General features: G+C 68.4%; 51 protein-coding genes, 1 pseudogene and 1 riboswitch (2 of these 53 cut by a window edge). Of the genes and pseudogenes, 40 read left to right on the top strand and 12 right to left on the bottom strand.

Going from position 1 to position 57,671, the window contains the following annotated elements; all coding sequences use genetic code 11:
- Window positions 1–797, bottom strand: the 5' end (the start) of a protein-coding gene (locus TPAU_RS12945) for an FAD-dependent oxidoreductase (protein WP_013127209.1). It extends 1,180 nt beyond the left edge of the window; 797 of the gene's 1,977 nt are visible here — the first part of the coding sequence; the start codon lies at window positions 795–797; the stop codon falls past the left edge of the window.
- Window positions 798–898: 101 nt separating this feature from the next.
- Here TPAU_RS12945 and pyrR point away from each other — a divergent pair, with 101 nt between their 5' ends.
- From pyrR to nhaA, 14 genes and pseudogenes are all read left to right on the top strand, one after another.
- Entirely contained in the window at window positions 899–1,477 is a 579-nt protein-coding gene (pyrR, locus tag TPAU_RS12940) for a bifunctional pyr operon transcriptional regulator/uracil phosphoribosyltransferase PyrR (RefSeq protein ID WP_013127208.1), read from the top strand.
- Window positions 1,474–2,430, top strand: a complete 957-nt coding sequence (locus tag TPAU_RS12935; RefSeq protein WP_013127207.1) for an aspartate carbamoyltransferase catalytic subunit — start codon at window positions 1,474–1,476, stop codon at window positions 2,428–2,430. The genes pyrR and TPAU_RS12935 overlap by 4 nt, the downstream gene beginning before the upstream one ends.
- Window positions 2,431–2,485: 55 nt before the next feature.
- Complete coding sequence (locus TPAU_RS12930; RefSeq protein WP_013127206.1) at window positions 2,486–3,799, top strand: dihydroorotase; 1,314 nt, start codon at window positions 2,486–2,488, stop codon at window positions 3,797–3,799.
- The gene (locus tag TPAU_RS12925; protein WP_013127205.1) at window positions 3,796–4,287 is read left to right on the top strand and encodes a PH-like domain-containing protein; all 492 of its coding nucleotides are present in this window, start codon (window positions 3,796–3,798) and stop codon (window positions 4,285–4,287) included. Before TPAU_RS12930 ends, TPAU_RS12925 begins: the two co-directional genes overlap by 4 nt.
- Entirely contained in the window at window positions 4,288–5,424 is a 1,137-nt protein-coding gene (carA, locus tag TPAU_RS12920; protein WP_013127204.1) for a glutamine-hydrolyzing carbamoyl-phosphate synthase small subunit, read from the top strand. It abuts the gene before it with no gap.
- Window positions 5,424–8,753 (top strand): carbamoyl-phosphate synthase large subunit, encoded by a 3,330-nt coding sequence (gene carB / locus TPAU_RS12915; RefSeq protein WP_013127203.1) that lies wholly within the window; start codon window positions 5,424–5,426, stop codon window positions 8,751–8,753. The genes carA and carB overlap by 1 nt, the downstream gene beginning before the upstream one ends.
- The gene (gene pyrF / locus TPAU_RS12910; protein ID WP_013127202.1) at window positions 8,750–9,562 is read left to right on the top strand and encodes an orotidine-5'-phosphate decarboxylase; all 813 of its coding nucleotides are present in this window, start codon (window positions 8,750–8,752) and stop codon (window positions 9,560–9,562) included. Before carB ends, pyrF begins: the two co-directional genes overlap by 4 nt.
- 328 nt (window positions 9,563–9,890) lie before the next feature.
- Complete coding sequence (gene mihF, locus TPAU_RS12905; protein ID WP_013127201.1) at window positions 9,891–10,205, top strand: integration host factor, actinobacterial type; 315 nt, start codon at window positions 9,891–9,893, stop codon at window positions 10,203–10,205.
- A gap of 47 nt (window positions 10,206–10,252) precedes the next feature.
- Window positions 10,253–10,810: a guanylate kinase gene (gene gmk / locus TPAU_RS12900; protein WP_041944424.1), complete on the top strand. Its 558-nt coding sequence runs from the start codon at window positions 10,253–10,255 to the stop codon at window positions 10,808–10,810.
- A gap of 47 nt (window positions 10,811–10,857) precedes the next feature.
- Complete coding sequence (gene rpoZ, locus TPAU_RS12895; protein WP_013127199.1) at window positions 10,858–11,133, top strand: DNA-directed RNA polymerase subunit omega; 276 nt, start codon at window positions 10,858–10,860, stop codon at window positions 11,131–11,133.
- A gap of 11 nt (window positions 11,134–11,144) precedes the next feature.
- Complete coding sequence (gene coaBC / locus TPAU_RS12890; RefSeq protein ID WP_013127198.1) at window positions 11,145–12,383, top strand: bifunctional phosphopantothenoylcysteine decarboxylase/phosphopantothenate--cysteine ligase CoaBC; 1,239 nt, start codon at window positions 11,145–11,147, stop codon at window positions 12,381–12,383.
- Window positions 12,384–12,418: 35 nt separating this feature from the next.
- Window positions 12,419–13,642: a methionine adenosyltransferase gene (gene metK / locus TPAU_RS12885; RefSeq protein WP_013127197.1), complete on the top strand. Its 1,224-nt coding sequence runs from the start codon at window positions 12,419–12,421 to the stop codon at window positions 13,640–13,642.
- Window positions 13,643–13,659: 17 nt separating this feature from the next.
- Window positions 13,660–15,633 (top strand): primosomal protein N', encoded by a 1,974-nt coding sequence (locus TPAU_RS12880; RefSeq protein WP_013127196.1) that lies wholly within the window; start codon window positions 13,660–13,662, stop codon window positions 15,631–15,633.
- A 126-nt stretch (window positions 15,634–15,759) separates the two neighbouring features.
- Window positions 15,760–17,055: pseudogene (gene nhaA / locus TPAU_RS12875) on the top strand (Na+/H+ antiporter NhaA); the annotation flags it as partial.
- Between the two features lie 331 nt (window positions 17,056–17,386).
- Here the strand turns inward: nhaA and TPAU_RS12870 are convergent.
- The gene (locus TPAU_RS12870; RefSeq protein ID WP_115329860.1) at window positions 17,387–18,097 is read right to left on the bottom strand and encodes a TetR family transcriptional regulator; all 711 of its coding nucleotides are present in this window, start codon (window positions 18,095–18,097) and stop codon (window positions 17,387–17,389) included.
- A 56-nt stretch (window positions 18,098–18,153) separates the two neighbouring features.
- Between TPAU_RS12870 and TPAU_RS12865 the strand changes: the two genes are divergently transcribed.
- Entirely contained in the window at window positions 18,154–18,723 is a 570-nt protein-coding gene (locus TPAU_RS12865; protein ID WP_013127193.1) for an ester cyclase, read from the top strand.
- Window positions 18,724–18,754: 31 nt separating this feature from the next.
- A complete protein-coding gene (locus tag TPAU_RS12860; RefSeq protein WP_013127192.1) occupies window positions 18,755–20,587 on the top strand; it encodes a neutral/alkaline non-lysosomal ceramidase N-terminal domain-containing protein in 1,833 nt (610 codons plus the stop codon).
- 34 nt (window positions 20,588–20,621) lie between these two features.
- Here the strand turns inward: TPAU_RS12860 and TPAU_RS12855 are convergent, their stop codons facing one another.
- On the bottom strand, window positions 20,622–21,683 hold the full coding sequence (locus TPAU_RS12855; RefSeq protein WP_147291093.1) for an alpha/beta hydrolase family protein: 1,062 nt from the start codon (window positions 21,681–21,683) through the stop codon (window positions 20,622–20,624).
- A 155-nt stretch (window positions 21,684–21,838) separates the two neighbouring features.
- On the opposite strand from TPAU_RS12855, the gene def reads away from it, so the two are divergent.
- From def to TPAU_RS12840, 3 genes are read left to right on the top strand one after another with little or no spacing between them, the layout of a single operon-like run.
- Window positions 21,839–22,381: a peptide deformylase gene (def, locus tag TPAU_RS12850; protein WP_013127190.1), complete on the top strand. Its 543-nt coding sequence runs from the start codon at window positions 21,839–21,841 to the stop codon at window positions 22,379–22,381.
- Entirely contained in the window at window positions 22,381–23,316 is a 936-nt protein-coding gene (locus tag TPAU_RS12845) for a methionyl-tRNA formyltransferase (protein WP_013127189.1), read from the top strand. Before def ends, TPAU_RS12845 begins: the two co-directional genes overlap by 1 nt.
- The gene (locus tag TPAU_RS12840) at window positions 23,313–24,671 is read left to right on the top strand and encodes an RsmB/NOP family class I SAM-dependent RNA methyltransferase (RefSeq protein ID WP_013127188.1); all 1,359 of its coding nucleotides are present in this window, start codon (window positions 23,313–23,315) and stop codon (window positions 24,669–24,671) included. Before TPAU_RS12845 ends, TPAU_RS12840 begins: the two co-directional genes overlap by 4 nt.
- Window positions 24,672–24,768: 97 nt before the next feature.
- Here TPAU_RS12840 and TPAU_RS21940 read toward each other — a convergent pair whose 3' ends face one another.
- On the bottom strand, window positions 24,769–25,707 hold the full coding sequence (locus TPAU_RS21940; RefSeq protein ID WP_013127187.1) for an LGFP repeat-containing protein: 939 nt from the start codon (window positions 25,705–25,707) through the stop codon (window positions 24,769–24,771).
- A 150-nt stretch (window positions 25,708–25,857) separates the two neighbouring features.
- Between TPAU_RS21940 and rpe the strand changes: the two genes are divergently transcribed.
- From rpe to TPAU_RS12800, 6 genes are all read left to right on the top strand, one after another.
- Window positions 25,858–26,535, top strand: coding sequence for a ribulose-phosphate 3-epimerase (gene rpe / locus TPAU_RS12825; RefSeq protein ID WP_041944422.1), 678 nt, complete (start codon window positions 25,858–25,860; stop codon window positions 26,533–26,535).
- On the top strand, window positions 26,532–27,530 hold the full coding sequence (ribD, locus tag TPAU_RS12820; RefSeq protein ID WP_013127185.1) for a bifunctional diaminohydroxyphosphoribosylaminopyrimidine deaminase/5-amino-6-(5-phosphoribosylamino)uracil reductase RibD: 999 nt from the start codon (window positions 26,532–26,534) through the stop codon (window positions 27,528–27,530). The genes rpe and ribD overlap by 4 nt, the downstream gene beginning before the upstream one ends.
- 75 nt (window positions 27,531–27,605) lie before the next feature.
- Window positions 27,606–27,764, top strand: a riboswitch (FMN riboswitch).
- A 54-nt stretch (window positions 27,765–27,818) separates the two neighbouring features.
- Window positions 27,819–28,442 carry a riboflavin synthase gene (locus tag TPAU_RS12815; protein WP_013127184.1) on the top strand — a complete coding sequence of 208 codons (624 nt, stop codon included), beginning with the start codon at window positions 27,819–27,821 and terminating at the stop codon, window positions 28,440–28,442.
- 2 nt (window positions 28,443–28,444) lie between these two features.
- Window positions 28,445–29,692, top strand: a complete 1,248-nt coding sequence (locus TPAU_RS12810) for a bifunctional 3,4-dihydroxy-2-butanone-4-phosphate synthase/GTP cyclohydrolase II (RefSeq protein ID WP_013127183.1) — start codon at window positions 28,445–28,447, stop codon at window positions 29,690–29,692.
- A complete protein-coding gene (gene ribH, locus TPAU_RS12805; RefSeq protein WP_013127182.1) occupies window positions 29,689–30,165 on the top strand; it encodes a 6,7-dimethyl-8-ribityllumazine synthase in 477 nt (158 codons plus the stop codon). Before TPAU_RS12810 ends, ribH begins: the two co-directional genes overlap by 4 nt.
- 24 nt (window positions 30,166–30,189) lie before the next feature.
- A complete protein-coding gene (locus tag TPAU_RS12800; RefSeq protein ID WP_013127181.1) occupies window positions 30,190–30,645 on the top strand; it encodes a PH domain-containing protein in 456 nt (151 codons plus the stop codon).
- A 1-nt stretch (window position 30,646) separates the two neighbouring features.
- Here TPAU_RS12800 and TPAU_RS12795 read toward each other — a convergent pair whose 3' ends face one another.
- The 4 genes from TPAU_RS12795 to TPAU_RS12780 form a co-directional block, all read right to left on the bottom strand.
- Window positions 30,647–32,137, bottom strand: a complete 1,491-nt coding sequence (locus tag TPAU_RS12795) for an aldehyde dehydrogenase family protein (RefSeq protein ID WP_013127180.1) — start codon at window positions 32,135–32,137, stop codon at window positions 30,647–30,649.
- Window positions 32,134–33,714 carry a GMC family oxidoreductase gene (locus tag TPAU_RS12790; RefSeq protein ID WP_013127179.1) on the bottom strand — a complete coding sequence of 527 codons (1,581 nt, stop codon included), beginning with the start codon at window positions 33,712–33,714 and terminating at the stop codon, window positions 32,134–32,136. Before TPAU_RS12790 ends, TPAU_RS12795 begins: the two co-directional genes overlap by 4 nt.
- A gap of 112 nt (window positions 33,715–33,826) precedes the next feature.
- Window positions 33,827–35,281 (bottom strand): peptide MFS transporter, encoded by a 1,455-nt coding sequence (locus tag TPAU_RS12785; protein WP_013127178.1) that lies wholly within the window; start codon window positions 35,279–35,281, stop codon window positions 33,827–33,829.
- A 37-nt stretch (window positions 35,282–35,318) separates the two neighbouring features.
- Window positions 35,319–36,323 carry a hypothetical protein gene (locus tag TPAU_RS12780; protein ID WP_013127177.1) on the bottom strand — a complete coding sequence of 335 codons (1,005 nt, stop codon included), beginning with the start codon at window positions 36,321–36,323 and terminating at the stop codon, window positions 35,319–35,321.
- A gap of 164 nt (window positions 36,324–36,487) precedes the next feature.
- On the opposite strand from TPAU_RS12780, the gene TPAU_RS12775 reads away from it, so the two are divergent.
- The 6 genes from TPAU_RS12775 to TPAU_RS12750 all read left to right on the top strand — a co-directional run bounded on the left by TPAU_RS12775 (window position 36,488) and on the right by TPAU_RS12750 (window position 44,645).
- The gene (locus tag TPAU_RS12775) at window positions 36,488–38,362 is read left to right on the top strand and encodes a DUF2075 domain-containing protein (protein WP_013127176.1); all 1,875 of its coding nucleotides are present in this window, start codon (window positions 36,488–36,490) and stop codon (window positions 38,360–38,362) included.
- 85 nt (window positions 38,363–38,447) lie between these two features.
- On the top strand, window positions 38,448–39,329 hold the full coding sequence (locus TPAU_RS21935; RefSeq protein ID WP_013127175.1) for an HNH endonuclease signature motif containing protein: 882 nt from the start codon (window positions 38,448–38,450) through the stop codon (window positions 39,327–39,329).
- 112 nt (window positions 39,330–39,441) lie between these two features.
- Window positions 39,442–41,103 carry a fatty acid--CoA ligase gene (locus tag TPAU_RS12765; RefSeq protein ID WP_041945031.1) on the top strand — a complete coding sequence of 554 codons (1,662 nt, stop codon included), beginning with the start codon at window positions 39,442–39,444 and terminating at the stop codon, window positions 41,101–41,103.
- Window positions 41,104–41,167: 64 nt separating this feature from the next.
- On the top strand, window positions 41,168–41,506 hold the full coding sequence (locus tag TPAU_RS12760; RefSeq protein WP_013127173.1) for a hypothetical protein: 339 nt from the start codon (window positions 41,168–41,170) through the stop codon (window positions 41,504–41,506).
- Between the two features lie 47 nt (window positions 41,507–41,553).
- Window positions 41,554–43,581 (top strand): excinuclease ABC subunit UvrC, encoded by a 2,028-nt coding sequence (gene uvrC, locus TPAU_RS12755; protein WP_013127172.1) that lies wholly within the window; start codon window positions 41,554–41,556, stop codon window positions 43,579–43,581.
- A complete protein-coding gene (locus tag TPAU_RS12750; RefSeq protein WP_013127171.1) occupies window positions 43,578–44,645 on the top strand; it encodes an SLC13 family permease in 1,068 nt (355 codons plus the stop codon). Before uvrC ends, TPAU_RS12750 begins: the two co-directional genes overlap by 4 nt.
- Window positions 44,646–44,648: 3 nt before the next feature.
- Here the strand turns inward: TPAU_RS12750 and TPAU_RS12745 are convergent, their stop codons facing one another.
- The 4 genes from TPAU_RS12745 to TPAU_RS12730 form a co-directional block, all read right to left on the bottom strand.
- Window positions 44,649–45,230 (bottom strand): DUF6928 family protein, encoded by a 582-nt coding sequence (locus TPAU_RS12745; RefSeq protein WP_013127170.1) that lies wholly within the window; start codon window positions 45,228–45,230, stop codon window positions 44,649–44,651.
- 50 nt (window positions 45,231–45,280) lie between these two features.
- Window positions 45,281–45,859 (bottom strand): DUF6928 family protein, encoded by a 579-nt coding sequence (locus tag TPAU_RS12740; protein ID WP_115329631.1) that lies wholly within the window; start codon window positions 45,857–45,859, stop codon window positions 45,281–45,283.
- A 39-nt stretch (window positions 45,860–45,898) separates the two neighbouring features.
- Window positions 45,899–47,875 carry a gamma-glutamyltransferase gene (gene ggt / locus TPAU_RS12735; protein WP_013127168.1) on the bottom strand — a complete coding sequence of 659 codons (1,977 nt, stop codon included), beginning with the start codon at window positions 47,873–47,875 and terminating at the stop codon, window positions 45,899–45,901.
- Window positions 47,876–47,945: 70 nt separating this feature from the next.
- The gene (locus tag TPAU_RS12730) at window positions 47,946–48,359 is read right to left on the bottom strand and encodes a M15 family metallopeptidase (protein ID WP_013127167.1); all 414 of its coding nucleotides are present in this window, start codon (window positions 48,357–48,359) and stop codon (window positions 47,946–47,948) included.
- Between the two features lie 243 nt (window positions 48,360–48,602).
- Between TPAU_RS12730 and rapZ the strand changes: the two genes are divergently transcribed.
- The 9 genes from rapZ to ppc form a co-directional block, all read left to right on the top strand.
- The gene (gene rapZ, locus TPAU_RS12725; RefSeq protein WP_041945030.1) at window positions 48,603–49,460 is read left to right on the top strand and encodes an RNase adapter RapZ; all 858 of its coding nucleotides are present in this window, start codon (window positions 48,603–48,605) and stop codon (window positions 49,458–49,460) included.
- Window positions 49,457–50,419, top strand: coding sequence for a gluconeogenesis factor YvcK family protein (locus tag TPAU_RS12720; RefSeq protein WP_013127165.1), 963 nt, complete (start codon window positions 49,457–49,459; stop codon window positions 50,417–50,419). The genes rapZ and TPAU_RS12720 overlap by 4 nt, the downstream gene beginning before the upstream one ends.
- A 58-nt stretch (window positions 50,420–50,477) precedes the next feature.
- Window positions 50,478–51,464, top strand: coding sequence for a DNA-binding protein WhiA (gene whiA / locus TPAU_RS12715; RefSeq protein ID WP_013127164.1), 987 nt, complete (start codon window positions 50,478–50,480; stop codon window positions 51,462–51,464).
- A 34-nt stretch (window positions 51,465–51,498) separates the two neighbouring features.
- Entirely contained in the window at window positions 51,499–52,140 is a 642-nt protein-coding gene (locus TPAU_RS12710; RefSeq protein WP_013127163.1) for a hypothetical protein, read from the top strand.
- A gap of 162 nt (window positions 52,141–52,302) precedes the next feature.
- A complete protein-coding gene (gap, locus tag TPAU_RS12705) occupies window positions 52,303–53,319 on the top strand; it encodes a type I glyceraldehyde-3-phosphate dehydrogenase (RefSeq protein ID WP_013127162.1) in 1,017 nt (338 codons plus the stop codon).
- Window positions 53,320–53,331: 12 nt separating this feature from the next.
- Window positions 53,332–54,570: a phosphoglycerate kinase gene (locus TPAU_RS12700; RefSeq protein ID WP_013127161.1), complete on the top strand. Its 1,239-nt coding sequence runs from the start codon at window positions 53,332–53,334 to the stop codon at window positions 54,568–54,570.
- Complete coding sequence (gene tpiA / locus TPAU_RS12695; RefSeq protein WP_013127160.1) at window positions 54,567–55,349, top strand: triose-phosphate isomerase; 783 nt, start codon at window positions 54,567–54,569, stop codon at window positions 55,347–55,349. The genes TPAU_RS12700 and tpiA overlap by 4 nt, the downstream gene beginning before the upstream one ends.
- Window positions 55,350–55,418: 69 nt before the next feature.
- Complete coding sequence (gene secG, locus TPAU_RS12690) at window positions 55,419–55,655, top strand: preprotein translocase subunit SecG (RefSeq protein ID WP_041945029.1); 237 nt, start codon at window positions 55,419–55,421, stop codon at window positions 55,653–55,655.
- 119 nt (window positions 55,656–55,774) lie between these two features.
- A protein-coding gene (gene ppc, locus TPAU_RS12685) for a phosphoenolpyruvate carboxylase (RefSeq protein WP_013127158.1) crosses the window boundary here: on the top strand, window positions 55,775–57,671 show its 5' portion. Its footprint extends 869 nt past the window's final position; 1,897 of the gene's 2,766 nt are visible here — the first part of the coding sequence; the start codon lies at window positions 55,775–55,777; the stop codon falls past the right edge of the window.

Raw genomic sequence — 57,671 nt, 5'->3', positions numbered from 1 at the left:
GCGGACCAATCGGCCAGCACGGCCTCGGAGGGACGGAAGTAGCCGCCGTGCGAGGCCACGGTGCCGCCGCCGAGGCAGTTCGCGGACAGGAGGAAGGACTGGGCGTTCTCGGTCCAGAAGGGGCTGGGCGCGAACAGGTTCGATAGGCCGTCCAGATCGGTTCCGCCCATATCCGACGGGGCCACGTACTCGCCGCGTTCGAGCACGATGACGTCGAGACCGGCTTCGGCGAGTTGCGCCGCGGCCACCGAACCGCCGGCACCGGAGCCGACCACCACGACATCACAGGCCGTCGTGGCGTCGATCTCGTACCGAGTGGGGGTGAGCGGACGCAACGCCCGCATCGCTCGGCCGCGCGGCTTCTTGTGCGGCGTCTGCGGTGGGTAACCGATCGCCGCCATCAGATCGGCCCCCGGACCGTGGTTGCCGTCGGCGCCCCCCGCGGTGTAGTAGGCCAGTAGCGCGATGTTCCGCAGCCGCTTGAACAGCATCCGCTTCTGGCTGAACCGCGACCGCGACAGGTCGATCAGGATCCGTTCCCGGTCGGCGAAGGACAGGTCGGCGAACCGTTGCCCGCGGGTTCCGAGGACGGTGGCGCAGAACACCCGGTTATCGAACAGCGACAGCGATTGCGACAGGGACATGCCGTCGCTGTCCCGCGGGCTGCGCATCGCATAGGAAACCGCCAGGTCGCCGGCGCGGAGATCGCTGGCCGAGGGGATCGCCACCCCGTCGCCCGGGGCGAACGTGTCCACGATCGCCGAGAGCGTCGCGCGCTGCCTGGTGGACAGATCCATGACTCGAACGTACTGGTATGCTTCTCACTGCATCAAGGCATCCTTTAAGTCCGTCCCGTGAGGCGGAGCGAGCCGTCCAGAGAGGCGGAGAAGGAGGTCACATGGCTCGGGAACTCATGTCCGCGGCTGACGTCACCCGCACGGTGGCTCGGATCGCGCATCAGATCATCGAGAAGACCGCCCTGGACGCCGGTGGCGAAGAAGCGCCCCGCGTCGTCATCTTCGGCATTCCTACGCGCGGTGCGGTTCTCGCCGCCCGCCTAGCCGCCGATATCGAGGAGTTCTCCGGCGTGGCGGTGCCCGTCGGCCACCTCGACATCACCCTCTACCGCGACGACCTGCGGCACAAGCCGCACCGGCCGCTCGAGCGCACCACGGTGCCGCCACAGGGCGTCGACGGTGCGCTCGTCATCCTGGTCGACGATGTGCTGTTCTCCGGCCGGACGGTACGCGCCGCGCTGGATTCGCTGCGTGACCTCGGCCGCCCCGCCGCCGTCCAGCTCGCTGTGCTGGTCGACCGCGGACACCGGCAGCTGCCGATCCGCGCCGACTACGTGGGCAAGAACATCCCTACCTCGCGGCACGAGGACGTCCAGGTCCGGCTGCAGGAGAAGGACGGCGAGGACGCCGTGGTGATCTCCGAACTCGATGATGTCCCGGGCGAGGGGAGCGGCGCGTGATCCGGCATCTGCTCTCCGCCGCCGATCTCACCCGCGATGACGCCGAGGCGATCCTCGACGAGGCCGACCGATTGCAGCAGGCGCTACTCGGCCGCGAGGTCAAGAAGCTGCCCACGCTGCGGGGTCGCACGGTGATGACCGTCTTCTACGAGAACTCGACCCGTACCCGCGTCTCCTTCGAGGTGGCCGGGAAGTGGATGAGCGCGGACGTGATCAACGTCTCCGCCTCGGGCAGCTCAGTGGCCAAGGGGGAGTCGCTGCGCGACACCGCGCTCACCCTGCATGCCGCCGGCGCCGACGCGCTGATCGTCCGTCACCCCGCCTCGGGTGCGGCGCAACAGATCGCGGCGTGGACCAATTCGGCATCCGCCCTCGACGGTATCCCCGGTCCGGTGGTGATCAATGCCGGTGACGGTATGCACGAGCACCCGACGCAGGCCCTGCTCGATGCGCTGACGCTGCGCCAGCGACTCGGCGGCATCGAGGGACGCCGCGTGGTGATCGTCGGTGACGTGCTGCATAGCCGGGTCGCCCGGTCGAATGCCCTCCTGCTGTCCACGCTCGGCGCGGAGGTGGTGCTGGTCGCTCCGCGCACGCTGCTACCGGTGGGCGTGCATACCTGGCCGGTCACGGTGGCGGACTCCCTGGAAGCCGAGCTACCCGGCGCCGATGCGGTGATGATGCTGCGCGTGCAGGCCGAGCGGATGAACGGGGGCTTCTTCCCGAGTGAGCGGGAGTACTCGGTGCGCTACGGGCTCAATGCCGACCGGGCCGCGCTGCTGCCCGAGCACGCCGTCGTCCTGCACCCCGGACCGATGCTGCGCGGCATGGAGATCGGCTTCTCGGTGGCCGACTCCGCGGAGGCCGCGATCCTGCAACAGGTCAACAACGGCGTGCACGTGCGCATGGCGGTGCTCTTTCACCTGCTCGCCAAGGACGGGGGCACGGAGTGACCGCGGCGCGCCACCGTGCCACCACACCATCTCCTCGGAACGACGGGAGCCCCGAATGAGCTTGCTGCTCACAAACGTCCGGCCCTACGGCGAGGGCGAACCGGTGGACGTCGCCATCGACGGCGGCGAGATCACCGCGATCGGCACCGGTCTGGACGCACCTGCCGACGCCGAGGTGATCGACGCGGGTGGCAACGTCCTGCTCCCCGGTTTCGTCGATTTGCACACGCACCTGCGTGAACCCGGCCGGGAGGACACCGAGACCATCGAGTCCGGTTCGGCCGCCGCCGCGCTCGGTGGGTACACCGCGGTCTTCGCGATGGCCAACACCAGCCCGGTCGCCGATTCCGCCGTGATCACCGACCACGTGTATCGCCGCGGCCAGGAGGTCGGCCTGGTCGACGTGCACCCGGTGGGCGCCGTCACCGTGGGCCTGCAGGGTGAGAAGCTCGCCGAGATGGGGATGATGGCCGCCGGACCGGGCCGGGTCCGCGTCTTCTCCGACGACGGTGTGTGCGTCTCCGATCCGCTGCTGATGCGGCGCGCCCTGGAGTACGCCTCGTCGCTCGGTGCCGTCATCGCCCAGCACGCCGAGGAGCCGCGGCTCACCCGGGGCGCCGTCGCCCACGAGGGGCCAGAGGCCGCACGGCTGGGCCTCACCGGCTGGCCGCGTGCCGCCGAGGAGGCGATCGTGGCCCGCGACGCCCTGCTCGCCCGTGACGCCGGCGCGCGCGTGCACATCTGCCATGCCTCCACCGCCGGCACCGTCGAGCTGCTGAAGTGGGCCAAAGGACAGGGCGTAGCGATCACGGCCGAGGTCACTCCGCATCATCTGCTCCTCGACGATTCGCGGCTGGCCACCTACGACGCGGTGAACCGGGTGAACCCGCCGCTGCGCGAGGCCTCCGATGTGGCCGCACTGCGGAAGGCCCTGCGCGACGGCGTGATCGACTGCGTGGCAACCGATCACGCCCCGCACGCCGAGCAGGACAAGTGCTGTGAGTTCGCCGCAGCCCGCCCGGGCATGCTGGGCTTGGAGACGGCGCTCGCGATCGTGGCGCAGGTCGCGGTCGAGCCGGGCGATATCACCTGGCGCGATGTGGCCCGCGTGATGAGCGAGAAGCCGGCGGAGATCGCGCGGCTCGACGACCACGGCCGGCCGATCCGCGTGGGCGAGCCCGCGAACCTCACTCTGGTCGACCCCGACCTGGGGTGGACCGTGCGCGCCGACGACCTGGCGAGCCGGTCCCGCAACACCCCGTTCGCCGAGCTGGAGTTCCGCGCGAAGCCGGTACTCACGGTGCTCCGCGGCCGGATCACCGCGCGCGACGGCGTCGCGGCCGCACCGGGAGCGGGGGAGCGGGCGTGAGCGTCAGCGACTTCGCCACGCTGCTGCTGGTGCTCGTGGTTCTCGCCGGACTCTTCTCCTTGATGGCCCTGGGCTGGCGCCGCCGCGGTCGGCGGCAGGCCGCCGCGGTCGGCGAGATCCCTAGCACCCCTGAGCAGCTCACCGATTTGGTCTTCGGTCCCGTGTCGGGGGTGTACGTGGGCTCCACCATCGCACCGCACTGGCAGGACCGGGTGGCGGTCGGGGACTGGGGCTACCGCGCCACGGTGAACCTGAGCCGCTACGAGGACGGCTACTTGATGGAGCGTGCCCGCGGCAACCCGATGTGGATCGCCGACGACGCGATCGTCGAGGTGCGCCGGGCGGCGAAGCTCGCCGGCAAGGTGATGCCCGGCGACGGCCTGTTGGTGATCCGCTGGGAACTGCCCACGGGCACCGTGATCGACTCCGGCTTCCGGGCCGATGACAAGACGACGTATCGCAAACTGATGGACGTGAGGGAAAGCTAGATGGCTGCACAGGAATTCGGGAACGGGCCCGCACTGTTGGTCCTCGAGGACGGCACGGTGCACCGCGGCGTCGAATTCGGCGCCGTCGGCCAGACCCTGGGCGAGGCCGTCTTCTGCACCGCGATGACCGGCTACCAGGAGACTCTCACCGACCCGTCCTACGACCGGCAGATCGTGGTGGCCACGGCCCCGCAGATCGGTAACACGGGCTGGAACGACGAGGACGACGAGAGCCGCGGCGACAAGATCTGGGTGGCCGGATACGCCGTGCGTAACCCCACCCGCCGGGTGAGCAACTGGCGTGCCAGCGGCACACTGGAGGGCGAACTGGTAGACCAGGGCGTTGTCGGAATCGGCGGCATCGACACCCGTGCGGTGGTCCGCCGCCTTCGTGACCACGGGTCGATGCGCGCCGGCGTCTTCTCCGGCGAGGCGCTCGCCCCCGAGGCAGAGCTGCTCGACCGAGTGCGGGCGCAGCCGTCGATGAAGGGCCAGAACCTGATCGGCGAGGTCTCCACCACGGAGACCTACACCGTGGAGCCGAATGGCGAGGCCCGCTACACCGTGGTCGCCGTCGACCTGGGTATCAAGACCAACACCCCGCGGATGTTCGCGGAGCGCGGTATGCGGGTGCACGTGGTGCCCTCGACGATCACGCTCGACGAGGTGAAGTCACTGAAGCCCGACGGCTTCTTCCTCTCCAATGGACCGGGCGACCCGTCGACCGCCGAGCACGAGGTCGAGCTCACCCGCGGTGTCCTCGACTCGGGCCTGCCACTGTTCGGCATCTGCCTGGGCAACCAGTTGCTGGGCCGAGCGTTCGGCCTGGACACCTACAAGATGAAGTTCGGGCACCGAGGTATCAACATCCCCGTGGTCGAGCACACCACGGGACGGATCTCGATCACCGCGCAGAACCACGGCTTCGCCCTGGAGGGAGAGCGTGGCCAGGAATTCGACACGCCGTTCGGCCGGGCCCGCGTCAGCCACGTGTGCGCCAACGACGAGACCGTGGAGGGAGTCGAGCTGCTCGACGGCCGCGCCTTCTCGGTGCAGTACCACCCGGAGGCCGCGGCCGGCCCGCACGATGCCGCCTACCTCTTCGACCGCTTCGCAACCATCATGGGAGACAAGTAATGCCACGGCGCACCGATATCCAGCACGTCCTGGTGATCGGCTCGGGCCCGATCGTGATCGGCCAGGCCTGCGAGTTCGACTACTCCGGCACCCAGGCCTGCCGTGTGCTGCGCGCCGAGGGACTGCGCGTGTCGCTGGTGAACTCGAACCCGGCAACGATCATGACCGATCCGGAGTTCGCCGACTCGACCTACATCGAGCCGATCAACCCGGAGTACATCGAGAAGGTCATCATCGCCGAGCGCGATAAGGGCTTCCCGATCGATGCGGTGCTCGCCACTCTGGGTGGCCAGACGGCGCTCAACGCGGCCGTCGGCCTGCACGAACAAGGCATCCTGGACAAGTACGGCATCCGCCTGATCGGCGCCGACTTCGACGCCATCCAGCGCGGTGAGGACCGGCAGAAGTTCAAGGACATCGTCGCCAAGATCGGCGGCGAATCCGCCCGCTCCAAGGTGTGTTTCACGCTCGACGAGTGCAAGCAGACCGTCGCCGACCTCGGCTACCCGGTGGTCGTGCGGCCGTCGTTCACCATGGGTGGTCTCGGGTCCGGCATGGCCTACGACGAGGCCGACCTGGAGCGCATCGCCGGCGCCGGTCTCGCCGCCTCGCCGACCGCGAACGTACTCATCGAGGAGTCGATCCTCGGCTGGAAGGAGTACGAGCTCGAGCTCATGCGCGACGGCCGCGACAACGTCGTGGTCGTCTGCTCCATTGAGAACGTCGACCCCGTGGGTGTGCACACCGGCGACTCGGTCACCGTGGCACCGGCCATGACGCTCACTGACCGCGAGTACCAGATCATGCGCGACCAATCGATCGCGATCCTCCGCGAGGTGGGCGTCGACACCGGCGGTTGCAACATCCAGTTCGCGCAGAACCCGCGCGACGGCCGCCTCGTCACCATCGAGATGAACCCCCGCGTCTCGCGCTCCTCGGCGCTGGCGTCGAAGGCCACCGGCTTCCCGATCGCCAAGATCGCCGCGAAGCTCGCCGTGGGCTACACGCTCGACGAGATCCTCAACGACATCACCGGCGAGACGCCGGCGTGCTTCGAGCCGACCCTCGACTACGTGGTGGTCAAGGCCCCGCGCTTCGCCTTCGAGAAGTTCCCCGGCGCCGACGACACCCTCACCACCACCATGAAGTCCGTCGGCGAGGCGATGAGCCTGGGCCGCAGCTTCGCTGAGGCGTTCGGCAAGGTGATGCGCTCGCTCGAAACAAAGCGTCACGGCTTCTGGACCGGGGCTCCGGTCGAGGGCTCGCTCGCCGAGCTGCTGGAGGAGATCAAGGTCCCGCGCGACGGCCGGTACTACCTGATCGGCCGCGCCTTCGAGTTGGGTGCCACGGTCGAGCAGGTCTTCGATTCGACCGCGGTCGACCCGTGGTTCCTGGAGGAGATCAAGGCCACCGTCGACCTGGGTGCGTACGTCCGGGACACCGACCTGACCCCGGATCTGGTCCGATTGGCCAAGACTCACGGGTTCTCCGATCTGCAGATCGCGAACCTTCGAGGCATCGGCGAAGACGAGGTCCGGGCCTTCCGGCACGAGCACGGCATCCGCCCGGTCTACAAGACCGTCGACACCTGCGCCGCCGAGTTCGAAGCCAAGACCCCGTACCACTACAGCAGCTACGAACTCGATCCGGCGGCCACGAGCGAGGTGGTGCCGCAGACCGAGCGCCCCAAGGTGCTCATCCTGGGCTCGGGCCCGAACCGGATCGGCCAGGGCATCGAATTCGACTACTCGTGTGTGCACGCCGCGCTCACCCTGAGCCAGGCCGGGTACGAGACCGTGATGATCAACTGCAACCCGGAGACGGTGTCCACCGACTACGACACCGCCGACCGGCTCTACTTCGAGCCGCTGACCTTCGAGGACGTGCTCGAGGTGTATCACTCGGAGCAGGCCTCCGGAGCGGGTGGTCCCGGCGTCGTCGGCGTGATCGTGCAGCTCGGTGGACAGACCCCGCTCGGCCTTGCGGCCCGCCTCAAGGCCGCCGGCCTGCCCATCGTCGGTACCTCGCCCGAGGCCATCGACCTCGCCGAGGATCGCGGCGAGTTCGGCCGGGTGCTCACCGAGGCCGGGCTCCCGGCGCCCAAGTTCGGTACCGCGACTACTGCCGAGGGCGCCCGCGATGTCGCCGCCGGGATCGGGTATCCGGTCCTGGTGCGCCCGTCGTATGTGCTCGGCGGCCGCGGTATGGAGATCGTCTACGACGAGCAGGCGCTGCTGGACTACATCGGGCGGGCGACCGAACTGACTCCCGACCGCCCGGTGCTGGTGGACCGTTTCCTGGAGGACGCGGTGGAGATCGATGTCGACGCGCTGTGCGACGCCACCGGCGAGGTCTTCATCGGCGGCATCATGGAGCACATCGAGGAGGCCGGAATCCACTCCGGCGACTCGGCCTGCACCCTGCCGCCCACCACTCTGGGCCGCGCCGACATCGATGCGGTGCGCACCGCCACCGAGGCGCTGGCCCGCGGGATCGGCGTGCACGGCCTGATGAATGTTCAGTACGCGCTCAAGGACGACGTGCTCTACGTCCTCGAGGCGAATCCCCGGGCCTCCCGAACGGTGCCGTTCGTGTCGAAGGCGACTGCTGTGCCGCTGGCCAAGGCGTGTGCCCGCGTGATGCTGGGCCAGACCATCGCGGAACTGCGGGACCAGGGCATCCTGCCGCGCGAGGGGGACGGATCGCAGATGCCGATCGAGGCGCCGGTCTCGGTCAAGGAGGCGGTGCTGCCGTTCAACCGGTTCCGTCGCGCGGACGGCAGCGGTGTGGATTCCCTGCTCTCGCCCGAGATGAAGTCCACCGGCGAGGTGATGGGCGTGGACCGCGACTTCGGCACGGCGTTCGCGAAGTCGCAGACGGCCGTGAGCGGTTCGCTACCGGCTACCGGCAACGTGTTCGTCTCGGTGGCGAACAAGGACAAGCGCGCGCTGATCTTCCCGGTCAAGCGACTCGCGGATCTGGGATTCTCCATCCTGGCTACAGCGGGTACTGCAGATGTGCTGCGCCGCAATGGTGTTCATGTTGAGACCGTGCTCAAGCATTCGGACGTCATCCCCGAGGGTGAGCAGTCGATCGTCGAGAAGATCAAGGCGGGCGAGGTCGGACTGATCATCAACACCCCGTACGGCAATGCCGGTCCGCGAGTGGACGGGTACGAGATCCGAACCGCTGCCGTCCAGGCGTCCGTGCCGTGCGTCACCACCGTCCAGGGTGCCTCGGCGGCGGTCCAGGGCATCGAGGCCGCGCTGCGCGGTGGCATCGGGGTCAAGAGCCTGCAGGACATGCACGCGGCGCTGGTGAACACGTGAGCGTGGCGACCACGTTCAGCCGGCGGGTCGCCGACGCGGTCGCCGCGCGCGGGCGGTTGGTGGTGGGCATCGACCCGCACCCGCCGCTGCTCGCGGCGTGGGGCCTGTCCGACGATGCCGCCGGCGTGCGGGCGTTCGGCCTGCGCTGTGCCGAAGCTTTCGCCGGCGAAGTCGGCTTCGTCAAGCCGCAGGTGGCCTTCTTCGAGCAGTTCGGCGCCGCCGGGATGCTCGCACTGGAGGAGGTCACTGCGGCGTGCCGCGAGGCTGGCGCGGTGGTGATCGCCGATGCCAAACGCGGTGACATCGGTACGACGATGGCGGGCTACGCCCGTGCCTGGCTCGGCGACTCGCCGCTCGCGGCGGATGCCGTCACGCTCTCGCCCTATCTCGGTTACGGGGCGTTGAGGCCCGCGATCGACGCCGCTCGTGCCGCAGGTCGGGGAGTGTTCGTACTGGCGCGGACCTCGAACCCGGAGGGGGCGCAGGTGCAGGCCGGCGGCGTCGCCCAGCGGATCGTCGACGATGCGCGAGCCGATAACGCCGATGGTGCCGGGACGGTCGGGCTGGTCGTGGGTGCCACCCGCGAACACGGCCTCGATGTGGCCGGCCTCGGCGGTCCGATCCTGGCGCCCGGACTGGGGGCGCAGGGTGCGACTCCGGCGGACCTGGCCGCGATCTTCGGCTCCGAGACCACTGTGCTGCCCAATTCGTCGCGCAATGTGCTTTCCGCAGGCCCCGACGCCGGTGCAGTGCGCGACGCCGCGCTGAGGGTGCGCGACGAGGTCGAAGCCGTCCTCGGCACCCGCTGAGCACGCCGGAGGCCTCGACACGCCCGCGACACGCGCGAGCCGGTCTACGAGTTTTGGGTATCTCCGCAGGTCACATGTGTTTCTCGTGTCACAGGAGGAACCCATCGACAGCGACCGGCTTATTCGCTTAAAGCCTTGTGCGTCAAGGGTTTTCGATTGCAACCTCGATCTTGTTCGATCGTCATCGTGTGGTCGGCTCACGACGTTGTACAGCACCGTCAAACCGCAGGTGAGAGGGGGGTGGGGTTCCCACTCGCGGTCAAACCTCGGTACCGTCGCAGGAGTCGCACTACGCGGCACGACTAAGTACATCGAAGACGGAGGAATCGTGGCCCTTCCCCAGTTGACCGACGAGCAGCGTGCTGCTGCTCTGGAGAAGGCAGCTGCCGCTCGCCGCGCCCGCGCTGAGCTGAAGAATCGGCTGAAGAGCGGTGGCACCACCCTGCAGCAGGTGCTGAAGGACGCGGAGAGCGACGAGGTGCTCGGCAAGATGAAGGTCTCGGCTCTGCTCGAGGCGCTTCCCAAGGTGGGCAAGGTCAAGGCTCAGGAGCTCATGACCGAGCTGGAGATCGCCCCCACCCGCCGCGTGCGCGGTCTGGGCGAGCGGCAGCGCAAGGCGCTGCTCGAGAAGTTCTCCGCCTGACACATCACGTGTCCGGAGTAGTTCCCGCAGGCCGGAGGGGCCGACTGGTGGTACTGGTCGGCCCCTCCGCCGTTGGTAAGTCATCCGTTGTCGGCCGGCTCCGCAAGGAAGTGCCCGACCTGTTCTTCTCGGTGTCCGCCACCACGCGCGATCCGCGCCCCGGTGAGGTGGACGGCCGCGACTACCACTTCGTGGGCGATCACGGCTTCGACCGGCTGATCGCCGACGGCGACCTCTTGGAGTGGGCCGAGATCCACGGTGGACTGCAGCGCTCGGGCACCCCGTCCAAGCCGGTCTACCAGGCTCTGGAAGCTGGACGCCCGGTGCTGGTCGAGGTCGACCCCGCCGGCGCGGAGAGTGTGAAGGCCGCCCTCCCCGAGGCCGTCACCGTGTTCCTGAGCCCGCCCAGCTGGGCCGAGCTGGAGCGCCGCCTGCGTGGCCGGGGGACCGAGAGCCCCGAGGTGATCGACCGCCGGCTCGAGACTGCGCGGGCCGAAATGGCGACCCGTGACGACTACGACGCGGTCGTCGTGAACGACGACTTGGACCGCGCCGTGGCCGAGTTGGTATCCTTACTGGTCGGCCCTGTCGCGCGCGACGCGTAGACTCGGTTCGACTTGAGAACTTTTTCGCTACCTGACGTAGGAGACGCGTGAGCACCACCAGCACCGAGGCTGTGTACGACCAGCCGCTCGGCATCACCAACCCGCCGATCGACGAGCTGCTCGACCGCACCTCGTCGAAGTACGCGCTCGTGATCTACGCGGCCAAGCGCGCCCGCCAGATCAACGACTACTACAACAGTCTCTCCGATGGCATCCTCGAGTACGTCGGGCCGCTGGTCGAGCCGGGCCTGCACGAGAAGCCCCTGTCGATCGCCATGCGCGAGATCCACGAGGATCTCCTGGAGCACACCGAGGGCGAGTGAGCTAAGCGCCCATGATCATCGTCGGGGTCGGCGGGGGGATCGCCGCGTACAAGGCGTGCGCCCTGATCCGGCACTTCACCGAGGCGGGTCATCAGGTGCGGGTCATCCCCACCGAATCCGCGCTGAAGTTCGTCGGCGCCGCTACGTTCGAGGCACTGTCGGGGCAGCCTGTACAGACGGGCGTCTTCGAGTCGATCCCCGAGGTGCCGCACGTGCGGCTCGGCCAGGAGGCCGATCTCGTCGTGATCGCCCCCGCCACCGCGGACCTGCTGGCCCGCGCCGCCCAGGGGCGTGCCGACGACCTGCTCACTGCCACACTGCTCACCGCGCGGTGCCCCGTCGTCTTCGCTCCCGCGATGCATACCGAGATGTGGGAGCATCCCGCGACCCGCGCGAACGTCGCGACCCTCCGCGCACACGGCGCCACTGTTATCGAACCCGCCTCCGGCCGGCTCACCGGCAAAGACACCGGCGCCGGGCGGCTGCCCGAGCCCGATCAGATCGCCGCCCTGGCCGACGTGCTCCTGGAACATCCCGGCGCCCTCGCCCGGGATCTCGAAGGCCGGCGGGTGGTGATCTCGGCCGGCGGTACCAAAGAGGCCCTTGATCCCGTCCGCTATCTCACCAACCGCAGTTCCGGCAAGCAGGGCTATGCGCTGGCCCGGCTCGCCGCGCAGCGCGGCGCTCACGTCACCCTGGTGGCGGGCAACACCATCGGGCTTCCCGATCCGCCCGCGGTCGACGTGGTCCGGATCGCCTCGGCCCTGGACCTCCAGGCCGCGATGGCAGAGCACGCCGCCGGGGCCGATCTGGTGATCATGGCCGCCGCCGTCGCGGATTACCGGCCTGCGGAGATCGCCCAGACCAAACTGAAGAAGGGTGCCGACGGCCGCAGCGACGCTCTGGAGACGATCACGATGATCGAAAACCCGGATGTGCTCGCAGGCCTGGTCCAGTCCCGCAGGGACGGCGGAGTCCGGGCTGATTCGGTCATCGTCGGCTTCGCCGCCGAGACCGGCGATGCGCAGGGCAGTGTGCTGGACTACGGCCGCGCCAAACTGCGCCGCAAAGGCTGTGACCTGCTCGTACTCAATGCCGTCGGAGACGGCCGGGCCTTCGAGGTCGATGAGAACTCGGGCTGGCTACTGGGCGCCGACGGCAACGAGACCGCACTCCCGCTCGGCTCGAAGATGGCCATGGCGGCTCGGATACTGGACGCGGCCGTAGCCCGCGTCGGTGCCGCCCGCTAGGTTGAAAAGTCGCACACCAAGGAGAGGACACCGTCGTGGTTTCTGGGTTCGCCAATTCCGCCCATCGCCTGTTCACCAGTGAATCGGTCACCGAGGGCCACCCGGACAAGATCTGTGACGCCATCTCGGATTCCATCCTCGATGCACTGCTGACGGAGGACCCCACCTCCCGCGTCGCGGTCGAGACGCTGGTGACTACCGGCCAGGTGCACGTCGCCGGTGAGGTCACCACCAGCGCGTGGGCCGATATCCCGCACATCGTGCGGGACAAGGTGCTCGAGATCGGCTACGACAGCTCCGCGAAGGGCTTCGACGGCAACTCGTGCGGCGTGAACATCGCGATCGGCGCGCAGAGCCCCGAGATCGCCCAGGGCGTCGACCGGGCCTACGAGCACCGGGTCGACGGCGCCGACGATGAGATCGACGCGCAGGGTGCGGGCGATCAGGGCCTGATGTTCGGTTACGCGTGCTCGGACACCCCGGAGCTCATGCCGCTACCGATCTCGCTGGCGCACCGGCTCTCGCGTCGGCTCACCGAGGTCCGCAAGAACGGCACGCTGCCGTATCTGCGCCCGGACGGTAAGACTCAGGTCACGATCGAGTACGCCGGAGAGCAGCCGGTGCGCCTGGACACGGTGGTCATCTCCAGCCAGCATGCCGCCGATATCGACATCGATGGGATGCTCACCCCGGACCTGCGCGAGCACGTGCTCGGTTCGGTGATCGCCGATCTGAACCTGCCCAGCCTGGACACCTCCGATGTGCGGCTGCTGGTGAACCCCACCGGCAAGTTCGTGCTCGGCGGTCCGATGGGCGATGCCGGGCTCACGGGTCGCAAGATCATCGTCGACACCTACGGCGGTATGGCCCGTCACGGTGGCGGTGCCTTCTCGGGCAAGGATCCGTCGAAGGTGGACCGCAGCGCGGCGTACGCGATGCGGTGGGTGGCCAAGAACGCCGTTGCCGCCGGGCTGGCCGAGCGGATCGAGGTGCAGGTCGCCTACGCCATCGGTAAGGCGGCGCCGGTCGGACTGTTCGTCGAGACGTTCGGTACCGAGCAGGTCGATCCGCAGAAGATCCAGCAGGCGATCACCGAGGTCTTCGATCTGCGGCCGCGCGCGATCATCAACGACCTGGACCTGCTGCGGCCGATCTACGCGCCTACGGCGGCGTACGGCCACTTCGGCCGCACCGACATCGACCTGCCCTGGGAGCACACCGGACGCGCGGACGCGCTCCGCTCCGTGGCGGGCATCTGACCGCTCCGTCTACAGCGGTGGACGCTGCGCCGACCCCCGTCGAGTTGCCCATCGCGCGGGTGCTGCCGCTGCTCCAGGTGAGCCATCTGGACCGCGAGTTCGACTACCTGGTGCCACCGGAGTTCGACGCCGACGCGCAACCCGGCGTGCGGGTGCGGGTGCGCTTTTCGGGACGGCTGGTCGACGGCTACCTGCTGGAGCGGTTGCCTCGGTCCGATCACGACGGCAAGCTGGCCCGGCTCGACCGTGTGGTCTCGCCGCTCCCGGTGCTCACACCGCCGGTGCTGCGGCTCGTCACCGAGGTCGCGACCAGATACGCCGGTACTCGCGCCGATGTACTGCGTCTGGCGATTCCGCCGCGGCACGCCCGGGTGGAGAAGGATCTGCTCAAGGCCGAGCCGCCCGCACCACCCGAGCCGCCCGAGGTGGTTGCGGCGCTCGCCGAATACACCCACGGTGAACAATTCGTCGCCGCGGCGCTCGCCGGGCGTGCGCCCCACGCCGTCTGGCAGGCATTGCCGGGTGAGGACTGGGCGGCGCGGTTGGCCGAGCTCGCGGCGGCGGTCATAGAGTCCGGTCGATCGGCACTGCTCGTGGTGCCGGATCAGGCGGACCTCGACCGGCTCGCCGCCGCATGCGCGGACCTCAAGCCGACCGTGCTCGCTGCGGGCCTCGGCCCCTCCGCTCGGTACCGACGATGGCTGACAGCACTTCTCGGGCGTACCTCACTGGTGATCGGGACCCGCAGCGCCGCCTTCGTGCCTCTGGCGAATCCGGGCCTGCTCGTGCTGTGGGACGACGGCGACGAGTCCTTCGTCGAGCCACGGGCTCCCTACCCGCACACCCGGGAGGTGCTCGCGCTGCGCGCACACCAGGAGGGCGCTGCGTTGGTGATCGGCGGTTTCGCCCGGACCCCGGAGGCGCAGGCCCTGCTGGATGCGGGATGGGCGGCCGAGGTCACCGCGCCACGCGAGCGGGTGCGCGAGCGGTCGCCGCGGATCATCGGCGTGGCTGATTCGGATTTCGAGCTCGCGCGCGATCCGCTTGCCCGATCGGCTCGCCTTCCGGCCGCGGCTTTTGCTGCTGCGCGCGCCGCACTGGATGCCGAAAGGCCTGTGCTGGTGCAAGTTCCGCGGCGAGGTTATGCCCCGGCCATGTCCTGTGAGCGCTGTCGGACCCCGGCCCGATGCCGCCGCTGTCACGGCCCGCTGGAGCAGGCGGCGGGTGGGGTGCTGCGTTGCCGCTGGTGCGACCGTCCCGATGCGGGATATCGCTGCCCCGCCTGCGGCGGTACCACGATGCGCGCGGTGATCGTGGGGGCCTCGCGCACCGCCGAGGAGCTCGGCCGCGCCTTCCCGGGAGCAGCCGTGACCATGTCTGGTGGTGAGCATGTGCTGGCCGAGGTTCCGGGGGGACGCAGACTCGTGGTGGCTACGCCCGGTGCTGAGCCTGTCGTCGAGCACGGCTACGGCGCGGCGCTCCTGCTCGACGGCTGGCTGCTCCTGGGCCGCGCGGATCTGCGCGCGGGGGAGGAGACTGTGCGCCGCTGGATGAACGCCGCCGCGCTGGTCGCCGCAGACGGCACCGTGGTGTGCGGCGCCGATGCTTCGATTCCCGCGGTACAAGCCCTGATCCGTTGGGACGCCGCAGGGTTTGCGGCGTCCGAGCTGGCCGAGCGGGCGGTGGTCGGTTTTCCGCCGGCGGCGCACCTGGCGGCGCTCGACGGTGCGGAGAGCGACGTGGTCGCGGTCGCCGAGACTGCGGAACTGCCCCCGGGCGCCGAGATCCTCGGCCCGGTCGGCCTGCCGCCGGGCGTGCGCGTGCCCGGCGCTCCCGACGAAGGTTCGCCGCCGATGCGGGTGCTGATCCGGGTGCCGCGCAGGGATGGTCGTGCCCTGGCGCAGGCCGTGTTCCGGGCCCAGGTCGGCCGGAGTCTGCGCCGAGAGGGCTCGCCGGTGCGAATCCAGATGGACCCCTTGCGAATCGGCTGACGCGCCTGCGGGGATCGCGCAGCGCGACTAACGCACTGTGCAAAGATTTGGTAAGGTGAACCCCGGAGCGCCGGGAAGTCTGGTCGGCATGTCATTCGTCGCCGAATCCCGAAGGATCGCTTTCCCATGCCTCGATCGAACGCGCCTCTGCGCGGCCTCGTCCTTTTCCGTCGTGGATCACCCACGGAGACTTCCCGTGTCAGCACGTTGCTGCGCAAAGAGGCGGTGGGCGGCCTTCTTCTCGTCGTCGCCGCAGTGGCCGCGCTCGTCGCCGCCAACACGGGGCTTGCACCCACATACGAATCACTGCGCGGCACCGTGGTCGGCTACGCCCCCTTCAAGCTCGACCTCACGCTCGGACAGTGGGCTTCCGACGGGCTCCTCGCGATCTTCTTCTTCCTCGTCGGACTCGAACTCAAACGTGAGCTCACCTCCGGAGAGCTGCGTTCGCCCCGGACGGCCATCGTCCCCGTGGTCGCCGCGATCGGCGGTGCCGCGGTACCCGCCCTGATCTACCTTGCGCTCAATGCCGGCGGGCCCGGTGGCGCGGGATGGGCCATCCCGACCGCCACCGACATCGCCTTCGCCGTCGCGGTGCTGGCGGTGGTCGGATCGCACTTGCCTGCCGCGCTGCGGCTGTTCCTGCTCACCCTCGCGGTCGTTGACGATCTTCTCGCCATCGTGATCATCGCGATCGCCTACACCGAGAAGGTGGGGTGGATTCCGTTGGTGTGGAGTGCGATCCCGCTCGCCTTGTTCGCGTTCCTCACCCACCGTTACGCCGGCTTCTTCTCGCGACATCACGGAGCCGCCTGGCTGATCCTGTTGCCCATCGGCTTCACGTTCTGGACCCTGGTCCACGCCTCGGGGATTCATGCCACCATCGCCGGGGTCCTGCTCGGATTCGCCGTCCCGGTACTTCGCGGTGGGCCCGACACCGGCCTCGCCGAGGAGTTCGAGCATCGGTTCCGCCCGCTCTCAGCGGGCTTCGCGGTACCGGTGTTCGCGTTCCTCGCCGCCGGCGTCTCGCTGTCCGGCGTCGGTGCGGAGGCAGTCACGGATCCGATCTTCCTCGGCATCGTCGCCGGGCTCGTGGTGGGCAAGCCCGTGGGAATCCTCTGTGCCACCTGGTTGGTGACGAAACTGACCCGCAGCAGCCTCGACCCGGCGGTGCGCTGGATCGACCTACTGGCGGTGTCCCTGCTCGCCGGAATCGGATTCACGGTCTCGCTGCTGATCGCCGAGCTCAGTTTCACGGAGTCGGCGGAGCAACTCGCTGTCGCGAAACTGGCGATCCTGCTCGCGTCGACCGCGGCGGCCCTGGCGGCGGGTGCGATCCTCGCCGCCCGCAACCGCGGCTACCGCCGGCTCGCGGATGCGGATGCGGATACGGTTACGGCCCTGCATACCTCGAGCGGTGAGCGCACCGCGCAGCTGATCGTGACGGCGTTCGTCCCCACACCGGCTCGGTGGCTGAGGCGGCTGGTGCGCCGCGAGGCGTGGGTCGAGGTCGAGGGCGAGGCGGTGCGGGTCCCGGCTGACGGAAGCATCCGGATCGCCGTGCGGCCCGGGGAGCATCAGATCGTCGCCGCGACCCATCGGTCTGCGCTGCCCGCTGCCCGGGGAGGCATGCCCGGCCGTGCGATCGTGGACTCGTTCGAGGTCGGGACAGAGCGGCCGGCGATGCTGATCGTGCGCTTGACCGCGCTCGGTCGGTCCGTCGAGTCGATTCTCCGGTGCCGTTGAGGCGTCCTTACGCCCGGCCCTCCTCCGCCCGGCCCTCCTCCGCGCGGCGCCGCTCCCATCGGGCCACCACCGCGTCACCGCACAGGTCGACCATGTACTCGAACTCCGTCTCCGGGTCGTACCGCGCGAGGTCGGCCGCGACGAGCCGTACTGCGGACAGCTCGGAGCCGGCGAGCGCGGCCTCGCGCTGGGCGATGGCGTCATCGTCGGTCTCCCCGAAGGTCGGCGTGGACTCCACCTCGCGGAGCATCGTCCCGATCATGATGGCGAGCAGTGACCGCAACAGGTGAACGGCCTCATCAGCGGGGAAGCCGGCTGTGAGCAGCACGTCGAGCACCGACTGAGCGGGCCCGAGGCCGGCGAGGGTCTGCACGCGCCGGGTGAGGAACAGACTGGCGGCCCGGGGGTGCGCCATCGCGGCGTTCCGGAATGCCCATGAGTTCGCTCGGAGGTCGGCGCGCACGTCGCCCGTGGGGCGGTGGACTTCGACCGACTCGAGCAGCCGTTCGGCCACGGCGTCGAGCAACTGTTCTTTGCCCGCGACGTGGTGATACAGACTCTTGGCATCCACCCCCAGCGAGCGTCCCACCGTGCGCATGCTGACCGCCGCGATTCCTTCCGCGTCGATGAGTGCCAGCGCCGCGTCGACGATCGAGGTCCGAGACAAATGCGTGTCGTCCTTCGTCGGGCGCCCGCGGCGCGGGCTGGTGGCGGACATGCAGGTCATTGTGCCGCATTCGAGATAAATCGACGGCGTGGAATTATGTTGGCGGCATGACGACACCTCGATCACGATTCCGCCTGCCGACCGAGGAGGTGCTCCGGGCCCGCGAAGAGCTCGTCCTCGATCACTTCCGCGACGAGGTCGCTCAGGACTGGGACGCCACCCTCGCGACCTTCCCGCACCCGCACTACGAGTTGATCGCGCAGATGACGGTGCACGACGGTGACCGCGATGTGCGCCGGTACTACGCCGACACCCGCACGGCCTTCCCGGACCAGAACCACGAGATCATCGCTGTCCGGCATGCCGTCGACGCCGTCATCGTGGAGTTCTGGTTGCTGGGCACGCAGCGGGGCCCACTCGGCGCGATTCCGCCCACCGGGTCTCGTCACCGCACCCGAATGACCGCCTATTTCGTCTTCGACGAACAGGAGAACCTCGTGGCGGAACGGATCTACTTCGACCAGTTGACCATCCTCCGCCAGCTGATCGCCGGTCTCGACCTGCGGCGCCCCTCCGGATTGATCACGCTGGGCCGTGTTCTGCTGGGCGCACTGCGAGCCGGTCGCGTCGCGCCCGATCCGCGCCTGACCCGGACGGCGCCGCCCATTCTGGACTGAGGGGCGATACGCCGCCCACTAGGCTCGCCCCGTGAGCGAGAACGGGTACCACGCCGGCTGGGCGAAGGTGGACGTCACGGGCGAGCCGTGGGGCGTCGGCATGATGGGTTACGGCATGCCGGGGCAGCGCAGCCGCGGGTTGCTCACTCGGCAGTGGGCCCGAGCGTTCGTCCTCGCCGCACCCGGGCCCGGCGGTGAGGATCGGCGTATCGCCTACGTGGTCGCCGACATCGGCATGTTCTTCCAGGCGGCCGTCGACGAGATCAGCGACCGGCTCGCCGCCGCCACCGAAGGCCGCTTCACCGCGGCGAACACGGTGCTCACCGCCACCCATACCCACTGCGGGCCGGGCGGACACGGCAGGCACCTGTTGTACAACGTGACCACTCTCGGGCAGCACCGCAGGACCTTCGATCGGCTGGTCGACGGGGTGGTACGTGCCGTCCTCGACGCCGAATCCGTGCTCGCCCCCACCTCTCTCGCGATCGCTCGCGGTCAGTTGCACGACGCTTCGGTGAACCGCAGTCCCACATCGTTCGACCGGAATCCCGAGCGGCACCGGCTACCCGGCCGAATCGATCCGGCCGTCACGCTGCTGCGGTTCGAACGTGACGGTGTACTCGCCGCCGCTGTCGACTGGTTCGCCGTGCATTGCACCTCGATGACCAACACGAACCGGCTGATCAGTTCCGACAACAAGGGGTGGGCCGCCGCGGCATGGGAACGGGAATCGCCGGCACCGGGTTTCGTCGCCGCGTTCGCGCAGACCAATTCCGGCGACATCTCACCCAACCTCGACGGGGCGGCCGGCCACGGTCCCACCGACGACGAGCGCCGCAACACCGCCGAGATCGGACGCCGTCAACTCGCGGTGGCCCGCGACCTGGCCGCCGCGCCGGGGGAACCGCAACCGGCGGTCCTCGACCACCGGCTCAGCCACATCGACTTCGGTGCGTGTCGCACCGCGCACGGGCCCACCGGCCGCGCCGTGCTCGGCGCGGCGTTCGCGGCGGGCACCACCGATGGGATCGGATCCGCTGCATTCCGGCAGGGGCTGGGCAATCCGATCGGCATCCTCAGTCGTGCTCTGTACCGTCGATTCCCGGCGCTGGCAGCGCGGCAGGCACCGAAGGAGATGTTGCTCCCCGTCGGAGCGTTGGGCTGGGTGCAGGAGCGCCTTCCCGTACAACTCATCCGGATCGGCGACCTGTACCTGGTCTGTCTGCCCGTAGAAGTCACCGTGACGGCGGGGGCACGGTTACGGACCGCCGTCGCAACGGAACTCGGGGTTCTGGCGTCGGCCGTGCTGATTCAGGGATACGCCAACGGCTACGCCCACTACCTCACCACTGCGGAGGAGTACGACGCGCAGCGCTACGAGGCGGGCAGCACGATCTTCGGACGGAACCAATTGGCTGCGTTCATCGAGGCAGCGGCGCGTTTGGCCGCGGATATGTCCGCCGGACGCGCGAGCGCGCCGGGTACTGCGCCGACACCGCGCCGAGCTGCACGTATCGGTTCCCCCTCCGGCTCAACGATATTCGCGCGTCGTCGACCGGTTCACGTGGTTGCGGTACGCACGCCGGCACCGTCGGACCCGGTGTTGACGGTCGAGTTCGGCTGTGGGCACCCGAACCGCGTCATCCCCGACAGTTACGTCCGGGTGCAGCGACATGCGGGGCAGGGGTGGGACGCCTACGCCGATGACGACGCGCCGTGCACCGAGATCTCCTGGGCCCGTCAGGGGACCGGATTCCGTGCCACCGTGCGTGTGAGCGACGTCGGGCCCGGTGTGTACCGGGTGGGCTACTGCACCGACCGGCCCGGCCACTACACGTGGTCCGGGCCGGTGACGGTGCGCTGACCGGCGAGATCACGCCCCGACGGACAGCTGCGCGCTATCGCCCCCCGCGCTGGCGGAACTCGTCGGTGTACCCCAGTATCGCCTTCTGCACCACGGGCCAGTAGCGGTTCTGGGATTGCGAGGGGAGGTACACGTTGTGCCCGGCACCGGGGAGGAAGACGGCTTCGCCGCGGCCGTTCTTCGCGCGGAGGGCGTCGATGAACGCCTGGCAGCCCTCCGGCCGGACGATGCGGTCGGCGGTGCCGTTGAAACACGTGACCGGCACCTTGGGATTGATGTTCTGAATCGGGTCGGCCACCGCGAACTGCTGGGGGAATTCGTCGGGCAGGCCCAGGAACAGGCGGGTGTTGACGTTGCCGTCCGCCACAGCGCGACGCATGTCGAGGACGCCGCCCATGGAGACCACGGCGGCCGGAGTCACAGCGGGAACGCTGCCCATCGCACCGGGGGTGAGCATCGACCGCGCCGAGGCCCACACCGCGAGTTGGCCTCCCGCGGAATGCCCTGCGACCACCACGTTGTTCAGATCGAGGTTCGGCGCGTACTGCGCTTTCACGGTTTGCAGGTAGTCGATCGCGGCGGCGGTGTCGGTGAGCGTGATGGGGTAGCCACCACCGGCCCCGATCCGCCGGTACTCCACGTTCCACACGGCCACGCCGTGGCTCACCAGTGAGCGCGCCATCTCCGACATCGATGACGCCACCGACGGCGTGCGCCAGCCGCCGCCGTGCAGCAGCACCACCACGGGGATCTGGGCGGGCAGGGTCGGTGCCGAGGGACGTGCACCCAGCGGTCCGCCGGACGGATTCTCGTCGACCGCCGGCGCGGAAGGCAGGTAGAGGTCGCCGTAATTCTGCGCGGGGTCCGACCAGCTATCCGGCACCGCGTAGACGATGCGCTGAGGCTGGGTAACGGGAAACTTCCCCACGATCGCGGCGGGGCTGACCGGCGGATACGATGCCGGCGCGGGGGCCGGAGCGGACGACGACGTGACGCCGCGACCCGGATCATCGGTCGTGGCGCAACCCGCGCTCAGGAGCACGGAAATGCAGACGGCGGCACCGATCATCGGTCGCCGGGCGCGCGCAAAGTGCACGTCGTCCCTCTCTCGCCCGGCGGGGCGGTCTCGTGGCGCTTCGTCCGAATTCTAAGGCAACCCTCTGTGGAAGTCACAAGCCCTGTGACGGACGGCGTGGCCCGGCCTCCCGAACCGGGGCGGAAGTCGCATCGTCCGGGCTGGATAATGGGGGAATGAGCGTTCTACCCATCCGCATCTATCCCGACCCGGTGCTGCGCACCCGCGCGGACGAGGTGACGGTTTTCGACGCCGACCTGGCGCGCCTCGTCGACGACATGATCGACACCATGCACCACCACAACGGAGCCGGACTCGCGGCACCGCAGGTGGGCGTGAGCAAGCGTGTCTTCGTGTTCGGCTGCGGTGGCCGCGAGGGGCACATCATCAACCCCGTCTGGCGTGCCGTCGGCGACGAGACGCAGACCGGCCCCGAGGGCTGCCTGTCGATCCCCGAGATCCTCGAGCCCTGTACCCGCCACCTGAACGTGGTCGCCGAGGGCGTCGATGTGCACGGCGAGTCCCTCGCCATCGAGGGCACCGAGATCCTTGCGCGCTGCATCCAGCACGAGACCGACCACCTCGACGGCGTGCTGTTCCTGTCCCGGCTCGAGCCCGAGGACCGCAAGCGCGCGATGAAGGCCATCCGCAGTGCGCCGTGGTTCACCGACCCGGCATCCACCCTCGGCGACGGCGCGGCCATCGGCGGTCGTGCCTGATGCGGCTGCTGTTCGCGGGAACTCCCGAACCGGCAGTCCCGGCGCTGCGCGCGCTCCTCGCGTCCGAGCATGAGGTGGTGGGTGTTCTCACCCGCCCCGACGCCCGGTCGGGACGGGGACGCGGCGTGCGCCGTTCGCCTGTCGGCCAGGTCGCCGACGAGTCCGGCATCCCCGTTCTCACCCCGGCCTCCCTGCGCGATCCGGAGGCCCGGTCCGCGATCGTCGACCTGGCACCCGACTGCTGCCCGGTGGTCGCCTACGGCGGCATGATTCCGCCCGACCTGTTGGACGTGCCGCGCCATGGCTGGATCAATCTGCACTTCTCGTTGCTGCCGGCGTGGCGCGGCGCGGCCCCGGTGCAGGCCGCGCTGGAAGCGGGGGACGAGGTCACCGGCGCCTCGACTTTCCGCATCGAGGCCGGACTCGATACCGGCCCCGTGTTCGGAGTGCTCACCGAACGCATCCGGCCCGACGACACGGCGACGGTGCTGCTCGGGCGGCTCGCCGAGTACGGTGCGGAACTGCTCACGCGCACCGTCGACGGGGTGGCGGCCGGTGCGGTATCGGCGGTTCCGCAATCCACCGACGGTGTCTCCCACGCGCCGAAGGTCAGCGTCGACGGCGCCCGGGTGCGATTCGACCTGCCTGCGGGCGCCGTGGACCGGCACATTCGTGCGATGACCGATGCGCCCGGTGCGTGGGCCCAGCACGGCGACGTCCGACTTAAGCTCGGGCCCGTCGTGGTGGCCACCGACGGGGCGCCACTACGACCGGGGGAGCTCCTGGTGAGCAAGCGCGACGTGCTCGTGGGCACCGCGACCGCCCCGGTGCGCCTCGGCACGGTACAACCGCCCGGGAAAAAGCCTATGCCCGCAGCTGATTGGGCGCGCGGCGCTCGGATCGAGAGCGGCCTCGTGATCGGAACCGAGCAGTGACCGACCCCGCACGCCGGGCTGCGCTCGAGACCCTGGCCGCCGTGCGTGAGCGCGGTGCCTACGCCAACCTGGTGCTGCCCGGGCTACTGCGTCAGGCGCGGCTCACAGGCCGCGACGCGGCTTTCGCGACGGAACTCACCTACGGCGCCTGTCGGGCACAGGGCCTGCTCGATGCGGTGATCGAGGATGCCTCCGGCCGGTCCGTGGACGAGATCGACGGACCAGTGCTGGATGCCTTGCGGCTGGGCGTGTATCAGTTGTTGCGTACCCGCGTCGGCGCGCACGCCGCCGTGGACGAGACCGTTGAAGCGGTCAAGGCATCGTCCGGGCGTGGCGCCGGAGGTTTCGCGAACGCGGTGTTGCGCAAGGTATCCAAGGCCGACGAAGACGCATGGGTGGCCAAGCTCGCGCCGTCCGCCGCCGACGACCTGGTAGGACACCTGGCGATGCAGTACGCGCATCCTCGCTGGATCGCCGACGCGTTTTGGGAGTCACTGCGCGCCAACGGTATCCGTTCCATGGGGCAACTGCAGGCGCTCCTTGCCGAGGATGACGCCCGCCCGCCCGTGCACCTGGTCGCGCGGCCAGGGGAGATCTCTGCCGACGAGCTGGCGTTGATCGTCGGCGGTGAGACCGGTCGACTCTCGCCCTACGCGGTGTATCTGCCCGGTGGCGATCCCGGTGCATTGGAACCGGTGCGCGACGGGTTGGCCGGTGTTCAGGACGAGGGTAGCCAGCTGATCGCGCGGGCACTGACTATCGCGCCGGTCGAGGGCGAGGATGGTGGCCGCTGGTTGGATCTGTGCGCCGGACCCGGTGGGAAGGCCGCGCTGCTCGGTTCGCTGGCCTCCATCGAGGGGGCCCGCGTGGATGCGGTGGAGCCTGCGGAGCATCGGGCGGAACTGGTGCGCACGATCACCAAGGGGCTACCGGTCGAGGTGCATGTCACCGACGGACGCTCGTCCGGGCTCGAGCCGGGCTACGACCGCGTGCTGGTCGACGCCCCGTGTTCCGGTCTCGGAGCGCTGCGCCGCAGGCCTGAGGCGCGCTGGCGCAAACAGCCCGCGGACATCGCCGACCTCACGGTTCTGCAGCGCGAACTGCTCACTGCCGCGGCGGGGCTCACTCGTCCGGGTGGTGTGGTGCTCTACGCCACGTGCTCGCCGCACGTGGCCGAGACCATCGGCGTGGTCGCCGACCAGCGGCTGCTCACCGACGCCGGGCTGGAACCGATCGATACCCGTCCGCTGGTTCCCGCGACCGACCTGCCACTCGGCGATGGACCGCACGTCCAACTGTGGCCGCACCTGCACGGCACCGACGCGATGTTCTTCCAGGCTTTCCGCAAGCTCTGACATCACCCCGTCCCCATGCAATTGAACACCGTTACGGAGGCCGCCGAACTGCGGCTTCGCTCTCCGTAACGGTGTTCAATGGGGGACGTGAGGTGGGTCAGCCCTTGAGTACGCCGCCCTTGGTGAATTCCTGAGTCAGGACGCCGCCGGGGCCGGGCTTGGCCGGGCCCTTCGGGTAGCCCATGCCGAAGGCGCCGCCGCCCTTGACCCACTGGTCCTTGATCTTGCCTGATACGACCTGTGCGCCACCCTCGGGCGACCAGACGATCGAGCCGTTCTGGAAGTCGTTGTAGGCGCCTGCGACTGAACCGGGGGTCGGGCCGCCGACGCTCAGTTCGCTCATCATCGGGAAGCCCAGCTTGCCGGTGGGGCCGCCCTCCTTGGTGTAGGCGTCGCGGATCGCGCCGACCACGCCGGCCGCCTTACCGCCCGCGACCTTCGGGTTCCAGTAGATGGCGCCGTTCGCGAATTCTTGAACCTTCGCGCCGCCGGGGATGTCCTTCTCGACGCCGAGCGGCTGTCCGTACTTCTTCTGGCCGCCGTCCTTGGTGAAGGCCTCGTTGATGGCGCCGGTGACCGGGAACTTCAGAGGTTCGTCGGGTGTGGCCGGGGTGGCCGCGGCGGCGGTCTGCCCGGCGAGCACCTGGGCGATCAACTTCTGCGCGTTGGGATCACTGCCGAACATCTTCACCAGCGTCGCGACATCCGTCGTGGGCAGCTGTCCGGTGGCCAGAATCTGCTGCACGCCCGGGATCTTGGTGAGCTCGGTCAGTGCCGGCTGGGCGCTCGCCGGGATCGCGTTCGCGGTCGACACCAGCGCCGGCGTCGCGGGAGCCGCACCGCCGGGAGCCGCGGCGGGGACAGCGGGAGCGGCCGGAGCTGCTGCGGGAGCGGGTGCCGCCGGGGCGGCGGGCGCACCGGCGACCGGCACGGCGGGAACCGGCGGTGCGGTGGGCTCGGCGACGGCGGGGCCCGCGGCGATGACCGTGGCCGCTGCCATCGCGGTGATGGTGGCGAAGGTGCGTGCGATCCGCATGACGACCTCTCAACTTGTCGACGGCACGGCGTTACCCGTGTGACTAATGTTGCTGATGTTACTAAAGTGGCGATCGGACTTCAATGCACGCCCGACCCGCGCGTCGGACGGGCGGCGGGCGGCGCATCGTCGAGCAATAGAATGCGACGCATGTCTTCGCCGATGATCGCGCCGTCCATCCTGTCCGCCGACTTCGCCCGCCTCGGTGCCGAGATCGACGCCGTCGGCGGCCCCGAGGGCGCCGACTGGGTGCACGTGGACGTCATGGACAACCACTTCGTGCCCAATCTCACGCTCGGTCTGCCGGTGGTGCAGAGCCTGCTCACGGCGACGACCATCCCGCTCGACTGTCACCTGATGATCGACGAGCCCGGCCGCTGGGCGCCGCCCTACGCCGAGGCCGGGGCCCACAACGTGACCTTCCACGCCGAGGCGACCGACGACCCGGTCGCCGTCGCCAAGGACATTCGCGCCGCGGGCGGCAAGGCGGGCCTCGCGATCAAGCCCGGCACCGCCTTCGAGCCCTACATCGAGGTCCTCAAGAGCTTCGACACACTGCTGGTGATGAGCGTCGAGCCCGGCTTCGGTGGTCAGTCCTTCATCGCCGACGTTCTCGATAAGGCCCGTGCCGCGCGCAAGCTGGTCGACTCGGACGAGCTGAAACTGCTCGTCGAGATCGACGGAGGTATCAACGCCGACACAATCGAGCAGGCCGCCGCCGCCGGCGTCGACTGCTTCGTGGCCGGATCCGCTGTGTACAACGCCGCCGACCCGGCCGAGGCCGTACGCAAGCTGCGCGCCCAGGCCGCCGCGACGCCCCGGGTGTGACGCGGCCGGTGGACATCGATGCCGCGCTGACACTCGCCATCGAGGAATCGGTGGCAGCACGCGGCGTGAGCACGCCCAATCCGCCGGTCGGTGCCGTCATCCTGGCCGCCGACGGCACCGTCGCCGGACGGGGACGCACCGCACCGGCCGGCGGGCCGCACGCCGAGGTGGTCGCGCTCGCCGAGGCCGGCGATGCCGCACGCGGTGGCACCGCGGTGGTCACCCTCGAACCGTGCGATCACACCGGTCGCACCGGCCCCTGTACGCAGGCGCTGATCGCCGCCGGGATCGCCCGTGTCGCCTATGCCGCGGCCGACCCGAACCCGGTGGCCGCCGGGGGAGCGGCCACTCTGCGCTCCGCCGGGCTCGATGTGACCCATCTCGGCGTCGAACCCTGGCCGTTGACCGAATGGCTGTTCCGCCAGCGCCACGGGAGACCGATGGTCACCGTGAAGCTCGCCGCCACCGTGGACGGCAGGATCGCCGCGCCCGACGGCACGAGTCAGTGGATCACCGGGCCCGCCGCCCGGGCTCGCGTGCACGCCGAGCGGGCGCAGCTCGACGCGATCATCGTGGGCACCGGCACCGTCGCAGTCGACGATCCCGCGCTCACAGCACGCCGTCCCGACGGCTCGCTGTATCGGCATCAGCCGAATCGCATCGTGATCGGCGATCGCGAAGTTTCCTCCGGCGCAAAGATCTTCGCCGCACCCGGCAAGGTTGTCCGGGTGCACGGCCACGATCCGCGCGCCGCGCTCGCCGCCGCCGCAGACGCGGTCCACGTACAGGTCGAAGGCGGCTCCACCGTGATCGGCGCGTTCCTCGCCGCGGGGCTCGTCGACCGGGTGCAGGCGTACATCGCGCCGGTGTTGTTGGGAGCCGGTCTCGCCGCCCTCTCGGTGCCCGGCATCGGCACACTGGGCGATGCACTCCGCATGCGGTTGGACTCCGTGGAGCGGCTCGGCGACGACGTCCTGCTCACGCTGCTGCGCTGACCTGGAACGCTTCCCTTTCGCGCGTGCTGAACCCAACACTTGGGGCCGCGCCGAACGAGTGCTACCTTCGGAAGCGGAAGTTCTCAGGGCGGGGTGCGATTCCCCACCGGCGGTGATGGACTCCGGGCGATCCCGGTGTTCGAGCCCGCGAGCGCCCCACCGCGAGGCGGGGGTCAGCAGATTCCGGTGTGACTCCGGAGCCGACGGTCATAGTCCGGATGAAAGAGAACGACGCGGGCCGTCCCGCGTGCGTGGTGTCGCCCTGAGCCGAACCGGCAGGAGCGGCAGATGTTCACCGGCATCGTCGAAGAACTGGGCGTGATCACAGCCCGCGACGACCTCCCCGATGCGGCCCGATTCACCGTTCGTGGCGACCTGGTCACCTCCGATGCCAAGCACGGCGACTCCATCGCGGTCAACGGTGTGTGCCTGACGGTCGTCACGGTCGAGGGCGGCGCGTTCACCGCGGACGTCATGGAGGAGTCCCTCCGCCGCAGCTCGCTGAGCAAACTCGGCCCGGGCGATCGTGTGAACCTCGAACGGGCCGCGGCTGTGAATTCCCGGCTCGGCGGCCATATCGTGCAGGGCCACGTGGACGGCACGGGCCATGTGATCAGTCTCAGCCCGTCCGAGCACTGGACCGTGGTACGCCTGGCCCTGCCCACCGCACTCGCCCGCTACGTTGTCGAAAAGGGATCCATCACGATCGACGGCGTCTCCCTCACCGTCTCCGCGCTCGGTCGCGGCGTCCCCGGCGACGACGCGCAGCACTGGTTCGAGGTCTCGTTGATCCCCACCACGCTGGAATTGACCAACCTGGGCGGGGCCGAACCGGGCACCATCGTCAACCTCGAAGTGGACATCGTCGCGAAGTACGTCGAGCGTCTCGTGACGCTCAAGGAGGAGAAGTAGCCATGACCAGGTTCGATTCCATCGAGCGCGCCATCGAGGACATCGCCGCCGGCAAGGCCGTCGTGGTGGTCGACGACGAAGACCGCGAGAACGAGGGTGACCTCATCTTCGCCGCCGAGAAGGCGACGCCCGAGTTGGTGGCCTTCATGGTCCGCTACACCTCGGGCTACCTGTGCGTGCCGCTCGACGGTGCCACATGCGACAAGCTCGGCTTGCCTCCGATGTACGCCACCAACCAGGACAAGCACGGCACCGCGTACACCGTGACGGTGGACGCGAAGGCCGGTGTGGGTACCGGTATCTCGGCCGCCGATCGGGCCACCACCATGCTCAAGTTGGCCGATCCGGACTCGACGGTCGACGACTTCACCCGTCCCGGTCACGTGGTGCCGTTGCGCGCCAAGGAGGGTGGTGTGCTGCGCCGCCCCGGTCACACCGAGGCCGCGGTCGACCTCGCGACCATGGCGGGCCTCGCGCCCGCCGGCGTGATCTGCGAGATCGTCTCCGAGAAGGACCCCGGGGGGATGGCGCAGACCGACGAGCTGCGCGTGTTCGCCGACGACCACGACCTCGCGCTGATCTCCATCGCCGACTTGATCGCCTGGCGGCGCAAGCACGAGAAGCACGTCGTCCAGGTGGCATCCGCCCGCATCCCGACGGCGCACGGCGATTTCCAGGCCGTGGGCTACACCTCGATCCACGACGATGTCGAGCACGTCGCGCTGGTCAAGGGCGACATCACCGCCGACGGCGGCGCCGACGTCCTGGTCCGTGTGCACAGTGAATGCCTCACCGGCGATGTCTTCGGCTCGCTGCGCTGCGATTGCGGCCCGCAGTTGGACGCGGCCATGGAGATGGTGGCCCAGGAGGGCCGCGGCGTGGTGCTGTACATGCGCGGTCACGAGGGCCGGGGCATCGGTCTGATGCACAAGCTGCAGGCGTACCAGCTCCAGGACGGTGGCGCCGACACCGTCGACGCGAATCTCCAGCTCGGTCTGCCGGCCGACGCTCGCGACTACGGTCTCGGCGCGCAGATCCTGGTGGACCTCGGCATCACGTCGATGCGCCTGCTCACCAACAACCCGGCCAAGCGGGTCGGTCTGGACGGCTACGGCTTGCAGATCACCGAACGTGTCCCCATGCCGCTGCGCGCGAACGCCGAGAACATCCACTACCTGCGCACCAAGCGCGACAGGATGGGGCACGATATGCGCGACCTCGACCACTTCGACCAGGGAGGAACCGCATGAGCGGGACCGGCATCCCCGACATCACCCTGGACGGTGCGGGCGACCTGAAGCTGGCGATCGTCGCCTCCCGGTGGCACGACACGGTGTGTGAGGCGCTGCTGGCCGGTGCCCGCCGCACCGCCGAGGCCGCGGGCGTGCGGCACATCACCGTCGAGCGCGTCGCAGGCGCGGTGGAACTGCCGGTCGTGGCGCAGGAGCTGACCAAGACGCATGACGCCGTGGTCGCGCTCGGCGTAGTGATCCGCGGCGGTACACCGCATTTCGAGTACGTCTGCGATGCGCTCACCGCGGGCCTGCTCCGGGTCTCCCTCGACGCCGGCATCCCCGTCGGCAACGGCGTGCTCACCACGAACACCGAGGCCGAGGCCCTCGACCGGGCCGGTCTTCCGGGCTCCGCCGAGGACAAGGGCGAGCAGGCCGCCTCCGCGGCCCTCGACACCGCCCTCACCCTGCGCAGGCTGAGGTCGGTGTAGCGGTTCCGTAGAATCGGACGCGTGATGACCGACGCCACCACGCAGCCCACGTTCGAGGCCCGCCCGCGCAAGATCAAGGTGTACGCCTGGACGATCGCGATCGTGCTGATCGTGGGGCACGGCACCGTCGGATTCCTGCTGACCACGGGCGGCGATACCGGGCCCCTGTTCCGGCCCGACGACAAGGTCGGCATGGCCCTGATCGGCCTGATCCTCGCGGGCGGCGCGCTGCTGTTCACCCGTCCCCGGCTCCGCATCGGGCCCGACGGAGTATCCGTGCGCAACCTGTTGAACGAGAACACCTACCCGTGGGATCTCGTGCGAGGAATCAGCTTCCCCGACGGCTCGGCATTCGCTCGCCTCGATCTGCCGCAGGACGAGTTCGTCGCGATCTGGGCCATCCAGGCGCGCGACGGGGAGTACGCGGTGCAGGCCAGCGCCCGCGCCCGCGAACTCGTCGACATCTACACAGGGCGCTGACCTACTTCTCGATCGTGCCCTGCCGACCGTGCAGCAGCGTGACGATCTGCGCGAGCTGTCCCTCCTGCGCCTTGGTGCGCGCGAAGCTGGTGAGGTTGAGCAGCGGAGTGAACCGCTTGCGCGCGATGCCCTTGGCGTAGCTGAATTCGCGGAGCCCGTCCGCGCCGTGGATGCGGCCGAAGCCGGAGTCGCCCACGCCGCCGAACGGCAGGTTCGGCACACCCGCGAAGGTGATGATGCCGTTCACCGAGGCCATACCCGACCGGATCTTGTCGGCGAGCTCCATTCCGCGGGCCTTCGAGAAGACCGTCGCCGCCAGGCCGTAGCGGGTGGCGTTCGCCTTCTCCACCGCCTCGTCCATCGACTCCACCTTCGCGACCGTCACGGTGGGGCCGAAGGTCTCCTCGGTGACCGCGATCGAATCCTCCGGGACGTCGACGAGCACCGTCGGCTGGACGAACCGCTCGCCGACCGCATCGGCACCGCCGACCAGCGCTCGCCCGCCGCGGGCGAGGGCGTCGTCGATGTGCGACTTGATGATCGGTAGCTGGCTGGGCATGGTGATCGGGCCGATCTTGGAATCGTCCGAAGCGTTCGCGGTGACCTCGCGGGCCTTCGCGACGAGCTTGTCCAGGAACGGGTCGTAGACGTCCTTGTGCACGTAGACCCGCTCGACGCCGACGCAGGTCTGACCGGCGTTGGCGAAGGCGCCCCACGCGGCGGCGTCGGCAGCGGCCTCGAGATCGGCGTCCCGGTCCACCAGGAAGGCGTCCTTGCCGCCGGCCTCGATCACCACCGGCGTCAATGTCTCGGCGCACGCGGCCATGACCTTCTTGCCGGTATTGGTCGACCCGGTGAAGGCGAGCTTGCCCACGCCGGAGGTGCACAGCGCGTTGCCGGTCTCGCCGAAGCCCGTCACCGTCTGCAAAACCGGGCGGCCCACGGCCTCCTCGAAGGTGCGGGCGAGCCAGACCCCCACACCGGGCGTGTACTCGGACGGCTTGAAGACGACGGCATTACCCGCGGCCAAGGCGTAGGCGATCGAGCCCATGGGGGTGAAGACGGGGTAGTTCCACGGTCCGATCACGCCGACCACGCCGAGCGGGTGATAGCGCACCGTCGCCGCCTGATTCGCCATGACCAGGCCCGACGAGACCCGCTTGGGACCGAGTACCTTCTTCGCGTGCGAAGCGGCGTAGCCGAGGTGGTCGATGCCGAGCGCGGCTTCGAGCAGGGCATCGCCGTGGGGTTTGCCGGTCTCGTCGTGGACGATCTGCGCCAACTGGTTGATCCGGCGGGTGATGACGCCCTTCCATTTGTTCAGTTGGTGCTTGCGCCCCTCGAAGCCGAGTTCCTGCCACCAGTCGGCCTGTTCGCGGGCTCGGGCGACCACGGCGTGGACGTGGTCAGCCGAGTGGATCGGGTAGCTGGCGACGACATCGCCCGTGCGCGGGTTCAGTGAATCGAACGTCTTGGTCTCTGCTGCGGTCATGCTGACCTCCTGATCTCGTCGGCCGCCTTCTCGGCGATCATGATGGTGGGAGCGTTGGTGTTTCCGCGGGTGATCATCGGCATCACCGAGGCGTCGACCACCCGCAGACCCTCGGTGCCGCGGACCCGGAGCTGAGAATCGACCACGGCACCCTCTCCGGACCCCATGGCACAGGTGCCCACCGGGTGGAACAGCGTTTGCGCGTACTGCCGGATGTGTGCCAGGTAGTCGTCCTCGGTCGGCTTCTCGGGAAGGTGCCAGGGCTTGCCGAGATACCGCGCGAGCGGACCTTGCTGGCACAGCTCGAACGCTGCACGAGTGCCCACGAGCATCGCCTCCAGATCCTCCGGCGCCTCGAAGTAGTTGGGCTCCAAGGACGGATGCCAGTCCGGGTTCGCCGAACGCAGTCGGAGTCGGCCGCGGCTGGCTACGTTCACCAGCGTGGGGCCGCACACGAGGCCGCGAGCGGTGGGCTCGTGCAGCATGTTGTCGTAGAAGCCCGAGGCCATGACGTGGTACTGAAGATCGGGCAGATCGAGATCCTCGCGCGAGCGAAAGAACCCGCCGGCCTCCCCCGCATTGGAGGCGAGCGGCCCCGTGCCCCGGATCTTCCAGCGCAGCAGGTTCTTCAGGTTCTGCGCTTCCATCAGATCGGTGCTGCCGTGAGTATCGAAGATCACCGGCACGATCGGATGGTCATGCAGGTTCTCTCCCACCCCGGGCAGTGCCACCCGCACGTCGATCCCGTGCTCGGCCAGGTGTTCGGCGGGGCCGATACCCGAGAGCATCAGCAGCTGCGGTGAATTCACCGTGCCACCGGACAGGATCACCTCCTTGCGCGCTCGCGCGGAGTGCTCGGAACCGCCCTGCGCGAAGGTGATCCCGCAGGCGCGATCGCCGTCGAAGTCGATGTGCCGGGCCGTGGCGCCGAGTGCCACCGTGAGATTCGGGCGGCTGCGTGCGGGTTCGATGTATGCCTTGTCCGTAGACCAGCGCCGTCCTCCCTTGCACGTCACCTGGTAGCGGCCGGCGCCGTCCTGGGTGGCGCCGTTGAAGTCGCCGTTGCGGGCCAAGCCGAAGGACACCGCGCTGTCGACCCATGCGTCCACCAGGGGGTGGGTGTAGACCCGGTCCTCGACGTTGAGCGGGCCGCTGGTGCCGTGGTACCGATCGCCCAGGCTGGTGTTGCCCTCGGCCTTCGTGAAGTAGGGGAGCACCTCGTCGTACGACCATCCGTCGGCACCGAAGTCGTTCGCCCACGCGTTGTAGTCGCTGTGGTTGCCGCGGATGTAGATCATCGCGTTCATCGACGAACAGCCGCCCAGCGCCTTCATCCGCGGCCAGTAGGTGGTGCGATCGTCGAGGTGTTTCTGGGGGGTGGTGGTGTAGTTCCAATCCCACTTGGTCTTGAACAGCGAGGCGAAGGCCAGTGGGATCTGGATCTCGTCGGCGTCGGCCTCGCCGCCCGCTTCCAGGAGTAGCACGCTCGTACCGGGATCTTCGGTGAGCCGCGCGGCCACGACGGCTCCCGCGCTGCCCGCCCCCACCACGATGTAGTCGTATTCGTCCGACGCCACCTGTGCTCCTCGCCTCGTTCAGGTCACCTGCCCCGAACGTACCCGCCCGGACGAGGTGGATCCGGGCGAATCGGCGAGTTCTCAGGCGCCCGACGGCACCGTCGGGCCGTCGTTAGGCGACCGCGGGGGCGAGGCGCTTGATCATCGGGGTGAGCAGGGCGACGGCCAGTCCCACGCCGATCGCGACACCGCCGAGGACGATGAAGTACGGTGCCTCGTTGCTCTGATCGTAGAACGTGGCGAGCCGGCCGGCGAGGGCGGAACCGAGACTGATCGACAGGAAGTTCAACGCCACCATCTGCGACGGGAAGGCGCGCGGCGCCAGCTTCGTCGACACGCTCAGGCCCACCGGCGAGATGCACAGTTCGGCGAGGGCGAAGATGAGCATGATGCCCAGCAGGCCGATCAGCGGCGCGGTGTTCGCGCCGGGCGGCATCAGCAGGAAGGCGAGGAAGGCCACGCCGATCCCGGCGGTGCCGATCGCGAACTTGATCGGGGTGCTCGGCTGGCGCGGGCCGAGCTTGGTCCACATCGCCGCGAAGATCGGCGCGAAGATCAGCACGTACACCGGGTCGACCGACTGCACCCACGACGCGGGGAACTCCCAGCCCAGCAGATTGCGGTTCAGGCGGTCGTCGGCGTACACCGCGACGAACGAGAACAACTGTTGGAACAGGGCCCAGAACGCGACCTGCGATAGGAACAGCGGGATGAAGGCGAGGATGCCGTTGCGCTCCTCGCCGGTGACCCGCTTGCTGCTGAGCAGGAAGGCGAAGTAGGCGATCGACATCGCGATCACGGCGATGATCACCGCATCGACGAGGTTGCCCGGCGTGATGATCCCGGTCCCGATCAACACGGCCACGACGGCCAGGGCCACCGCGAGGCCGATTGCCACGGTCTGGATCTCTTTGGGCGATGCCGGGTTCGGCACGATCTGGCTGATCCGGGGTAGCATCTTTCGGGTGAGCGCGTACTGAGTCAGGCCCAGCGCCATACCCACCGCGGCCAATCCGAAGCCCCAATGGAAGCCAGCCGAATCCTGCAGGTAGCCGGTGAGCAAGGGGCCCACGAAGGCGCCCAGATTGATGCCCATGTAGAACAGCGAGAAGCCGGCATCGCGGCGGGTGTCGCCCGGCGGGTACAGATCGCCGACCACCTTGGTGGCATTGCCCTTCACGCCGCCCGAGCCGATCGCCACGCAGACCAGGCCGACGATCACGCCGCTCGCGCCCGGGAGCACCGCGAGCGCGATGTGTCCGGCCATCACCAGGATCGCGGAGTAGAACAGGGTGCGTTCCGCGCCCAGCAAGCGGTCGGAGACCCAGCCGCCGGCGATGGTGGAGAGATAGACGAAGCCGCTGTAGGCGCCGACGATGCCGAGCGCGACGCTCTGGTCGTAGCCGAGGCCGCCGTCGGAGGCGGAGTAGTACAGGTAGTAGGCGAGGATCGCTTGCATCCCGTAGAAGGAGAAGCGCTCCCACATCTCGACGCCGAACAGGTTCACCAGGGGCCAGGGGTGTCCGAAGAACCTGGTGTCAGGTTTGTAACCGGGGGTTGTGGTCATCGGTCGATGAAATCATGAACCGACCGCCGCCGTGTGCTCAGCGCAGCAGGTTGGTGCGGGAGACCTGTTCGCGCAGGAAGTGGAACTGGGTGTCGAGGCTGGCTTGGAGGTCGCGCAGTTCGTCCGCGTGCTGCTGGTACCGGCGGGCATCGGCTTCGTTGCCGATGGCATCGCGGTAGAGCTGGTCGAGCAGTTCGCGGTGCGCGCTGGTGTTGGTCCGGTCGAGCAACTGTAGGTCGTGCAGAAGGCGCTCGACGGGGCGTAGCTCGCCCAGGTACTCAGCGAGGGCGGCGACGTGGTCGCGGAGCGCGTTCTCTGCCATGCGAGCGGCGGTGGCGTATTCGTCGAGGTGTTCGGCGAGGACCGGGGTGACGGTCGATTCGCCCGACGGTCGCGGAGTGTCGGTGCGCAGCTTCCATACGCGGTAGGCACGGTGGCTGATGTCGTGCAGCGTCGCGTCGAGATTGATGCGCACGCGGTGCTGGTCGAGGATCGGGTTGTTCCACGCGGGGGAGCGGCGGATCTCCTCGCTGATGAGGACGGCGAGCCCGAGGAGGCGGGTCTCCACGCGCGTGTTCCCCGGTTCGGCCTCGGGGTTGTAGGCGGGGGTGCGGTCGGCCTGGAAGGGCCACGGGTTCGCCGCGAGCCGTGCCTGCTCCGTAGCCGCGAAGGTCTTCTTGTGTTGCACGCTCTGCCAGATGCGCAGGCCACCGAGCCCGCCGCCGGTGAGCAGGAGCAGTAGGAAGCCGAACTCCATGGAACCGATCGCCGTTCCCATGATGAACAGCGCGACTCCCAGCGCGACCCACATCCCGGCGGGGAATCCCCACGGCGTGGCGGTGGGACGGAGCGACGCGAGGTATGCCGGGTTGTTGCTCGCGGTATAGCGGCGGTAGGCGTCGTCGATGGCGGCCGGGCGGATGCCCTCCAAGTACGCCGAGGCATCGCGCGCGGCGACCTGTGCCATCTCGCGTCCGACCACCACCGCGTCCGCCGCCGACGTGACGCGGACGGCGATATCTTTGGGAACGGTCTCCGCCATCGCAATCCCCTCTGGTCTCTACTGCGAATGTACCGGGGCGCGGTCCCAGGGGGTCGGCTCAATGGTCGGCCCGTTCGGTATCGTCTGGTCAGCGGTTCGACGGAACTCTCGCTCAGGGCAGATCCCCTCCGCACGATTATTCGTGCTGTTCAGGGGGATGTTGCGTGACGTTGCTGCGGGTCACCGCGAACCGACTGTTGGAGGAGTACACCTCGCAGTCACTCGTGGAGAGCTTGCTGGAGCGCATGTTGTTCGAACGTGGAGTGACAGTCGCCGAGGCGGAGCAGCGTTCCTGGTCGAATAGCCTGCCCAAGCTGGCCGCAGACCTCCGGCAGGGCGGACTCGGTGGCGTCGAGATGCTCATCGAGTACAAGCTTCCCCTCTCATCCCGCCGCGCTGACGTCGTGCTCGCAGGCATCCATCCGCACACCGGCGAACCGTCCTATGTCGTGGTCGAGTTGAAGCAGTGGTCGTCCGCTACCGCGTTTGAGGGTGACATTCGAATGGTGAGCGTGCCGCACCTGGGCGGTCCGGTTTTGCACCCGGTCGCACAGGTGGCCGGCTACTGCCAGTACATCGGTGACTTCGCGCGCTCGCTTCGCGACCAGGAGGATCCGCTGGCGGGTGTCGCGTATCTGCACAATGTGACACAGCGGGGTGCGATCGAGGACCTGATCGACTTCCCGGTGACGAATGCGGGCCGAATGTTCACCGGTGCCGAGACGGACCGGCTGCTTGACTTTCTGCGCACTCGGCTCGCCCCGGATGCTCACCCAGGGCCAGCGGCCGATGCGTTGTTGAACTCCCCGGCGGCGCCGTCACAGCAGCTCCTGGCAGTCGCGGCGGAAGAGGTACGCGAGCGCCAGGTCTTTCACCTGCTGGGGAATCAGAAGCTCGCTGTTGACTTGGTGCTGCACGATGTGGAACGAGCGCGCGCAGCTGATACGAAGCGAGTGATAGTCGTGACCGGTGGCCCCGGTAGTGGCAAGAGCGCAATCGCTCTCGCTTTGCTCGGTGACCTCGCTCGGCAAGGGCGGACGGTACTGCACGCCACGGGATCTCGTTCCTTCACTACGACCCTGCGGCAGGTGGCGGGTGAACGCGCGCCGCGTGTCAAGGCGATGTTCAAGTACTTCAATCAGTTCGTCGCTGCAGAGCGGAACGGCCTCGACGTGCTGATTCTCGACGAGGCGCACAGGATCCGGGAGACTTCTGCGAACCGGTTCACCAAAGCGATGAACAGGACTGGCAGACCCCAAGTCGATGAGCTGATCGCCGCCGCGCGGGTTCCGCTGTTCCTCTTGGACGAGCACCAGGTGGTCCGCCCTGGGGAGTTGGGTTCTCTTCCACAGATCCGTGCCTACGCCGCATCGCTCGGACTCGAGACGATACATATCCACTTGGATGACCAGTTCCGTTGCGGCGGAAGCGAGCGGTACGTCGAGTGGGTCCTCGACCTGGTGGGTCTGTCAGAGAAGAAGGCGTGGACGTGGACCGGAGACGAAGGCTTCGACGTCCGGGTTGCCGAGACGCCATGGGATCTCGAACGAATGCTCGACGACAAACGCGCGGAGGGCTACTCAGCCCGGATGACAGCAGGCTACTGCTGGTCGTGGAGCGACCCGACACCCGAGAAGACTCTGGTCCCAGACGTCGAGATCGGTGACTGGGCCCGCCCGTGGAACTCCAAATCCGATCGCCGCATCGGTGACGCGCCGCCCTCGCAGCTCTGGGCGACCGACGACGGCGGATTCGGGCAGGTGGGGTGTGTATACACCGCGCAGGGATTCGAGTACGACTACAGCGGCGTAATCCTAGGCCCCGACTTCGTTTGGCGTGATGGGCGATTCGTTGTCCAGCGTGATCAGAACAAGGATCCGAGCCTGAAGTCGAAGAAGGGTCTCTCGGATCCGCGGTTCGATCTCTTGATCCGCAATACGTACAAGGTTCTGCTCACCCGCGGGATGTCTGGAACCGTTCTCTACTCCACCGATGAAGAGACTCGCGAGGCGCTCACGCGCTTCGTGCAACCGATGTAACTACCGAATAGCACGAGCTCGGCCCGACAGGCTTCCGTACAGGACACGCCTCTACCCGATGCGAACCTGGGAAGGCGCATGGGCGATGACGGCGTGGATTGTTCCAGTATCGTCAAAATATCCGGACAACCTGGCTTACGGAGTCGAGAAGGGGTATTGGGACCTTACGGTTTCCAAGGAAATCAAGCAGGGAGATGAGGTCTACTTCTGGCTCACACAGGGTGGGTCGCTCATCGGAGCCGGGTTTGCGACTTCGGATTCTCGCCCGATCGTCCGAGCAGACGGCACTCGGTTAGCGGACGTCCAGCCTCAGTGGGCGGGTAACCAGGAGTACCAGGCCAGGTTCGACTTCGAGCCGTATTCGTTGAGTCCCTTGGAGCGCCCCACGGCGGCGGACCTCTTGGTCGCGCTGGGGTTTGGCGCTACCCAGACCTCGTACTTCCATCAGGCTTTCCCGGCGGCGACAGCAGAGGGCGAGCAGTACCTCCGCAGATGTTTCGCTGCGACGGAACACGTCGACGTGAACCTTCCTCAGAGCGGTTGGTCTATCGAGGACGCCGCCGCTGAACAGAGATACGTGCTTGTGAAGCGGATTGATAGAAGTGGACAGGGACGCCTGAGAGAGGATCTCATCAAGGAATTCAGTGGGAGATGCGTCGTGAGCGGATGCGCAGTCGAAGCCGCCGTGGAAGCCGCGCACCTCGTCGAAGTTCGCGACCTCAATATCAACGACTCGTGGAACGGTGTGCTCATGCGCGCAGACATTCATCGATTGTTCGATGCCGCGCTGTTGGGTATCGACGCCGACCTGCGTGTGGTCGTGGATTCGTCGCTCGAAGGAACCGAGTACTGGTCCTTCCGTGGTCAGAAGCTGATCCTGCCCAAGGGGACGCGAAACAAGCAACGTACATCGGCTTTCGAGCGGCGCCGAGTAGCGAAGTTTCCTGCGTCGCCAGTGGGTGCCTGATAGGACGAGCGGACTGACCGGGCATCGAGCGACCCGCATTGGTGACATGCGGGCGGCCACCAGCTCCGCGAAACCGGACCGCGCACCGTCGGACATGCGGTACGCATGTCGCATGGCCGAGCGGATCCTGCCCCTACAGTCCACGATGCAAGACGAGCAGTTGTCGCTCGCGACACTGCTCAAACACGCCACCACGTGGTACGCGGACACCTCCGAGGTCGCGACCTGGACACCCGAGAAGACCACCCGGATGAGCTTCGGCGAGCTCGGCCGCGAGGCGGCGCGACTTGCCAACGCGCTGAAAGCACTCGGCGTGCAGCCGGGCGACCGGGTGGGCACCTTCCAATGGAACAACAACGAGCACATGACCGCCTACGCCGCGATCCCCGCGATGGGCGCCGTCCTGCACACCGTGAACATCCGGCTGTTCCCGAACCAGATCACTTACATCGCCAACCACGCCGAAGACCAGGTGCTCATCACCGACGGCAGCCTGATCCCGCAGCTCAACGCGGCGCTCGACGGTATGACCACGATCAAACACATCGTGGTGGTCGACGGCGATACCGGCGCGGTCGAGGCACCTTCGGGCGTACAGGTGCACGCCTACCGCGACCTGCTCGACGCCCAGCCCGATACCTACGACTGGCCCGATATCGACGAACGAGCGGCCGCCGCAGCCTGTTACACCTCGGGCACCACCGGTGATCCCAAGGGCGTCATGTACAGCCATCGCAGTATCTGGCTGCATTCCACCTCGGTGTGCGCGAGCTACGGTCTCGGCCTCGGTCCGAACGACACCGTGCTCCCGATCGTCCCGATGTTCCACGCCATGAGCTGGGGTACGCCGTTCGGTGCTCTCATGTCCGGTGCCTCGCTGATCCTGCCGGACCGGTATCTGCAACCCGAACCGATGACGCGCCTTCTCGCCGAGGAACGTCCTACGGTATCGGCCGCCGTCCCGGCGGTATGGATCGGGATCGTCAATCATCTCGCCTCGCACCCCCAGGACATCAGTCACCTGCGCCACATCGCCTGTGGTGGTTCGGCGGTCCCGCTGAGTCTGGCCAAGACGCTCCAGGACAAGCACGGCGTGCAGATGGTGCAGGCCTGGGGGATGACCGAGACCTCGCCGATCGCGTCCATCGCCTGGCCACCGGTCGGTGTCACCGGCGACGACGCGTGGGCGTACCGGAATACGCAGGGCCGCTTCCTTCCCGGCGTCGAGGGTCGCCTCGTCGACGATCTGGGCGAGCCCGTTCCCAATGACGGGGAATCGCTCGGCGAGGTTCAGGTCCGGGGCCCCTGGATCACGGGCCGCTATTACAGCCCCGACGGTGCCGAGCCCGTGGGACCGGAGAAGTTCGAGAACGGCTGGCTGCGCACCGGCGACATCGGCAAGCTCTCCGCCGACGGCTACGTGACTCTCGTCGACCGGTCCAAGGACGTCATCAAATCCGGCGGCGAATGGATCAGCTCCGTCGATCTCGAGAACGAGGTCATGGCGCACCCGTCCGTACTCGAGGCCGTCGCCATCGGTGTGCCCGACCCGAAATGGGACGAGCGCCCCCTCGTCGCGGTGGTCCTGCAACCTGGACACACGGTGACCGTGGCCGAGCTCCGTGAGCACCTCGCCGGCAGGTTCGCCAAGTGGCAGATCCCGGACAACTGGTCGTTCATCGCCGAGGTCCCCAAGACCTCCGTCGGCAAATTCGATAAGAAGGTACTGCGCGCGCAGCACGCGGACGGCGATCTCGACGTGCTCACCGACTGAGGCCGCCAGCCGATCCTCAGCCCCTTCGCCGCCGACACCCAGCAACGGCGGCGAGGGTGAAGGCATGAACAGAATGCAGAAGATGATCGGTTCCACCCTCCTCGGCGTCACCGTGATCGGCGGTGCCGGCTCGCTCGGCGCGGGCCTGGCCTCGGCGGCGCCCAACCAGCCGAGCAGCCCGACGACGAACGCCCACCAGCCCGATCGGGCCGCCGCGAAGCCGAATCCCAAGCCTGCGCCGAACCAGGCGCCGCAACGGGCGAAGCCCCAGGCTAACGGGCAGAACCCCGACTGGCGGCCCGGGCCCGTCTTCCACCAGGGAGCGTGGCGCACGCCGATCTGGGATGCGAACAAGAAGCACTGGGGGTTCTGGCTCGGACCGGTCTGGGTCCCGGTCGGCTGACCCCGCCCGCGACCGAACCTGTCGGCCACCCGTCCTACGCTGGACGGGTGGCCGACCCGCAGAGTTACCGTCCCGCACCGGGGACGATCCCCACCCAGCCCGGTGTGTACAAGTTCCGGGACAAGCATGGCCGCGTGATCTACGTGGGCAAGGCCAAGTCGCTGCGCAGCCGCCTCAACTCGTACTTCGCCGATGTCTACGGCCTGCACCCGCGCACGTATCAGATGGTGACCACGGCTGCCTCGGTGGAGTGGACCGTCGTCAACACCGAGGTCGAGGCGCTCCAGCTGGAATACAACTGGATCAAGGAATTCGACCCCCAGTTCAACGTCCGCTATCGGGACGACAAGACCTACCCGATGTTGGCCGTGACGCTCAACGAGGAATACCCACGCCTGTACGTCTACCGCGGCCCGCGGCGCAAGGGCGTGCGCTACTTCGGCCCGTACAGCCACGCCTGGGCCATCCGCGAAACGCTCGATCTGTTGTTGCGGGTATTCCCCGCCCGTACGTGCTCGGCCGGAGTGTTCAAGCGACACAACCAGATGGGCCGGCCCTGCCTGCTGGGCTACATCGACAAGTGCTCGGCGCCGTGCATCGGGCGGGTCACCGCCGCCGAGCACCGGCAGATCGTCGACGACTTCTGCGACTTCCTCGCGGGTAAGACGGACAACCTGATCAAGCAGCTGGAGAACGACATGCTGGCTGCGTCCGAGGAACTCGACTTCGAGCGCGCCGCCCGGCTCCGTGACGACGTATCCGCCCTCCGCAAGGCCGTGGAGAAGCAGGCCGTGGTGCTCGGCGACGGTACCGACGCCGACGTCATCGCCTTCTCCGCAGACGAGCTCGAGGCCGCGGTGCAGATCTTCCATGTCCGCGGCGGCCGGGTCCGCGGTCAGCGCGGCTGGGTGGTCGAGAAGCCGGGCGACGCAGAACAGAACGAGCACGCAGAGCTCGTAGAGCAGTTCCTCACGCAGTTCTACGGCGAAGAGGCCGAGCGGGCCAAGCAATCGGGCGACACCGCCGCCAATCCGGTGCCGCGCGAGGTGCTCGTTCCCGTGCTGCCGGACGATGCCGACGAGCTCCAGGATTGGCTCAGCGAGCTCCGCGGATCGCGGGTTTCGCTGCGTATTCCGCAACGCGGCGACAAGCGCACGCTGATGGAGACGGTGGAACGCAATGCCGCCGAGGCGCTGCACCAGCACAAGCTGAAGCGATCCGGCGACCTCACCGCGCGCTCCGCTGCACTGCAAGGCCTGCAGGGCGCTCTCGATCTCGACGAGGCGCCGCTGCGCATCGAGTGTGTGGACATCAGCCACATTCAGGGCTCCGACGTCGTCGCGTCGCTGGTCGTCTTCGAAGACGGACTCGCCAAGAAGTCCGACTACCGCCACTACGCCATCAAGGAGGCCGCGGGCGATGGTCACAGCGACGACGTGGCCTCGATCGCCGAGGTCACCCGGCGCCGCTTCCTTCGGCACCGCGCGGATGCACACCAGGAGGCCGGTGACTCAGGAGCCGGCGTCGCCGCGAGTGACAACGGGGGAGATCTCGCCGCGAGTGACAACGGGGGCGACCTCGCCCCGGAAGCCGCCATCGACCCGCAGACCGGTCGCCCCCGCCGGTTTGCGTACCCGCCGAATCTGTACGTGGTCGACGGTGGCCCACCACAAGCCGCGGCCGCCCAAGCCGTGCTCGACGACCTCGGCGTCACGGACGTGGCCGTGGTCGGACTCGCCAAGCGTCTCGAAGAGGTGTGGGTGCCCGGGGAGGACGATCCGGTGATCCTGCCCCGCAGCTCCGACGCCTTGTTCCTGTTGCAGCGCGTGCGCGATGAGGCGCACCGGTTCGCCATCGGCTTCCACCGCACCAAGCGTTCGAAACGGATGACCAGTAGTGCCCTCGATTCCATTCCGGGACTCGGTGATACCCGCAAAGCCGCTTTGATCCGTCATTTCGGGTCGGTCGCCAAGCTCCGCGCCGCGAGCCTGGAGGAGATCGTCGAAGTACCCGGGATCGGGCTCACCACGGCGCGCACGGTGCTGGACGCGCTGCGCGTCGCCGACGGCGCGTGAACGTCACCGAGGTCGTGGCGCAGGTCGCGCCGGTCCTGATCTTCCTGCTCGCGATCACCGTGGTCGCCGAGATCGCCGAGACCGCGGGAGTCTTCGATGCGGCCGGTGCGCTGGCCGCAAGGCTGGGCCGCGGTCGCGTCGTGCTGATGTGGTTATGGGTGGTCGCTGCCGCGTGCCTTGCGACCATCACCCTCAGCCTGGACACGACGGCCGTGCTCGTGACCCCGGTGGTGCTGGCGATGGCGAAGCGACTCGGTATTGCACCGCTGCCTTTCGCCATGACAACGGTGTGGCTTGCGAACACGGCATCGCTGCTGTTGCCGGTGTCCAACCTCACCAACCTGCTCGCCGTGTACCACCTGTCCGGTGGGGTACGCGCCTACCTGGCGCTGTCCTGGCGTCCTGCGCTCGTCGCGATGGCGGTCACGGTGCTGGTGCTCTGGTTATTGCACCGACGAGAGCTGCGGGGAAGATACGAGTCGCCCGCTCGTACCGCGCCCGGCGATCCCGTGCTGTTCCGCATCGCAGCGGGCGTGTGCCTCGCGCTGGGACCGGTGTTCGCACTCGGAGTGCCACCGGCCGTCGCGGCGGTGATCGCGGCAGCGATCCTCCTCGCGGCGCTGGCGATCCGTGCGCCGGACCGCCTGCGGTCGATCGAGGTGCCCTGGCGCATGGTGCTGATCCTCGCGGCGGTGTTCGCGGCGGTGCAGGTCGCGCTGGCGGCGGGTCTGGAGACCGTATTGCGCGGGGTGGCCGGCGCGGGCACGGAACCAGGCGAGCTGTTGCGGCTCGCCGGCGTCGGAGCCCTGACCGCCAACGCGGTCAACAATCTGCCCGCCTACCTCGCCCTCGAACCCGCGGCAGCCGCCGAACCGCTGCGGCTGATGGCCCTGCTCATCGGTGTGGGTGTGGCACCCGTCGTCACCCTCTGGGCGTCGTTGGCCACCCTGCTATGGCGGCAGCGGTGCGACCGCGCCGGGGTGCACGTGTCCGCTCGGCGATTCGCCGCCGAAGGGCTGGTGCTCGCGGTGCCGGCGACAGTGATCGCAGTGCTGGTCCTGTAGGGGTCAGCGGTACACCAGAAGGGGGACGGTGGCCGGATCGATCGCATTCGGCGGTCGCGGACCTTCGTACCAATAGCCGAGCCGATCGAGCATGGCCAACTCGGTGACCCTGCCGAAATCACCGTCGTCGGGTGCCGCCTCGTGCTCGAAGGGCAGCACCGCACCGTCGTCGACGAAGACCTCACCGTCGCCGCCCGCGTACGCCCGGGTCAGTCTGGCGTCCCGCCAGAAGGCGAAGGCTCCCATGTTCACCGTCGACTGCAGTGCGAAGACGTCGATCTCGTGCTCCGCGATCAGCGCGCGCCCCCACGCCGGCGGGTTGCCCTCGATCCATTCGCAAGCCCCCTGATAAGCCACGATCGTGATGTCGCCGAACGCGCCGATCGCGATCTCGTCGACGTCGAGGTGGACGTCTGAGGCGAGATCCCCGGAACGGTGGGCCCGGCGCGATCGCCCCCAGGTTCGCTTGCCCAGGATCTCCGTCGCGAGTGTGTCCGATGCCGCGACATCCAGTTGCGGAAGATCTTTCAACCGTGTCGCCGGGTCAGCCATCGACGCGACGAGAAAGGTGCACTTCATTCCCATGCGCCGACGCTAGGAGCCGTGACTTATGAGCTTCTTGGTGGCGACCAGCGTCACCGGTACATCAGCAGCGGTACGGTCGCCGGGTCGAAGCCGTCGGTGGAGGGCGGCCCTTCGTAGCTGAAGCCCAACCGGTCCAGGAGGGCGTTCTCGGCGATCCATTCGTAGCCGTGCTCGGCAACATCGAGATCCCGCTCGAACGGGAGCCGCGAACCCTGATCGATGATCGCCTCGCCCTCCGCGCCGGCGAAGGCCCGGATCGGGGTGCTGTTGCGCCAGAACGCGAAACCGCCCATGGTCACAACGGAGTGCAAGACGAACGCGTCGACGTCTCCGGCTTCCAACAATGCGCCGCCCCACGCGGGAACGTCCTGTTCGATCCAGGATGCGGTCTCGTCGCCGCTCACGATCACCAGCTCGCCGAAGACGCCGATTCCGGTCTCGTCGTGCGGATTCGCATCCTCGGCGAGGTTGCCGGTGCGGTAGGCGCGCCGCTTCCTGCCCCAGGTACGCGTGCCGAGGATCGCCGTCGCGAGGGAGTTCGAGGCGGCCACGTCGATCGCGGGTAGGTCGCGCAGCCGACTCGACGGGTCGCCGCTCGACGCCACCACGAACATGCACTTCGCCCCCATGGATCGACGGTAGCGCACATCGTCGTGTGGAGCGGGTCGTTAGCCTCCGCCGAGAACGATTCCTTCGCGACGCGGGTCGACACCGCCCGCGTAGACCCCGTCCTGCTTGACGATGGCCGACAGACCGGACACCTGCGGCACCATATTGAGCTGATGACCGAGTGCCCGAAGCTCGTCGGCGACCTTCGCTCCCTCCGCGCTCGACACCGCCGGATGCTCGGTGCCCAGGTTCGTCTTCGGCGAATTCGCCGCCCCGAAGTTCGCCATGGACACCGCCTGTTGCGGGTTGAGCTTCCAATCCGTGAGCCCGATGATCGTCTTGATCACGTACTGAATGATCACCGCACCGCCGGGGGAGCCGAGGGCGCCGAGCACCTCGCCGCGCCGGCCGTCTGAACCGCGCGCGAACAGGAGGGTCGGTGACATCGAGCTGCGCGGGCGCTTGTTCGCCTCCACCCGGTTGGCCACCGGGGCGCCGGTGGAATCGACCGGCTCCGCGGAGAAGTCGGTGAGCTGATTGTTCAGCAGGAAGCCGTTCGTCATGTGGTACGAACCGAACGCCGACTCGATGGTCGTCGTCATCGAGGCCACGTTCCCGTACTTGTCGAGCACCGTGATGTGACTGGTCCCGTGCTCGGGTGTGGTGGTGACGCCGGGCGTTGCCGTCGGCAGATCACCGGCCCTGGCAGTCCCCATCGACTTGTTCGGATCGATCAGCTTCGCGCGGCCCTGCAGGTACGCCGGATCGACCATGGCCGCCGGTGATCCGCCTGGGAGTGGGACGAATGCGGGGTCGGCGATGTACTTGTCGCGGTCGGCGTAGGCCAGCCGCTCGGCCTCGGAGATCAGGTGAATCGCCTTCGCGGTGGGCACCCCGCCGTCGGGCCCGGGGTCGGAGCCGCGCTGGGCCGCCGGCCCCAGGTCGGTCAGGTCGAACGAGTTGAGGATGCCGAGCGCCTGCGCCACCGTGATCCCGCCCGACGACGGCGCCGGCATACCGCACAGCTCGCGGTCGCGGTACGGGGTGCACACCGCTTCGCGGACCTGCACCTGGTAGTTCGCGAGATCCTCCAGGGTCATCGTTCCGGCGGTGCGCCCGCCAGTGGTATCGCGCACCGAATCGACGATGGACGCAGCGATTGCACCCGTGTAGAAGGCCTTCGCGCCCTCCGAGGCGACGGCGCCGAGCGTCTTCGCGTACGCGGGATTGACCAGCTTGGTTCCCGCCTTCTTCGGCGCCCCGTCGGGCTCGAGCAAGTAGCCCCGCAGATCAGCGTCGTTCGCGAAGTTCTTCGCCTCGTCGGCGATCGCGCCCGCCAAGCGGTCACTGATGTCGAAGCCGTCGTCGGCGATCCGCACCGCGGGGTCGAACAGTTCGCGCCACGACTTCTGGCCGTGTTCGCCCTGGACGGCCTCGAGGAGCCGGAGTGCACCGGGCACGCCGATCGCCCGGCCGGAGGAGCGGGCGTCCGGTTTTGGTGCGCTCTGGTCGTCGGGAGACACCCACCGCAGGTAGTTCTGATCGGCGCTCGACGGCGCGGTCTCGCGGCCGTCGTAGGCCTGGATCTTTTTCTGCTTCGCGTCGTAGTAGAGCAAGAAGGCTCCGCCCGCGATGCCCGAGGACTGAGGCTCCACGAGCCCGAGAACAGTCTGCGCGGTCACCAGGGCGTCGGCGGCCGTGCCTCCTGCGGCGAGTACCTCGCAGGCCGCACGGGTGGCGATCGGATTCGCGGTGGCCACCGAATAGTCCTTGGTATAGGTCACGGGCAGGCCGGACCGGTATCCCGACGCTCCCTCCGGTGTGGTGCTGATGTCCTTGGGACCGGTGGGCGACGCGGTCGCCGACGGTGTGAACATGGTGCCCTGCGCGCCGGTCGCGGCACATCCCTCGGCCGCCACCGCCGCGGTCGACGACGGTGCGCCGCCGGAGCCGGACGTGCCACATCCGGCGAGCACGAGCGGGACGACGAAAACGGCCGCAGCGGCGGACTTCAGGCGGGGATGCGGACCGGTCATGGGGAGCCTCCAGGCGCTCGACGATGCTGGTCAACCTAGCATCGCCGCGAGACCGGCGAAGGCTTTCCGATCAGCGCAGCGACGCGTCCGGCACCGTCGGCGGACATGCGTGACCGGGTGTGGTCGCGAGCTCGAAGTGCCACCACTCGTTGCCGAACGTGCGGCACAATCCCCAACGATACCCGTTGTCCTGCAACCACACCGCGCCCTCATACGGCCCGACGTCGACGGCATCGCCGGTCACGTGAGTGGACTCGCCGGGTGGTAGCACCCAGCGTCGCGCGGCCTCGGGTGAGCCGTATCGGTCGAGGCCGTCCAGCCATAGCCACTGCTGCTGCGCCCAGGTTCGTTTGCCCGATGTGATGGACAACGGCACACCTGCGGTGCTCGCGCTGTGGAGGGCGGCCGCATAGGCACGCGCGAGGCCAGGGGAGAGCCCGGCGGCGGTATCCGCAGTTGCCCACGGTGCCGCGGTCACTGCCATCGCCGTGCCGAGTCCGAGGCGCAGGAGTGGCCGAAGAACACGCACTGTCCGACTCTAACTCGCCGGAGTCGGGCGTCCACGGCCCTCCCGACCTCGGACACCTCCCGTCCGGGCGCATCGGTGGCTACTCTGAATCCGAACGATTCCGCCGCGCGATGAGGAGAGACGACCGTGCGCCCAACCGGGCACCAGGACACCGACACCGGAGAGCGGACCGTCGGGGAGCATCGCAGCGACGGACCCATGGACGTGCTGCTGGTGACCGGTCTGTCCGGCGCCGGGCGGGGCACCGCCGCCAAGGTGCTCGAGGACCTCGGCTGGTACGTCGCCGATAATCTGCCGCCGGCACTGATCGGCAAGATGGTCGACATCTCCCTTGCCGACGAATCCCGCATCCACCGCCTGTGCATCGTCACCGATGTGCGCAGCCGCACCTTCACGGGAGACTTCGCCGACATCCGGCGCGAACTCGCGGAGAAGGAGATCGAACCGCGCGTGTTGTTCCTCGACGCCTCGGATCAAACGCTGATCCGCCGGTTCGAGCAGGTACGCCGCAAGCATCCGCTGCAGGGAAGCGGCACCCTCGCCGAGGGGATTGCGGCGGAACGTCATATTCTGCAACCGATTCGATCGACCGCCGACCTCGTGGTCGATACTTCGAACCTGTCGGTCGCGCGCCTGCGGGAGAACATCGAGAACGCCTTCCGCACGCTGCGGTCGGGCACGGTGACGGTGACGGTCGAGTCGTTCGGATTCAAGAACGGCATCCTGCTCGATGCCGACATGGTGATGGATGTGCGCTTTCTCCCGAATCCCTTCTGGATCCCCGAACTCCGTCCGCTCAACGGTCTCACGGATGAGGTCTCGGACTACGTGCTCGGGCAGCCCGGTGCCTCCGAATTCCTGGACACCTACGCCGAACTCATCGAGCCGGTGCTCGACGGTTACCGCCGTGAGGGCAAGACCTACCTCACGATCGGCGTGGGCTGCACCGGTGGGAAGCACCGCAGCGTGGCCATGACCGAAGAATTGGTGCACCGGCTGTCCGACCGTCCGGGAATGGAAGTGCGTGCAGCGCACCGAGATCTGGGGCTCGAATGAGTGCGCTGAAGGTAGCCGCGCTGGGCGGCGGACATGGACTCTTCGCCACCCTGCGCGCGATGCGGACGCTCGATGCCGATATCACCGCGATCGTCACCGTCGCCGACGACGGCGGCTCGTCGGGCCGGTTGCGCACCGAGCTCGGCATCATCCCGCCCGGTGATCTGCGAATGGCGCTGGCAGCCCTGATGCCCGACGACGACCGCGGCGAGTTCTGGGCGGGAATCCTGCAGCACCGCTTCGGCGGTGGCGGTGCCATGGCCGGCCACCCGGTGGGCAATCTCCTGCTCGCCGGGCTGTGCGAGGTGCTCGGCGATCCGGTCGATGCGCTCGACGCGCTGGTGGACCGGTTCGGTATCGAGGGACGTGTGCTGCCGATGGTGCCCGGTCCGCTGCGGATCGAAGCGGATGTCACAGGGCTGGAGGAAGATCCGCGACTGTCCAGGGTGATTCGGGGGCAGGTCGCAGTAGCCGTTACCCCCGGACAGGTGCGCCGGGTCCGCCTACTTCCATCGCATCCGGAGGCGTGCGTCGATTCGATCGAGGCGATCCTCGGTGCCGACGTGGTCACCCTGGGGCCCGGATCCTGGTTCAGTTCAGTGATCCCCCACGTGCTCGTTCCCGAGCAACTCGATGCCCTCAAACGCACGTCGGCGCGGCGGGTGCTCATCCTCAATCTGGCGCCGGAGCCGGGAGAGACGGTGGGGTACTCGCCCGAGCGGCACCTGCACGTTTTGGCGGCGCACGCCGATGGCCTGCAATTCGACGATGTGATCGTCGATGCCGAGACGGTGCCGCCAGGACCGGAGCGTGAGCATCTGGTGCGCGCCACAGCGCTGCTCGGTGCCCGCCCGCATTTCGTCACCGTCGGCGTTCCCGGAACGCATCAGCACGACCCTGCCGCACTGGCAGCCGCGATCGGGGATGTGGCCTACAGTGAATCCTCAGGCACTCAGTAGTTAAACTCTTCTGTCTTTGTCCGCCCGCCCGATCACGTCCCCTAGGAGGAGTCCCGCCGTGGCGTTGACATCCCAGGTCAAGGATGAGCTGAGCAGGCTCTCCATCACGCAGGTGAGTTGCCGCCGCGCCGAGGTGGCCTCTCTGCTGCGCTTCGCGGGGGGACTGCACATCCAGGGCGGCAGGGTGATCGTCGAGGCGGAGGTCGATATGGGCATCATCGCTCGCCGTCTCCGCAAGGAGATCCTCGATCTCTACGGTTACAACTCCGATGTCCACGTGCTCAGCGCAGGTGGCCTCCGTAAGGCGGCCCGGTACATCGTCCGCGTGGTCAAGGACGGCGAAGCGCTCGCGCGACAGACGGGACTGCTCGATATGCGCGGGCGGCCGGTGGTGGGGCTGCCGTCGCATATCGTCGGCGGGTCCGTCGGCGATTCGGAAGCGGCGTGGCGCGGCGCCTTCCTCGCCCACGGGTCTCTGACCGAACCCGGCCGCTCCAGCGCCCTCGAGGTTTCCTGTCCCGGGCCCGAGGTGGCGCTCGCGCTCGTCGGCTGTGCTCGCCGCCTCGGCGTCACCGCGAAGGCACGCGAAGTGCGCGGCGCCGACCGCGTGGTGGTCCGCGATGGCGAGGCCATCGGCGCGCTGCTCACCCGGATGGGTGCCAACGACACCCGGTTGGTGTGGGAGGAGCGCCGGATGCGGCGCGAGGTACGCGCCACCGCCAACCGCCTCGCCAACTTCGATGACGCCAACCTGCGCCGCTCCGCCCGGGCCGCCGTCGCGGCCGCCGCGCGCGTCGAGCGGGCGCTGGAGATCCTCGGTCCCGACGTCCCCGATCACCTCGCGCAGGCCGGTTCGCTGCGGGTGCAGCACCGTCAGGCGTCCCTGGAGGAGCTCGGTCAGCTCGCCGACCCGCCGATGACCAAGGACGCCGTGGCCGGCCGCATCCGCCGCCTGCTGTCCATGGCCGACAAGCGCGCCGCCGCCGACGGTGTCCCGGATACCGAATCCGCCGTCACCGCGGACATGCTCGACGACGGAGAATGAATTGTCGATCCACTGATGTGGATATAGTCGGCGTGTGAGCGAACCCGAGTCCGGCAGCGCCAGCCGTCGTGGTTGCCTCGCGGCGGTCAGTGCGGTCGTGGCGGCGCTTCTGCTGTGGGTGCTCGTCGTATTCAGTCCAGATCTGTATGGCAGGTTCCGCGCGGGCGAGTCGGCGGCTGACCGGTGGTTGGCAGTAGCGACGGGGGCGTTCGCCGCGTTCCAGCTGTTCTTCCTGGCGACGGCCTACGGCTACGCCGCCATGGCGTCGGTACGGCGCCTGTACTGGTGCGCGCACCGCCGCAAGGCCGTCAAGCGGTGGCGGCGAATAGCCTGGGCTGCGGGAATCGGTCCCGTCCGGCGGTGGGCGGCGCTCCGGGCGGGGACCAACGCCCCGACGAAGCAATCGATCAAGCGTCTGTGGAAAGCGAGGACCCCTGCGTGGTTGGGGCGCGGGCTCTTTCTCCTCGGTTTTGCCGCCACGATCGGCGCTTGGGTGGACATGGGAGCCGATCTCGCGGACCCGCCGATCGGCATATTCGGCTTCGTGATCCTGGCGCTCGTCGTCCTCGGTGACGACCGGACGCCCAGCGTCTTCGAATCGACCACCCTCGGCAAGCACGCGCTGCGGCTCGGCCACGATCCGGACTACGTGCCCCGTCACGCCCGTACCGACTGATCCGTTCCCGGCGGGGAGCGGGACACCCGGGGAGTTCGCCCGGAAATGTCCGAAGCTAGGCGAAGAAAGTGTGACGAGCACGAAGTCCCTGCTCCCTGCCGGTGCGAATGTGCCACGCGATAGGGTGTGGTGACAGGCACACCCAGTCGAAGGAGCAGTTAAGTGACGGTTCGCGTTGGCATTAATGGTTTCGGTCGGATCGGCCGTAACTTCTTCCGCGCGGTGGCGGCCCAGAAGGCATTGGGCACCACTGATATCGAGATCGTGGCGGTCAACGACCTGACCGACAATGCCACTCTGGCTCACCTGCTGAAGTTCGATTCGATCCTCGGCCGCCTGGATGCGGACGTCACCGCCACCGGTGACGAGATTCGCGTCGGCGACCAGGTGATCAAGGCGCTCGAGGTCCGCGAGGGCCCCGCCGCTCTGCCGTGGGGCGATCTGGGCGTCGACATCGTCGTCGAGTCCACCGGAATCTTCACCGCCCGCGAGAAGGCCAAGGGTCACCTCGACGCCGGCGCGAAGAAGGTCATCATCTCGGCGCCCGCGTCGGACGAGGACATCACCATCGTGATGGGCGTCAACGACGACAAGTACGACGGCAGCCAGAACATCATCTCCAACGCCTCGTGCACCACGAACTGCCTCGGCCCGCTGGCCAAGGTCCTCAACGACGAGTTCGGCATCGTCAAGGGCCTGATGACCACGGTTCACGCGTACACCCAGGACCAGAACCTGCAGGACGCGCCGCACAAGGACATGCGCCGCGCCCGCGCCGCCGCGATCAACATCGTGCCCACCTCGACCGGTGCCGCCAAGGCGATCGGCCTGGTGCTGCCCGAGCTCAAGGGCAAGCTGGACGGATACGCCCTGCGTGTCCCGATCCCCACGGGCTCGGTCACCGACCTCACCGCGCAGCTGGCGAAGAAGGCCTCGGCCGAGGAGATCAACGCTGCCCTCAAGGCCGCTTCCGAGGGCAAGCTCAAGGGGATCCTCAAGTACTACGACGCGCCGATCGTCTCCTCGGACATCGTCACCGACCCGCACAGCTCGATCTTCGATGCCGGCCTCACCAAGGTCATCGACGATCAGGCCAAGGTCGTGTCCTGGTACGACAACGAGTGGGGCTACAGCAACCGCCTCGTCGACCTCGCCGGCCTCGTCGGCAAGTCGCTCTAAGCGGTCGTCGGCGTGAGTTCCGTTTCCACGCTCTCCGACCTCCTCGCCGAGGGCGTCGAGGGACGCACGGTACTGGTCCGTAGCGACCTGAACGTGCCCCTCGACGGTGACCGCATCACCGATGCCGGGCGCATCGTCGCGTCGGTGCCCACCATCAAGGCCCTCGCCGAGGCGGGCGCCAAGGTGATCGTCACCGCGCATCTCGGCCGCCCCAAGGGCGCACCCGATCCCGCGTTCTCCCTCGCACCGGTGGCGAAGGAACTGGGGGAGCGGCTCGGCCGCAACGTCCAGCTCGCGGGTGATGTAGTGGGCCAGGATGCGCTCGCGCGCGCCGAGGGCCTCACCGACGGTGACGTGCTGCTGCTCGAGAACGTGCGCTTCGACGCGCGCGAGACCAGCAAGGACGACGCCGAGCGGGAGGCGCTGGCGCGCGATCTCGCCGAGCTCGTCGACGTCTCCTCGCATGCCGGACCCGGTGCCTTCGTCTCCGACGGCTTCGGTGTGGTGCACCGCAAGCAGGCCTCGGTGTACGACGTGGCCAAGCTGCTCCCGGCCTACGCCGGCCAGTTGGTCGATGCCGAGGTCCGCGTCCTCGCACAACTCACCGAGAACCCGTCGCGTCCCTACGCCGTGGTGCTCGGCGGCTCGAAGGTCTCCGACAAGCTGGGCGTGATCCGGGCCCTTGCGCCGAAGGTCGACACCCTGGTGATCGGCGGCGGTATGGCGTTCACTTTCCTTGCAGCGCAGGGTTACTCGGTGGGCACCTCGCTGCTGCAGGAGGACCAGATCGACACCTGCAAGCAGCTGTTGCAGGAGTTCGGTGACGTGCTGCACCTGCCGATCGACGTGGTCGTGGCCGATAAGTTCGCCGCCGACGCCGCGTCGAAGACCGTCGCGGCCGACGCGATCGAGGATGGCTGGATGGGCCTCGACATCGGCCCCGAATCGGCCCAGCGCTTCGGCGCGGTGCTGACCGAGGCGAAGACGGTGTTCTGGAACGGTCCCATGGGCGTCTTCGAGTTCCCGGCGTTCGCCGCGGGAACCAAGGCAGTCGCCGAGGCGGTCATCAAGGCGACCAGTAACGGAGCCTTCACCGTGGTCGGCGGCGGCGATTCGGCCGCAGCCGTGCGCACCCTCGGCCTCGACGAGGACGGCTTCAGCCACATCTCCACCGGTGGTGGGGCGTCGCTGGAGTACCTCGAGGGCAAGGAGCTCCCGGGGCTCCAGGTGCTGCAGAGGGGTGACACATGAGCCGCAAGCCGCTGATCGCCGGCAACTGGAAGATGAACCTCAATCACCTCGAAGCGATCGCGGTGGTTCAGAAGCTCGCTTTCGCGTTGCCGGAGAAGTACTTCGCCAAAGTCGATGTGACGGTGATTCCGCCGTTCACCGATCTTCGCTCGGTGCAGACCGCGGTCGACGGAGACGGTCTGCTCATCACCTACGGTGCGCAGGATCTGTCTCCGCACGACTCCGGCGCGTACACCGGCGATATCTCCGGGGCCTTCCTGGCGAAGCTCGGCTGCACCTATGTGGTCGTCGGACACAGCGAGCGCCGCACCATCCACGGTGAGACCAACGAGATCGTGCTCGAGAAGACGAAGGCCGCACTGCGTCACGGCCTGACTCCGATCGTGTGCATCGGCGAGGGCCTCGACATCCGTGAGCAGGGCACGCATGTGGAGTACAACATCGAGCAGCTCAAGGGTTCGCTCGCCGGCCTCACCGCCGACGAGGTGTCGAAGATCGTGATCGCCTACGAGCCGGTCTGGGCAATCGGGACCGGTAAGGTCGCGACCCCCGCCGACGCCCAGGAGGTGTGCGCCGCAGTGCGTGCCACCATCGCGGAGATCGCGTCGGCAGAGGTGGCCGCGGGGATCCGCGTCCTGTACGGCGGCTCCGTGAGCAGTAAGAACGTCGGAGAGCTCGTCGCTCAGCCCGATGTGGACGGCGGCCTGGTCGGCGGTGCCTCGCTCAAGCCCGACGAGTTCGCGGCGCTCAGCGCGATCGCCGCCGGCGGACCGCTCTGACCGAGCGGGCGCATCGCCGGTCCGCCGGTGACACGCCCCCACTATGTAGACTGGATCCTCGTGGAAACATTGCAGCTGGTGCTGAAGATCGCCATCGTCGTGCTGAGCGTGCTTCTGGTGGTGCTCGTTCTGCTCCACCGCGGTAAGGGCGGCGGCCTGTCGTCGCTGTTCGGCGGCGGCGTCCAGTCGTCTCTCTCCGGTTCGTCGGTGGTGGAGAAGAATCTCGACCGCGTGACGATCTTCGTGGGCATCGTGTGGACCGTGTGCATCATCGGCGTCACCCTGAGCATCAAACTCAGTTCCTGACGCTCACGACTTCGAAGGCGCCGTGACCCCAGTGGGGCACGGCGCCTTCGTTTTTCCGCGGCCGGTGTGTGCCGGACCACAGTGGGCGTGCTTGAGACGATTCGTTCATACTTATCGTCATGACCAGTGAGCCCGCGCGCGCAGCAACAGAACCCCTCCGTGACGACATCCGTCTGCTCGGCGGGATCCTCGGGGACACCGTCCGCGAACAGGCCGGCGAGCGCATCTTCGACTTGGTGGAGAACGCCCGCCAGGAGTCCTTCCGGGTACGGCGCTCCGAGATCGACCGCGAGCAGCTCGCCGCGATGTTCACCGATCTGCCCACCGCCGAGGCGGTCCCGGTGATCCGGGCCCTCTCCCACTTCGCGCTCCTCGCCAACCTCGCCGAGGACCTGCATCGCGAACGCCGGCGCGCGATCCACGTGCGGGCAGGGGAGGCGCCGCAGGCCTCGTCGCTCGCGCACACCTACACGCTGCTGGAGGACGCGGGACTCGACGGGGACGCCGTCCGCGCCGCGCTCCGGCATGCACTGGTGGTACCCGTCATCACCGCGCATCCCACCGAGACCCGGCGCCGCACCGTCTTCGACACCCAGCATCGGATCACCGAGCTGATGCGGTATCGGGACCGCACTCAACTCGATCCCCGCGAGGAGGAGCAGGTGCAGGTGAATCTGCGCCGGCAGATCCTCACCCTGTGGGACACCGCCCTGGTGCGGCTGGAGCGGCTGCGGATCCAGGACGAGGTGGTCAACGGACTGCGCTACTTCGACGCGGCCTTCCTGGAGGTGATGCCGCAGATCAACCACGAGATCCGCACCCGCCTGCGCGAGTTGTACCCGGGCACCGGCCTGCTGTCCGAGCCGATTCTGCGGCCCGGCTCGTGGATCGGCGGCGACCGCGACGGCAATCCGTACGTCACCGGGGAGGTGGTCACCATGGCCTCCCGCCGGGCCGCCGCCACGGCGTTGGAGCACTACCTGCGACAGCTGCTCGAACTGGAGAAGGAATTGGCCCTCAGTCTGCGCCTGACCACCGTGTCCGACGAGTTGCTCGCCCTCGCCGAGTGGGATACCTCGCCGAAGCAGGCCGACGAGCCCTACCGTCGCGCGCTGCGGTGGATTCGCGGCCGTCTCTCCACGACCGCCGCCGACCTGCTCGACGAGCCGCTGGACGCGGGGATCGATATCGATGCTCCCCGCTACGGCGGACCGTCGGAACTGCTGGCCGATCTCGCCGTCGTGGACGCCTCCCTGCGCACCGCGGGCGACGGCCTGATCGCCGATGCGCGGCTGCAGGACCTTCGGGAAGCCTTGAACACCTTCGGTTTCCACCTGTCGGGCCTTGATATGCGGCAGAACTCGGACGTCCATGAGGAAACCATCTCCGAGCTATTCGCCTGGGCCGGCGTGCATCCCGACTACGCCTCGCTCGACGAGTCTGACCGCGTGCGCCTGCTCACCGATGAGCTGCGGCTGCGCCGCCCCCTGGTGGGGCCGGGCGCCGAATTCACCGAGCAGACCGCGAAAGAACTCGGTGTGCTCCATGCCGCCGCCGACGCGGTCGCGAACCTCGGCCCTGGTGCCGTGCCGAACTACATCATCTCGATGTGCACGTCGGTATCGGATCTGCTGGAGGCGGCAGTGCTGCTCAAAGAGGCAGGCCTGCTCCGGCCGGGAGATGGCTCCGCTGCCGACGCGGTCGCGACCTGCTCGGTGAACATCGTCCCACTGTTCGAGACCATCGAAGATCTGCAACAGGGGGCGGCGACGATGCGCGCGGCCTTCGAGGTGCCGGTGTATCGATCGCTGGTGGACGGCAAGGGCGGACTGCAGGAGATCATGCTGGGCTACAGCGACTCCAATAAGGACGGCGGCTATCTCGCGGCGAACTGGGCGCTGTACCGCGCCGAACTCGACCTCGTTGCGATGGCCCGCGACGCCGGGGTCACGCTGCGCCTGTTCCACGGTCGTGGCGGCACGGTGGGGCGCGGCGGCGGCCCCAGTTACGACGCGA

Origin of the sequence: Tsukamurella paurometabola DSM 20162 (assembly GCF_000092225.1) — a bacterium.
GTDB classification, from domain to species: Bacteria; Actinomycetota; Actinomycetes; order Mycobacteriales; family Mycobacteriaceae; genus Tsukamurella; species Tsukamurella paurometabola.
The sequence above is the reverse complement of the archived record's forward strand: the minus strand, read 5'-3'. Positions and strand labels throughout refer to the sequence as shown.

What these genes read in the sequence shown, in the direction of transcription:
- pyrR (WP_013127208.1), top strand. Translation starts at nt 899, where the DNA reads ATGGCTCGGGAACTCATGTCCGCGGCTGACGTCACCCGCACGGTGGCT.
- TPAU_RS12930 (WP_013127206.1), top strand. Translation starts at nt 2,486, where the DNA reads ATGAGCTTGCTGCTCACAAACGTCCGGCCCTACGGCGAGGGCGAACCG.
- carA (WP_013127204.1), top strand. Translation starts at nt 4,288, where the DNA reads ATGGCTGCACAGGAATTCGGGAACGGGCCCGCACTGTTGGTCCTCGAG.
- carB (WP_013127203.1), top strand. Translation starts at nt 5,424, where the DNA reads ATGCCACGGCGCACCGATATCCAGCACGTCCTGGTGATCGGCTCGGGC.
- coaBC (WP_013127198.1), top strand. Translation starts at nt 11,145, where the DNA reads ATGATCATCGTCGGGGTCGGCGGGGGGATCGCCGCGTACAAGGCGTGC.
- TPAU_RS12870 (WP_115329860.1), bottom strand. Translation starts at nt 18,097, where the DNA reads ATGTCCGCCACCAGCCCGCGCCGCGGGCGCCCGACGAAGGACGACACG.
- TPAU_RS12865 (WP_013127193.1), top strand. Translation starts at nt 18,154, where the DNA reads ATGACGACACCTCGATCACGATTCCGCCTGCCGACCGAGGAGGTGCTC.
- def (WP_013127190.1), top strand. Translation starts at nt 21,839, where the DNA reads ATGAGCGTTCTACCCATCCGCATCTATCCCGACCCGGTGCTGCGCACC.
- TPAU_RS12845 (WP_013127189.1), top strand. Translation starts at nt 22,381, where the DNA reads ATGCGGCTGCTGTTCGCGGGAACTCCCGAACCGGCAGTCCCGGCGCTG.
- TPAU_RS21940 (WP_013127187.1), bottom strand. Translation starts at nt 25,707, where the DNA reads ATGCGGATCGCACGCACCTTCGCCACCATCACCGCGATGGCAGCGGCC.
- rpe (WP_041944422.1), top strand. Translation starts at nt 25,858, where the DNA reads ATGTCTTCGCCGATGATCGCGCCGTCCATCCTGTCCGCCGACTTCGCC.
- TPAU_RS12815 (WP_013127184.1), top strand. Translation starts at nt 27,819, where the DNA reads ATGTTCACCGGCATCGTCGAAGAACTGGGCGTGATCACAGCCCGCGAC.
- TPAU_RS12810 (WP_013127183.1), top strand. Translation starts at nt 28,445, where the DNA reads ATGACCAGGTTCGATTCCATCGAGCGCGCCATCGAGGACATCGCCGCC.
- ribH (WP_013127182.1), top strand. Translation starts at nt 29,689, where the DNA reads ATGAGCGGGACCGGCATCCCCGACATCACCCTGGACGGTGCGGGCGAC.
- TPAU_RS12800 (WP_013127181.1), top strand. Translation starts at nt 30,190, where the DNA reads ATGACCGACGCCACCACGCAGCCCACGTTCGAGGCCCGCCCGCGCAAG.
- TPAU_RS12795 (WP_013127180.1), bottom strand. Translation starts at nt 32,137, where the DNA reads ATGACCGCAGCAGAGACCAAGACGTTCGATTCACTGAACCCGCGCACG.
- TPAU_RS12785 (WP_013127178.1), bottom strand. Translation starts at nt 35,281, where the DNA reads ATGACCACAACCCCCGGTTACAAACCTGACACCAGGTTCTTCGGACAC.
- TPAU_RS12780 (WP_013127177.1), bottom strand. Translation starts at nt 36,323, where the DNA reads ATGGCGGAGACCGTTCCCAAAGATATCGCCGTCCGCGTCACGTCGGCG.
- TPAU_RS21935 (WP_013127175.1), top strand. Translation starts at nt 38,448, where the DNA reads ATGACGGCGTGGATTGTTCCAGTATCGTCAAAATATCCGGACAACCTG.
- TPAU_RS12765 (WP_041945031.1), top strand. Translation starts at nt 39,442, where the DNA reads ATGGCCGAGCGGATCCTGCCCCTACAGTCCACGATGCAAGACGAGCAG.
- TPAU_RS12760 (WP_013127173.1), top strand. Translation starts at nt 41,168, where the DNA reads ATGAACAGAATGCAGAAGATGATCGGTTCCACCCTCCTCGGCGTCACC.
- TPAU_RS12745 (WP_013127170.1), bottom strand. Translation starts at nt 45,230, where the DNA reads ATGGGAATGAAGTGCACCTTTCTCGTCGCGTCGATGGCTGACCCGGCG.
- TPAU_RS12740 (WP_115329631.1), bottom strand. Translation starts at nt 45,859, where the DNA reads ATGGGGGCGAAGTGCATGTTCGTGGTGGCGTCGAGCGGCGACCCGTCG.
- ggt (WP_013127168.1), bottom strand. Translation starts at nt 47,875, where the DNA reads ATGACCGGTCCGCATCCCCGCCTGAAGTCCGCCGCTGCGGCCGTTTTC.
- TPAU_RS12730 (WP_013127167.1), bottom strand. Translation starts at nt 48,359, where the DNA reads ATGGCAGTGACCGCGGCACCGTGGGCAACTGCGGATACCGCCGCCGGG.
- rapZ (WP_041945030.1), top strand. Translation starts at nt 48,603, where the DNA reads ATGGACGTGCTGCTGGTGACCGGTCTGTCCGGCGCCGGGCGGGGCACC.
- TPAU_RS12720 (WP_013127165.1), top strand. Translation starts at nt 49,457, where the DNA reads ATGAGTGCGCTGAAGGTAGCCGCGCTGGGCGGCGGACATGGACTCTTC.
- tpiA (WP_013127160.1), top strand. Translation starts at nt 54,567, where the DNA reads ATGAGCCGCAAGCCGCTGATCGCCGGCAACTGGAAGATGAACCTCAAT.